49 protein-coding genes and 2 tRNA genes (2 of these 51 only partly in view) are annotated in these 57671 nt (G+C 55.1%); 17 read left to right on the forward strand and 34 right to left on the reverse strand.

All coding sequences use genetic code 11. The features are described from left to right. Both mutY and LZP73_RS03335 read left to right on the forward strand, forming a co-directional pair. Positions 1 to 642: the 3' portion of an A/G-specific adenine glycosylase gene (mutY, locus tag LZP73_RS03330; protein ID WP_234233046.1), read on the forward strand. 450 nt of this gene lie to the left of the window's left edge; 642 of the gene's 1092 nt are visible here — the last part of the coding sequence; its start codon lies off the left edge, out of view; its stop codon occupies positions 640 to 642. Positions 643 to 666: 24 nt separating this feature from the next. Continuing rightward, positions 667 to 945, forward strand: coding sequence for an oxidative damage protection protein (locus LZP73_RS03335; RefSeq protein ID WP_169563402.1), 279 nt, complete (start codon positions 667 to 669; stop codon positions 943 to 945). Between the two features lie 160 nt (positions 946 to 1105). Here the strand turns inward: LZP73_RS03335 and LZP73_RS03340 are convergent, their stop codons facing one another. The 3 genes from LZP73_RS03340 to LZP73_RS03350 form a co-directional block, all read right to left on the reverse strand. Further along, positions 1106 to 1687 (reverse strand): hypothetical protein, encoded by a 582-nt coding sequence (locus LZP73_RS03340; RefSeq protein ID WP_234233047.1) that lies wholly within the window; start codon positions 1685 to 1687, stop codon positions 1106 to 1108. 1 nt (position 1688) lies between these two features. Further along, positions 1689 to 2612 carry a hypothetical protein gene (locus tag LZP73_RS03345; protein ID WP_234233048.1) on the reverse strand — a complete coding sequence of 308 codons (924 nt, stop codon included), beginning with the start codon at positions 2610 to 2612 and terminating at the stop codon, positions 1689 to 1691. A gap of 227 nt (positions 2613 to 2839) precedes the next feature. After that, a complete protein-coding gene (locus LZP73_RS03350) occupies positions 2840 to 3787 on the reverse strand; it encodes a choice-of-anchor H family protein (RefSeq protein WP_234233049.1) in 948 nt (315 codons plus the stop codon). A gap of 232 nt (positions 3788 to 4019) precedes the next feature. On the opposite strand from LZP73_RS03350, the gene LZP73_RS03355 reads away from it, so the two are divergent. From LZP73_RS03355 to LZP73_RS03370, 4 genes are all read left to right on the forward strand, one after another. Beyond that, a complete protein-coding gene (locus tag LZP73_RS03355) occupies positions 4020 to 4337 on the forward strand; it encodes a PepSY domain-containing protein (protein ID WP_234233050.1) in 318 nt (105 codons plus the stop codon). 3 nt (positions 4338 to 4340) lie between these two features. Then, entirely contained in the window at positions 4341 to 5090 is a 750-nt protein-coding gene (locus tag LZP73_RS03360; RefSeq protein ID WP_234233051.1) for a response regulator transcription factor, read from the forward strand. Continuing rightward, a complete protein-coding gene (locus LZP73_RS03365) occupies positions 5083 to 6579 on the forward strand; it encodes an ATP-binding protein (RefSeq protein ID WP_234233052.1) in 1497 nt (498 codons plus the stop codon). The genes LZP73_RS03360 and LZP73_RS03365 overlap by 8 nt, the downstream gene beginning before the upstream one ends. 179 nt (positions 6580 to 6758) lie before the next feature. Continuing rightward, the gene (locus LZP73_RS03370; RefSeq protein WP_234233053.1) at positions 6759 to 8198 is read left to right on the forward strand and encodes a DUF3300 domain-containing protein; all 1440 of its coding nucleotides are present in this window, start codon (positions 6759 to 6761) and stop codon (positions 8196 to 8198) included. Positions 8199 to 8327: 129 nt separating this feature from the next. Here LZP73_RS03370 and LZP73_RS03375 read toward each other — a convergent pair whose 3' ends face one another. Both LZP73_RS03375 and LZP73_RS03380 read right to left on the reverse strand, forming a co-directional pair. Beyond that, the gene (locus LZP73_RS03375) at positions 8328 to 8915 is read right to left on the reverse strand and encodes a YceI family protein (RefSeq protein ID WP_234233054.1); all 588 of its coding nucleotides are present in this window, start codon (positions 8913 to 8915) and stop codon (positions 8328 to 8330) included. 4 nt (positions 8916 to 8919) lie between these two features. Continuing rightward, positions 8920 to 9471, reverse strand: coding sequence for a cytochrome b (locus tag LZP73_RS03380; protein ID WP_234233055.1), 552 nt, complete (start codon positions 9469 to 9471; stop codon positions 8920 to 8922). A 387-nt stretch (positions 9472 to 9858) separates the two neighbouring features. Between LZP73_RS03380 and LZP73_RS03385 the strand changes: the two genes are divergently transcribed. Together LZP73_RS03385 and LZP73_RS03390 are read left to right on the forward strand one after the other, a co-directional pair. Then, positions 9859 to 9934, forward strand: a tRNA-Phe gene (locus LZP73_RS03385). A gap of 7 nt (positions 9935 to 9941) precedes the next feature. Continuing rightward, a tRNA-Thr gene (locus tag LZP73_RS03390) sits at positions 9942 to 10017 on the forward strand. Between the two features lie 425 nt (positions 10018 to 10442). On the opposite strand, the gene LZP73_RS03395 is transcribed toward LZP73_RS03390, so the two are convergent. The 12 genes from LZP73_RS03395 to LZP73_RS03450 all read right to left on the reverse strand — a co-directional run bounded on the left by LZP73_RS03395 (position 10443) and on the right by LZP73_RS03450 (position 28770). Further along, positions 10443 to 11759: a sugar MFS transporter gene (locus LZP73_RS03395; RefSeq protein WP_234233056.1), complete on the reverse strand. Its 1317-nt coding sequence runs from the start codon at positions 11757 to 11759 to the stop codon at positions 10443 to 10445. Positions 11760 to 12017: 258 nt separating this feature from the next. Continuing rightward, positions 12018 to 13154, reverse strand: coding sequence for a transmembrane glucosamine N-acetyltransferase NagX (gene nagX, locus LZP73_RS03400; RefSeq protein ID WP_234233057.1), 1137 nt, complete (start codon positions 13152 to 13154; stop codon positions 12018 to 12020). A 104-nt stretch (positions 13155 to 13258) separates the two neighbouring features. Continuing rightward, entirely contained in the window at positions 13259 to 14392 is a 1134-nt protein-coding gene (gene nagA, locus LZP73_RS03405; protein ID WP_234233058.1) for an N-acetylglucosamine-6-phosphate deacetylase, read from the reverse strand. 121 nt (positions 14393 to 14513) lie between these two features. Then, positions 14514 to 15512: a glucosamine-6-phosphate deaminase NagB-II gene (gene nagB-II, locus LZP73_RS03410; RefSeq protein WP_234233059.1), complete on the reverse strand. Its 999-nt coding sequence runs from the start codon at positions 15510 to 15512 to the stop codon at positions 14514 to 14516. 62 nt (positions 15513 to 15574) lie between these two features. Further along, positions 15575 to 16474 (reverse strand): N-acetylglucosamine kinase, encoded by a 900-nt coding sequence (gene nagK / locus LZP73_RS03415; protein ID WP_234233060.1) that lies wholly within the window; start codon positions 16472 to 16474, stop codon positions 15575 to 15577. Between the two features lie 218 nt (positions 16475 to 16692). Next, positions 16693 to 19434 carry a family 20 glycosylhydrolase gene (locus LZP73_RS03420; RefSeq protein WP_234233061.1) on the reverse strand — a complete coding sequence of 914 codons (2742 nt, stop codon included), beginning with the start codon at positions 19432 to 19434 and terminating at the stop codon, positions 16693 to 16695. 61 nt (positions 19435 to 19495) lie between these two features. Next, entirely contained in the window at positions 19496 to 20983 is a 1488-nt protein-coding gene (locus tag LZP73_RS03425; protein ID WP_326490331.1) for a methyl-accepting chemotaxis protein, read from the reverse strand. After that, entirely contained in the window at positions 20983 to 21810 is an 828-nt protein-coding gene (locus tag LZP73_RS03430) for a pilus assembly protein PilM (RefSeq protein WP_234233333.1), read from the reverse strand. Before LZP73_RS03430 ends, LZP73_RS03425 begins: the two co-directional genes overlap by 1 nt. Before the next feature lie 521 nt (positions 21811 to 22331). Continuing rightward, entirely contained in the window at positions 22332 to 23891 is a 1560-nt protein-coding gene (locus tag LZP73_RS03435; protein WP_234233063.1) for a tryptophan halogenase family protein, read from the reverse strand. A gap of 15 nt (positions 23892 to 23906) precedes the next feature. Beyond that, positions 23907 to 24602: a SapC family protein gene (locus LZP73_RS03440; protein ID WP_234233064.1), complete on the reverse strand. Its 696-nt coding sequence runs from the start codon at positions 24600 to 24602 to the stop codon at positions 23907 to 23909. A 23-nt stretch (positions 24603 to 24625) separates the two neighbouring features. After that, positions 24626 to 26170, reverse strand: a complete 1545-nt coding sequence (locus LZP73_RS03445) for a tryptophan halogenase family protein (protein ID WP_234233065.1) — start codon at positions 26168 to 26170, stop codon at positions 24626 to 24628. 110 nt (positions 26171 to 26280) lie between these two features. Beyond that, complete coding sequence (locus LZP73_RS03450; protein ID WP_234233066.1) at positions 26281 to 28770, reverse strand: TonB-dependent receptor; 2490 nt, start codon at positions 28768 to 28770, stop codon at positions 26281 to 26283. Positions 28771 to 29287: 517 nt separating this feature from the next. Between LZP73_RS03450 and LZP73_RS03455 the strand changes: the two genes are divergently transcribed. After that, positions 29288 to 30304, forward strand: a complete 1017-nt coding sequence (locus LZP73_RS03455) for a LacI family DNA-binding transcriptional regulator (RefSeq protein ID WP_234233067.1) — start codon at positions 29288 to 29290, stop codon at positions 30302 to 30304. A 74-nt stretch (positions 30305 to 30378) separates the two neighbouring features. On the opposite strand, the gene LZP73_RS03460 is transcribed toward LZP73_RS03455, so the two are convergent. Together LZP73_RS03460 and glnB are read right to left on the reverse strand one after the other, a co-directional pair. Continuing rightward, positions 30379 to 31668, reverse strand: coding sequence for an NAD(P)/FAD-dependent oxidoreductase (locus LZP73_RS03460; protein WP_234233068.1), 1290 nt, complete (start codon positions 31666 to 31668; stop codon positions 30379 to 30381). Positions 31669 to 31921: 253 nt separating this feature from the next. Then, positions 31922 to 32260, reverse strand: coding sequence for a nitrogen regulatory protein P-II (glnB, locus tag LZP73_RS03465; RefSeq protein WP_169563426.1), 339 nt, complete (start codon positions 32258 to 32260; stop codon positions 31922 to 31924). A gap of 203 nt (positions 32261 to 32463) precedes the next feature. Between glnB and LZP73_RS03470 the strand changes: the two genes are divergently transcribed. Both LZP73_RS03470 and LZP73_RS03475 read left to right on the forward strand, forming a co-directional pair. Further along, a complete protein-coding gene (locus tag LZP73_RS03470) occupies positions 32464 to 32976 on the forward strand; it encodes a GspH/FimT family pseudopilin (RefSeq protein WP_234233069.1) in 513 nt (170 codons plus the stop codon). A 214-nt stretch (positions 32977 to 33190) separates the two neighbouring features. Continuing rightward, on the forward strand, positions 33191 to 33688 hold the full coding sequence (locus LZP73_RS03475) for a GspH/FimT family pseudopilin (RefSeq protein WP_234233070.1): 498 nt from the start codon (positions 33191 to 33193) through the stop codon (positions 33686 to 33688). 9 nt (positions 33689 to 33697) lie between these two features. Here the strand turns inward: LZP73_RS03475 and LZP73_RS03480 are convergent, their stop codons facing one another. From LZP73_RS03480 to murJ, 12 genes are all read right to left on the reverse strand, one after another. Further along, entirely contained in the window at positions 33698 to 33997 is a 300-nt protein-coding gene (locus LZP73_RS03480) for a TapY2 family type IVa secretion system protein (RefSeq protein ID WP_234233071.1), read from the reverse strand. Further along, positions 33994 to 34401 (reverse strand): type IV pilin protein, encoded by a 408-nt coding sequence (locus LZP73_RS03485; RefSeq protein ID WP_326490328.1) that lies wholly within the window; start codon positions 34399 to 34401, stop codon positions 33994 to 33996. The genes LZP73_RS03480 and LZP73_RS03485 overlap by 4 nt, the downstream gene beginning before the upstream one ends. A gap of 79 nt (positions 34402 to 34480) precedes the next feature. Beyond that, positions 34481 to 38002, reverse strand: coding sequence for a pilus assembly protein (locus tag LZP73_RS03490; RefSeq protein ID WP_234233072.1), 3522 nt, complete (start codon positions 38000 to 38002; stop codon positions 34481 to 34483). 2 nt (positions 38003 to 38004) lie between these two features. After that, positions 38005 to 38439 (reverse strand): pilus assembly PilX family protein, encoded by a 435-nt coding sequence (locus LZP73_RS03495; RefSeq protein ID WP_234233073.1) that lies wholly within the window; start codon positions 38437 to 38439, stop codon positions 38005 to 38007. Between the two features lie 11 nt (positions 38440 to 38450). Continuing rightward, positions 38451 to 39395: a PilW family protein gene (locus LZP73_RS03500; RefSeq protein WP_234233074.1), complete on the reverse strand. Its 945-nt coding sequence runs from the start codon at positions 39393 to 39395 to the stop codon at positions 38451 to 38453. 39 nt (positions 39396 to 39434) lie between these two features. Continuing rightward, positions 39435 to 40034 carry a type IV pilus modification protein PilV gene (gene pilV / locus LZP73_RS03505; protein WP_234233075.1) on the reverse strand — a complete coding sequence of 200 codons (600 nt, stop codon included), beginning with the start codon at positions 40032 to 40034 and terminating at the stop codon, positions 39435 to 39437. Between the two features lie 198 nt (positions 40035 to 40232). Continuing rightward, the gene (ispH, locus tag LZP73_RS03510) at positions 40233 to 41162 is read right to left on the reverse strand and encodes a 4-hydroxy-3-methylbut-2-enyl diphosphate reductase (protein ID WP_234233335.1); all 930 of its coding nucleotides are present in this window, start codon (positions 41160 to 41162) and stop codon (positions 40233 to 40235) included. A 41-nt stretch (positions 41163 to 41203) separates the two neighbouring features. Then, positions 41204 to 41626, reverse strand: coding sequence for an FKBP-type peptidyl-prolyl cis-trans isomerase (gene fkpB, locus LZP73_RS03515; RefSeq protein ID WP_234233076.1), 423 nt, complete (start codon positions 41624 to 41626; stop codon positions 41204 to 41206). Beyond that, complete coding sequence (lspA, locus tag LZP73_RS03520) at positions 41627 to 42148, reverse strand: signal peptidase II (RefSeq protein WP_169563436.1); 522 nt, start codon at positions 42146 to 42148, stop codon at positions 41627 to 41629. A gap of 9 nt (positions 42149 to 42157) precedes the next feature. Beyond that, positions 42158 to 44980, reverse strand: a complete 2823-nt coding sequence (gene ileS / locus LZP73_RS03525; RefSeq protein ID WP_234233077.1) for an isoleucine--tRNA ligase — start codon at positions 44978 to 44980, stop codon at positions 42158 to 42160. A gap of 31 nt (positions 44981 to 45011) precedes the next feature. After that, on the reverse strand, positions 45012 to 45947 hold the full coding sequence (gene ribF, locus LZP73_RS03530) for a bifunctional riboflavin kinase/FAD synthetase (protein ID WP_234233078.1): 936 nt from the start codon (positions 45945 to 45947) through the stop codon (positions 45012 to 45014). Between the two features lie 65 nt (positions 45948 to 46012). Next, positions 46013 to 47572, reverse strand: coding sequence for a murein biosynthesis integral membrane protein MurJ (gene murJ / locus LZP73_RS03535; protein WP_234233079.1), 1560 nt, complete (start codon positions 47570 to 47572; stop codon positions 46013 to 46015). A 251-nt stretch (positions 47573 to 47823) separates the two neighbouring features. Here murJ and rpsT point away from each other — a divergent pair, with 251 nt between their 5' ends. Beyond that, a complete protein-coding gene (rpsT, locus tag LZP73_RS03540; RefSeq protein WP_169563638.1) occupies positions 47824 to 48090 on the forward strand; it encodes a 30S ribosomal protein S20 in 267 nt (88 codons plus the stop codon). 237 nt (positions 48091 to 48327) lie between these two features. Beyond that, positions 48328 to 49755 carry a M20/M25/M40 family metallo-hydrolase gene (locus LZP73_RS03545; RefSeq protein WP_234233080.1) on the forward strand — a complete coding sequence of 476 codons (1428 nt, stop codon included), beginning with the start codon at positions 48328 to 48330 and terminating at the stop codon, positions 49753 to 49755. Positions 49756 to 49838: 83 nt separating this feature from the next. On the opposite strand, the gene yaaA is transcribed toward LZP73_RS03545, so the two are convergent. Beyond that, a complete protein-coding gene (gene yaaA, locus LZP73_RS03550) occupies positions 49839 to 50612 on the reverse strand; it encodes a peroxide stress protein YaaA (protein WP_234233081.1) in 774 nt (257 codons plus the stop codon). Between the two features lie 126 nt (positions 50613 to 50738). After that, positions 50739 to 52202: an alanine/glycine:cation symporter family protein gene (locus LZP73_RS03555; RefSeq protein ID WP_234233082.1), complete on the reverse strand. Its 1464-nt coding sequence runs from the start codon at positions 52200 to 52202 to the stop codon at positions 50739 to 50741. A gap of 717 nt (positions 52203 to 52919) precedes the next feature. Between LZP73_RS03555 and LZP73_RS03560 the strand changes: the two genes are divergently transcribed. The 4 genes from LZP73_RS03560 (at position 52920) to LZP73_RS03575 (ending at position 57284) form a co-directional block, all read left to right on the forward strand. Further along, positions 52920 to 54047, forward strand: a complete 1128-nt coding sequence (locus LZP73_RS03560; RefSeq protein ID WP_442800708.1) for an OmpA family protein — start codon at positions 52920 to 52922, stop codon at positions 54045 to 54047. Between the two features lie 253 nt (positions 54048 to 54300). Then, positions 54301 to 55257 (forward strand): transaldolase, encoded by a 957-nt coding sequence (gene tal / locus LZP73_RS03565; RefSeq protein ID WP_234233083.1) that lies wholly within the window; start codon positions 54301 to 54303, stop codon positions 55255 to 55257. A gap of 18 nt (positions 55258 to 55275) precedes the next feature. Beyond that, positions 55276 to 56913 carry a glucose-6-phosphate isomerase gene (gene pgi, locus LZP73_RS03570; RefSeq protein WP_234233084.1) on the forward strand — a complete coding sequence of 546 codons (1638 nt, stop codon included), beginning with the start codon at positions 55276 to 55278 and terminating at the stop codon, positions 56911 to 56913. Between the two features lie 185 nt (positions 56914 to 57098). Then, positions 57099 to 57284, forward strand: coding sequence for a DUF3545 family protein (locus LZP73_RS03575; RefSeq protein ID WP_169563446.1), 186 nt, complete (start codon positions 57099 to 57101; stop codon positions 57282 to 57284). A gap of 60 nt (positions 57285 to 57344) precedes the next feature. Here the strand turns inward: LZP73_RS03575 and LZP73_RS03580 are convergent, their stop codons facing one another. Further along, positions 57345 to 57671, reverse strand: the 3' portion of a protein-coding gene (locus LZP73_RS03580; RefSeq protein WP_234233085.1) for a hemerythrin domain-containing protein. 213 nt of this gene lie beyond the right edge of the window; the window shows 327 of its 540 coding nt (coding positions 214-540); its start codon lies beyond the right edge, outside the window; it ends in the stop codon at positions 57345 to 57347.

Consider the following 57671-nt stretch of genomic DNA (forward strand, 5'->3'; position numbering starts at 1 on the left):
GCCATCGCCGGCTGGCCGGGGCAAAAGGCCGTAGAAGAGCAACTGTGGCGACTCACCCAGGAACTGACTCCGGCACATGACATCCAAAAGTACAATCAGGCCATGATGGACATGGGCGCCGGCATCTGCAGCCGCTCCAAACCAGATTGTGCCGCCTGCCCTGTGGCCATCGACTGTCGTGCCCAGTTGAGTGGCAGACAGAGCGACTATCCGGGCAAGAAGCCGAAGAAGAGCATTCCGGCAAAATCGGCCTGGATGCTGGCCTTGGTACGCGACGGCGAGGTACTGCTGCATAAACGTCCCCCGGCCGGGATCTGGGGTGGCCTCTGGTGTTTTCCCGAATTCGGCACCCGGGCCAGTCTGGATGAGCATCTACAAGGCTTGGGCCTTGGCGGCAAGCAAGGCCTGTGGCTGACGGGTTTTCGCCATACCTTCAGCCACTTCCATTTGGATATCCAGGCGCTGATGCTGGATGTCTCGGGTGGTACGGAAACCCGGCTTGAGGCCCAAAGCGCTAACCGCATAATGGAACCCGAGTCGGCGCTCTGGTATAACATACACAATCCCGCCAGAATTGGGCTCGCCGCCGCCACCGAACGGCTGCTTGCCGATCTGGCCGCCACTGGTTCAAATAAGCAGTAAACAAGCAGTAAATAAGGAGTAGTCATGGCTCGCACCATAAATTGTGTGTACTTAAACAAAGAGGCCGAAGGCCTGGATTTCCAGCTTTATCCCGGCGACTTGGGCAAGCGCATCTACGATAATATCAGCAAGGAAGCCTGGAGCCTGTGGCAGAAGAAACAAACCATGTTGATCAACGAGAAGAAGCTCAACATGATGAATGTCGATGATCGCAAGTTTCTGGAAACCCAGATGATAAACTTCCTGTTCGAAGGCAAGGACGTAGAGATCGAAGGCTATGTGCCGCAGAAGGATCAGGACTGATACCAAAGCCCCGATATAAGATAAGTCGAGCAAAAAAGTCACCTGCCGTGCGGGTGGCTTTGCGTATATGGCTGCAGTCACTGTTCAGAGTGACACAGCGACTGCACTGTCACGAAAAAGGACTGACATCATCCCTTTTCAGCTTTCCTGCGAGTGTAAGCTAAAGCAGATCGAAGCGCTTTTTATAGTCAGCCAAAAGTTGCTGCTGTTTTTGCGTGAAGGCTTCAAGGCTCGGGTTGATTCCACTGTTATGCTGGGTTTCAAACCAGTCAATCAGCTCAATACGTATCTGGTACCCCTGTTTTACACAATAACCTGGGTCACTAAGCATAATTTTTGGCGCACCTAAGATGGCACCCGAATACCAGGTACACTCGGTGTAACCATTGTCGTCAAACCAGTTTCCCAGCTGCCAGCTGTAAACGGCCCAGACCAGTAAAAAAACGGGAAAACTGACAATGATAAAATAAAGCCCTTTTTTCTGGGCCTGCTCAGATTCCAGACGCAGTAACCGGCAGGCTATGCCTCGTATAAGTACTGCCAGGGCAGGCATCATGATCAGAAGCGGAGGAATCGAGGTGCGTACCTTTATTAAAATTCCTTGCTCGTGGACACGTGCCAGCATAGACAACTCTGAAAAAAGCGAATACACATAACCCGCTATAACAAGTAAAAGCAGTACTATAAAAAAAATACCCTGTGCTGGTCTCAATTGAACGTCTTGTGACGACGAAGTGTTCATATTAGTAACCACGTCCGTAGTATGGAATGCCAAACAAACGATGTACAAAACCTATGGGATCTTCATCGTACATACGTCCGGCCCGGTTAATTTCTTGCTTTATTTGCTTCAGATTACTTTGGATATTTTTCTCTAAAGTACGCAAGCTTTCTGAAATTCGGCTGGCCAGGGCATCTGAATCGACAAAAGCGGAGGTAAGCACGGTTAATGCGGCTCCCACAACAACAACCGCAAGCATAGGGCCAACCGCAACCATGGCAGCCGCTCCGCCGGCATAAGTTGCAACAGCCCCCCATGCGATACCAGATGAAACGGCGGCAATCCCTACATCGACCGTAAGCCCACCGACAAAGTCATGCCATGTAGTCTGATCATTAAGCATTTGCTCAAAGGCATGGAAGGTTGCCGAAATAATCACGGTTGCAATGAAGCCGCCTTTAATGGCTTTCGCAACACCGAGTTTACCAATACCAAATGACACAACTTTGGGGTTATTGGCCAAATACCTGGTCCCGGTTAAATGCTTTCTTAAGCCTGAGTAACCCTTAAAAATAACGCTTGGCTTACCTTGATAAGTTTTAATTTGATACTTGGAAAACGTATTGCCGCCTCTTTTCATCTCAAGCGCAATAGCGCCAAGCGCCATAACATCCATCCCCCACGGGATCACCCCCGAGCCGGTTTTCAAAGCCGCTTTATACTGTTGCCAACTGTCTGAAATTACGTTTTCTTTTGCCAGAATTGAATCTACCCATTCTACAATCTGAGTTTGGCTTTTTCCTTTAAGGCGCTGTACATTGAACGCAAAGTCCAGAAACTCATCCGGATTCATTTGAACTAGAGTGTGCTGATTATGTTGCAGCGCTTGTTGAATTTGTTTTTGACGTTGATACTGAGCGGCGGCTCGACGAGCATAGGCAGACATTCCCTGTTTCCTTACAGTTAGCTATATAGTCCCTTAGACGCCAATGCTAATTAAAAACAGCTATGAATTCAACGTTTTCAGCAAACCAATTCAAACGGACTATGAGGACATATATGGACGCTCCCGATAGTGCAAGCTAGAAGAAACAGCGCCCTCAGGCGCTGTTTGTTTTATCCATGCAGGCAAATGCCTGGCTGCAATTCCTGGCTACAATTCCTGACTACAAATCAGACTGCAAGCCGGCGGCGCAGCCAGGCACCTCCCGCCAGCAATGACAGGCCGATAAAGGACAGCGCGCCGCCGGCATGGCCCTCGCTATGGCTCTCTTCGGGCGGCAGATCCCAGTCGCTGCTCTCCAGCGGCAAGGCATACAACTCATTGGTGTCGTAGGAGCTGATGCTGGCGACCACGTCACCGAAGCCCACTTCGTAGAGATCGATCAACACATCATAATGAGCCGGGCTGTAGCCGCTGTAGAGGTTGGTCAACACTTCGAAATCGTCCAGATCTGAGTCGCCCCTGATGGTGAAGATCTCGGTCGTGAAGTAATGGATCCAGGGGCCGCCATCCTTGCTCAAGTAGAGTTCGGCGAACACATCCGCATAGGCATCCGCTTCCAGGCCAAAAACATCGGCATCGAAGGTCACACTGAAGCTCTGGTAGAAGCCGTCATAGTCATAATCTTCAAACAGACGGCTGCTGACATCATAGATGCTGAACTCATGATAGGCAGGGTTGCTATATTGCTCGGTTGCGCTGCTCGCCTGGCGCTCGGCGGCGCTCGCCTTGGCCTCATGCTCGGCCATCACCTGTTCCCTGGTTTTATCCTGCGCCACGGCTTGCGGCGAGTATGCCTGCTGTGTCTTCCTCAACTGCTGCAGCTGTTGCAACTTTTGCGACTCGTCTGACTGTGTCTCCGTTCGAGCGCCGCCATCGAGACGAGTGCCTGCATCCTCGGCGCCGACCTTGACGGCCTGGGACGCCAGCCTCTTTTGCACCGGCTTTGGCCCCATTGCCTCCTCCTCCTCTGCATGGACACTCCCATGAACACCGAGCGTCAGCAAAGCACTCAGCAAGAGTCCCGACTTAAAGCTGCGCTTGGCGGTAACGAAATTGAGACCTGTGCCTGTCTGGCCGACACTCTTTGGCTGGGTTGCGGTAGATGAATCTTTCATTGTTCTAGCTCCATGAAATGCACTTATGGCCGCCATTAGAAGCGAGCCAAGGTGAACCCAAGCTGAACGTTGCCGGGCAGAATCGTCACCGGGAATGGCATTCAGCCTGGGTTCAGCCAGGCTGGTTAAATTTGGTACGAACAAGAGGCATTAACCCCTATCTTTAGTCCCATGTTTCTTAATTTTATGGGATCTTTTACACTGAGGTTACGACGCTGAACTGGTGGAACCCATGAAAATTGCTGCATCTTTGTCCCTGACGCTCTGCTTATTGCTGCCTTGTCATATTGCGGCGGCGCAGCTACGGCCTGCGACTCCAGGCCCGGGCGAACGCGCGAACCAGCCGCTGGCGGCCGAAGCCAGGCTCCAGGTCATGAGTGCACAACAGGCGGTCCAGCTGGTTAAACGTCAATACCAGGGCAAGGTATTGAAAGTCAAAGCGGCCAGGGTCAATGGTCATCCGGGTTATAAGGTCAAGCTGCTGAGCGATGATGGCATGGTGTTCTATGTCGCCGTCGATGCGCAAACCGGCAGAGTCATGAGGAACTAACCTATGAGATTACTACTGGTAGAAGATGACATTGACTTACAGACCAACCTCAAGCACCACCTGCTCGAGGCGAATTACACGGTAGATCTGGCGTCCGATGGCGAAGAGGGTCTGTTTCAGGCCAGTGAGTACGCCTATGATGCGGCCATCATAGATGTCGGCCTGCCGAAGCTGGACGGTATCTCACTTATCACCGAGCTGCGGGCCCAGCAGATAAGCTTTCCTATCCTGGTGCTGACGGCGCGAGACAGCTGGCAGGACAAGGTCGCAGGCCTGGATGCCGGTGCCGACGATTACCTGACCAAGCCGTTTCATCCCCAGGAGTTAGTCGCCAGGCTCAAGGCGTTGATCCGCCGCTCGGCCGGCAAGGCGAGCCCGCTGGTCCACAATGGTCCTTTCAGCATCAATACCAGCAGTTATGAAGTCTGCAAGGATGAACGGCCCATCAACCTGAGTGGTTCCGAATACAAGCTGTTCGAGTTCCTCATGCTGCACCAGGGGGAGGTCAAGTCCAAGACTGTGCTGACGGAGCACATATATGATCAGGACTTCGATCTGGACTCCAACGTCATAGAAGTCTTCATCGGCCGGCTGAGAAAAAAACTCGACCCCGACAATCACTATAACCTGATAGAAACCTTGAGGGGCCAGGGATACAGATTGAGATCTCTGGCCGGCGAGACAGCCAACGACCCGGAAAACCCGGCCAACAGCGCCATGGCGGGCAGAAATGCAGACAAGCGGCATGAGTGAGACGAGCTCTTATCCAACTCCCGAACCCGAGCCTAAGCCTAAGCCTAAACCCGAGTCTCAAGCTGAGATTAAGGCGGGAGCAGCAAGAACGCCGCCCCGGGCGTCTTGGCTCAAGACAGGCGTGCTCAACTCCCTCAAGGCCAGACTAATTGTCAGCGCCCTGCTGCTTATCCTGCTATTGCTGCCCGCCATCGGCATCACCCTGAATGATGCCTTCAAGCAACAAGTCACCAATGCCGCCAGGAATGAGCTGAGCGCCTATGTCTATTCGGTGCTGGCGGTAGCCGAAGTCGATGGTGACAAGCTGTTGATGCCTGAGCAACTACTTGAAAATCAGTTCAATCTGTTACAGTCGGGTCTGTATGCCATCATCAGCAAACCCGAGCCAGGCGCGGTGCATGAATCCAAGACGGACATGCTGTGGCATTCAAACTCCTTTCTCGGCCTCGAGCCGCCAACATCACTGCCCGCTCCGGCTATAGGCCAGGGGCAGTTCGGCCGGTTAGCGCTCGCGGATAAGCCCTATCTCATCTACAGCTTCAGTGCCAGCTTTGCCGGCGATGCCCAGGGGGACGATGCACTCCCAAGCCAGGCCAGGAACTTTCCCATCACAGTGCATATCATCAAGGACATGGCCGATTTTGAGCGGCAGAACCTGCTGTTTACCCACAAATTATGGACCAGCCTGTTGGTTATCATGTTATTTCTCATCATAGTGCAACTGGTCTGGCTGTTATGGACACTGAAGCCGCTGGCGAAGTTTAAACGGGAATTGGCCGAAGTCGAGCAGGGAAAGGCCATGCAGCTGAGTACCAGCTACCCCAGGGAATTGCAGGCGGTGGCGCGGCAGCTCAATACCTTACTCGACACTGAGCAGCACCAGCGCAAGCGTTATCGCAATGCCCTGGCCGACCTTGCCCATAGCCTGAAGACGCCGCTGGCGGTGATCCAAAGCCAAACGGATCTGAGCAAGAGTTCCTGCGAACAAGTCGCGGCCATAAATCGCATCATAGGCCACCAGCTGAAACGGGCGCAATCGGCGGCCGGTGCCTCCTGGCACTTGGGGGTCACAGTCGCCGCCCTGGCAGATAAGTTGCTGCGCACCCTGGGGAAAATCTATCCCCAGGTTGGGCTCCAGAGCCACATAGACCCCCAAGCCCAGTTCAGAGGCGACGAGGCGGATCTGGCCGAACTCCTGGGTAATCTATTGGACAACGCCTGCAAGGCGGCCAGCAAGCGGGTGAGCCTAGACGTCGCCTATGAAGGCGACAGACTGGTGTTCACCATAGAAGACGATGGCCCGGGAGTCCCCCAGGCACAGGAGTCACAGATATTCGAACGCGGCATCCGCGCCGACTCCTATCACCAAGGCCATGGCATAGGACTGGCGATCGTCAGGGATCTGGTCGACAGCTATCAGGGACAGCTGTCTCTGGCGCGCTCGGCAAGACTAGGTGGTGCCAAGTTCAGCTTATCCTTCAAACGCTGATCCTTTCAGAAAGCTAAAACAACTCAATCATTATCAATAACTTAGATGTTAAATATCGCGCTGACTCGGCAAGTATCCTGGGCTGTTTCCAGCCCTGGCCAAGGTATTTTCAGCCTTCAGCTTATGTTCATCTTGACCCGGATATCATCGGCTCATAGTCAAAAGAGACTGGAGGCGACATGAACAGAATCATCAAGTGGAGTTGTCTGTCTATCATGATAGCGCTCAGCCCTGCACTGGTCGGCGTTCTGGCCCATGCAGAGGAAACCGCTGCGGCGAGTGAACAGGGCCAATTCAGCGAAGCCGAGTTGGCACAGATGTTGGCTCCCATAGCCCTGTATCCCGACAGCCTGCTCACCCACATACTGATAGCTGCTACCTATCCACTGGAAATCGTCGAGGCGCAGCGCTGGCTCAATAATCATCCGGGACTGAGCACCAAGCAGCTGATGGCCAAGGCCGAAGATCAGGATTGGGATCCTAGTGTCGTGGCCCTGTTGGCGTTTCCCAACGTCCTGAAACAGATGAATGATGACCTGGATTGGACGCAGAAACTCGGCGATGCCTTCCTGCAGGATGAAGCCGGCGTGCTGGCCAGTATCCAGTCCCTGAGGCGAGATGCAGATGCCGCCAACAGCCTGGCCGACATGGACAATATGAAGATAAAACGCGTCGAGCAGCAGATCATCATAGAGCCGGTGCAACCGCAAATAGTGTATGTGCCTTACTACGACCCATGGATTGTCTATGGTCACTGGCGCTGGATCGGTTATCCGCCCGTCTATTGGGATCTCTATCCCTACTACACACGCCATGGACACTTCTATTGGCATACTGGGATATATATCAGCTTCAACTATTTCTTCAGCGCCTTCAACTGGCCTCATCACCACATAATAGTGACTCAGCCGCGGGGGTCGTACCATTACCGCAGCAGACAAGTCATAGCCCACAGCCATGGGGTGCAACGCTGGCACCATCAACCCCACCATCGTAGGGGGGTGGCCTACAGGAATGACAACCTGAGGCATAAGTACCATAGCAACAGACCCAGTATGCTCAGGAGCGACAGCTTGGGCCATAGGCCACAACAGAGTATCAATCGTTCGAAACAGGTACAAACGCTCAAGGGGATGGAGAATTTCCCGGCATACCAACGCAGTGACAGGCTGCATCAGCCCAGGGATAAGGTATTCATCGACAAGCTGAGGGGCAACGATTACCGCGCCAAGGTCAGGGGGGATGTGCATAAGGACAAGCACCAAGCGGCTCATGGGCAGCGGGGGTTATCCGGTCCCATGTCCAAAACAACCCCCACTTGGAAGCGGGAGCAAGGAGCCAAGTTCAAGGGGCAGCATGATGTGACGGCATCGAAACCGACTTGGGTTAAACCTCAAAACCGGGGCAACAGGGACTGGGGGCACAAGGTCAATAGGAGCTCGGTCAACAAGAGTTCGGCCGTGAGTCACAACAGGGTAAACCAGGCGAGCAACAATAGCCGCAGTCATTATCAGCAGAATAATCACGGCCACAGCCAAGCCAGGCCCGAGACAGGGCGGGCGCACGCAGGGGGAAAACACCATTCGAGCGACGACAGAAGAATGGAGCAGCGAAAATAGCCATGAAGCAGGATAGAGCCCCATGCCCACAGAGATTGGCGGCGCAACAAGATGGGCTGCAACAAGCAAATGGCCACTTAGAGAGTGGCCATTTTTATCACACCCGCTCAGGCGGCCAAATCCAAAGACCTACTGACGCACCCCTTCGACCACCAGGTTCAGGGCGACTTGGGTCGATGCCGGGCCCAGATCGAAGTTGATCCCGTAATCTTTCAGGGCAAACTCACTGGTGCCGACAAAACCGGCACGGTAGCCACCCCAGGGGTCCTGACCTTCGCCGACCGCATGGGCCTTGATTGTCAGCGGCTTAGTCACGCCGTTAAGGGTCAGAGCGCCGTTGATCAGCATGTCGCCTTTGCCTTTGTCTTCAACAGAAGTTGATTTGAAAGTGGCAGTGGCAAACTTGGCAGTGTTGAGGAAATCCGGGCTGCGCAGATGCTTATCACGCTCGGCATGGTTCGAATCCAGGCTCAGGGTATTGATGGTGACATTCACCTTGCTCTGGGCCGGCTTGGCCGCATCGAAGTTGAAATTGCCGCTGAAGTCGTTGAAGCGCCCGACAACGAAGCTGTAGCCCAGGTGGCTCACCCTGAATTCAATAGAAGCATGGGCGCCCTGAGTGTCTATCACATAGTCGGCGGCAGAGGCCGCCAGCGGCGCCGCGGCAGCAGCCAGGAAAGATGTCGCCATCAATGTCTTGAGTAAATTGTTCTTCATTATCCTATCCCCTGTTGAAGGTGAGCATTTTGGTTAAGGTGTTATCTTTATCGAACAGGTGATGCTTGAGAGCGCCAGCTGCATGTATCAGTACCAGGGCCATCAGACCGTAGGCCGCAAACTTGTGAATATCGCCGGCGATATCTGCCTGGCCCTCAAACAACAATCCCGCCGAAGGGATTTCGAACCAGTCGAAGACCCAGAGTCCGCGTCCATCGGCGGTCGAAATCAAGATCCCGCAGCCCATGATGAGCAACAAGAGACCATAGAGTAACAGGTGGGCCAGCTTGGCCAGTCTTTTCTCCCAGGGCCTATGCCCTGCTTCGGCTGCCGGGCGGGTGTCGAAACGCCGCCAACCCAACCTGAATAGTGTCAACAGCAACAACAGGATGCCAACACTCTTGTGGATATGGGGCGCCGTCTTGTACCAACTGCTGTAATAGCTCAGTTGCACCATATAGACCCCCAGGGCAAACAAGCCGAATACCACCAGGGCCGTCAACCAATGTACCAATATGGCTAGGCGGCCATAGGAGCGCTCATTACCGCGAAACATAAGGATCCCTGCTGCTGAATGTTAATGGCTATGATAGCGCCATTCTAAAATACTAATATCGCTAAAAATCGGCCATATCGTCCTAATTTATAGAAAGCTGGTTAAAGTGCCGGTTTTATCCATTAATCCGCAGTAAAACAGCCGGGTTGGCCGAGTGGAAATCACAATTTGTGCCGGTCATATCGCCCTTATGAGCATTAAAGCCCCCCTTAAACAGGTAAAAAACACCCATATTGAGCATTAACTAGCCGAACAATTGAGTCATTCGGAAAAAGCACTTGCAGGATGAAAACCCTAGCTATATTATGTGCGCACTCCAAACGACGCAGGCATTAACGACTCAGTTAATACGCGGTTTGCAGTAGTCAACTAACGCTCAGTTTAGTTGCCCGAATAGCTCAGTCGGTAGAGCAGCGGATTGAAAATCCGCGTGTCCCTGGTTCGATTCCGGGTTCGGGCACCACAATTTAGCCGGCATAGCTCAGTTGGTAGAGCAACTGACTTGTAATCAGTAGGTCCCGAGTTCGACTCTTGGTGCCGGCACCATACAAATAAAAAAACCACCTTCAGGGTGGTTTTTTTATGTCTGAAATTTGGCTTAACCTTTATGAGGCAAGTTAGCTTGTGAAGCGCCACTGACGACTCTCGCTAATCGCACAGGTCCCGAGTTCGACTCTTGGTGCCGGCACCATACAAATAAAGAAACCACCTCATAGGTGGTTTTTTTATGTCTGAAATTTACGCTTAGCACTGACGGTTCTCGTTAATCGCACAGGTCCCGAGTTCGACTCTTGATGCCGGCAGCATATAAATAAAGAAACCCTTTCCAGGAGGGTGCTTTATGCCTGAAACCTGGCTTAACGTTCGTGAGGCAAGTTAGCTTGTGAAGCGCCACTGACGACTCTCGCTAATCGCACAGCCCCATGAAACAAAAAAGGAGCCAGAGGCTCCTTCTCACAGCTCCCCGGCCCCTACCAGCTGCGCAGCTTATGGCCCTTCAGCGCGTAGAAGAGGATGAACAGATAACATGGCAGGCCGACCCAATAGCCGAGTTGGGTATCGCCGGCAAAATGGGCCAGCTTGCCGAAAAACAAGGGCAAGATAGCGCCGCCGGAAATCCCCATGATCAGCAAGGCCGAGCCTTGAGCCGTATATTTTCCCAGGCCATCCAACGCCAGCGGCCAGATAGAAGGCCATACCAAGGCATGCGCCAGGCCCATCAGGGCGACACAGGCAACCGAGTTGGGGATGACGGGGATCCCCATCCAGCCCCAAAGCAGGGAGGCAATGCCTGTGCTCTCGGTCGAGCCAAATACCACTCCGAGGATACAGAGAGTGCCCGCCAGGGCCGAGACGAGCAAGGCTTGCTTCTGTGACATGAATCTTGGGATGCAAGTCACTCCTATCAGGTAACCCAACACCATAAACACCATGGTGTAGGACGTCAGAGACGAGAAGTTACTCAGCCCCAGACTGGCGCCATACAGGCCTATGGTGTCACCGGCGATCACTTCGACGCCGACATAGGCAAACAGCGCCATGGCGCCCAAGATCACCTGGGGGAAATGCATTATGCCGGCCTTGTCAGCATGCTCGGCCGGCTGCTCGGCGACCTCCAACTCGGGCAGTGAAGAGAACTTGACCAGGGCGATGAGGAACACCAGAGCCCCGGCCATGTAGACATAGGGCATCACCAAGCGGGAGGATAAGGCGTCGATCTGCGCCGCCCTGTCCACCGGATTCAGGGCCGCCAAATGTTCGGTGGTGAAGTTCTCGAAGCCGGATAGCACCAGGGCGGTGAAGATCAACGGCACTATGACGCCGGCGCCCTTGTTGATCAGTCCCATTATGCTGATCCTCATGGCGGCACTCTCACGCGGTCCTATATGCACCACATAGGGGTTCGAAGCCGTTTGCAGGATAGTCAGTCCGGTACCCAGCACGAACAGGGCGGCGAGAAACAAGAGGTAGTTGGCGGCCTGGGCGGCAGGGATAAACAACAGCGCCCCAACGGCCATGATCCCCAGGCCTATCGCCATGCCATTCTTGTAACCCGTCAGTTTCAGAATCGATGACATGGGCAATGCCATCACTGTGTAGGCGATATAGAAGGCGAATGTCACGAACAATGCCTGAAACTCATTCAACTCACAGATGATCTTCAAGAATGGGATCAGCGAGCCGTTTAACCAGGTCACAAATCCAAAGATGAAGAAGAGCACGCCTACGATAGTCATAGGCAGGACACTGCTTCTTTGGCTCACCCGAGCCTGGGTTGTTGCTGTCATGTTCATAAACCTGCTTCTTATAGTTGTTAATCCCTGATGCCGAAAGACATCCCAGCCATCCTATAACATTATTGGTTGTAACTTTGTAAATATTGCTGCGATCCCAGGTGGCTTTTCGGGCCAATGTTTCATCGATGTTAGAACATAAAAGCCAAAAAGACAACGCTGTCATTCATCTGGCATAACAAACCTGTACCCGAGCCGCCGACCCGGGCTGTGGCGCCAGAGTCAAAGTCAAAGTCAAAGTCAGAGTCAGAGTCAGATGCGGATGAAGATGCCACGCAGATACAACCAACGGAGCAACAACCATTGCACCAACAGCAGGGCGATGACACCCAGTAGCTGCTGCGCCGCCAGCGGCGCGGCGGCTATCACACCACCGAACAGACTCTTGGCCAGAAACGCCCAATCGAACAGACTGGATGCCAAATAGATGATGATGGCATTCGTGCCTATCACCACGAAGGGAAAGAAGGCTTTCTGCCACTTGAGCACATCGACCAGGGCGTAGAAGAGCGCCAACAGTATTAAGCTCCAGCCGCTGGTGACCAACACGAAGCTGCTGGTCCAGAGATCTTTATTCACCGCCAGCACGGCATCCAGCCACCACCCCAGCCCCAGGCAGAGCCCTCCCGCCAGCACCAGCATGGCGACCTTGAACCACTCGCCTTTGACATGGGGCCTGATGATGAAGTGGCCGGTGAATACCCCGGCGAGCGCATTGACTATGGCAGGAAGGGTCGACAAGAGTCCCTCGGGATCGTATTCACGCTGGCGGTAAGTGATGCCGGGCAACCAATGGCTGTCTACATAGGCATTGATAGACCCGGTCTGGGTCAAGACGCCGGCGCTGCCGCCGGGGAACGGCAGCCACAGCTGCAGCGCGGCATATCCGCATAGGATCCCCAGGGCGCAGATGATTTGTGTCCTGAGCCCCGTATGCCACACCAGCAGCGCGGCGAAGAACCAGGCGAAGCCTATGCGGGCCAATACGCTGGCATATCGCACCTTGTCGGGATCGGCTGGCAGCCCAGCCCCCCAGCCATGGTTGTAGACTATCCCCAGCACTATCAGCAGTGCCAAGCGTTTGACCCCATGAAGATAATGCGGTCTGCGCTCGGAAAATGGCAGCCTGTCCAGGCGTTTGGGCGACAGCCCCAAAGCGACACCCGAGAGGAAGATAAACAGCGGAAAAATCAAATCATAGAAGGTGAAGCCATGCCATTGACTGTGGTGCATCTGGGCATCGCCCCAGGTCCACCCCTGCCAACCGGTTAACGCCAACAGGGCGGCAAACAGGCCTTCGCCACCGAGTATCCAGAACATGTCGAATCCCCGCAGCGCATCCAGCGACATGAGCCTGGGCTTGCCCGGCTTGGCTTGGTTCGAGTGCATCTATGCTTACCTCTTATTATTATTTTTCAAGTAAAATTAAGCCCTTGTAATAGATGAATATCACAAGGGCTAGCTTAGTATGCCGCCAGGGCTCCCCTATCGGCTCAGCCGGGGAACACGGCTCGCCCGGCTATATAGGTCGCGCTTACCCTTCCCTGGCCGTCCAATATGGCCAGATCGGCCCTGTATCCAGGGCCGATGCGCCCCCGTCTATCCGCTATGCCCAGAAACTGGGCCGGATAAAGGGAGGCCATGCGCAGCGCCTCTTCCCTTGGCAGCCCCAGCATCCCGATCGTGTTGTTGACGGCGCCGGCCATGTCGAGCACACACCCGGCCAACTCGCCGGTCACGGCATTTAACCTGTCGCCGACACGGACTACCCGAGTACCGAAGAGCTCGAAACCTGCATCCTCATCCTGGCCCACGGGCGGCATGGCATCCGTGACCAGCATCACCTTGCCCCTGGGTTTGGCCCGCAGCGCAATTTTAGCCGCCGCCGGATGCACATGGTGACCATCGACAATCAGGCCACACCAGGCATCCTGGCTCTCTATGGCGGCGCCCACCATGCCGGGGCTGCGGGAGCCCAATCCGGACATGGCGTTGTACAAGTGGGTGAAGCCAGTCGCCCCGGCTTCGAGCGCAGCAACAACTGTGTCATAGTCGGCGTTGGAGTGTCCGAGACAGACCTTCACCCCGGCTTCGACCAAGGCCTGGATCACTTCGGGGGCGACATTCTCCGGGGCCAGAGTCACCAGCTTGAGGCCGAGATCCTGACGGCTGAACAACGCCAGCTCAGCATCCGAGATGCGCCTTATGTACGCCTGGGGATGGACGCCTTTCTTGGGCAGCGACAGGTGCGGGCCCTCGAAGTGTATTCCCAGAACACCGGCGCTGCCCCGGGAGACGGCCAAGGCCACGGCATCGGCCGCCTTGGCCATCACGGCCACATCGTCGGTGATCAGGGTAGGCAGAAAAGCCGTGGTGCCGAAGCGGGCATGGGCACTGCCTATGGTTTCTATGCAGTCCAGAGTCGGGCTGGCATTGAACAGGGCGCCACCGCCGCCGTTGACCTGAACATCGACAAAACCTGGCACCAGGGTGCCGGAATGCCGCGTCTCTTTAACGCCGCCGACTGTATCCAGTGCCAGTATGTGGCCGTCTTCCAGGGTAACAGGGATGTCATGATGGACTCGCTCGCCATCGAATAGGTGTTCGGCTATGAGGGTCTGTTTCATCTTGTCTCTCTATTGCTCATACTCGGGCCTGTGGTAGTCAAAGGTCTCAAATCCCGGCGTCAGAATCAAAGTGCCCGGGTAAAATTGTTTCAAGCAAAGTGACTCAAGCAAAATGCCAGAATCAAAGTGTCTGGGTCACTTTCTTCAGCCCGGCAGGTTGATCCGGATCTATGCCTCTGGCGAGCGCCACCGCCGCCACATCTATGTAGAAGCGCTGCAACAAGGCCAAGGGCGCGACCCTTGGATGTATGTGGCTTGAGGTCTGGTTCAAATGCACCAAGTCCGCCCCGCGCCGACCTACGTCTTCTATCTTCTCTATGTGACTGGCATAGGACTCATCGCCGACACACACATCCACTATGGTGAGTTTCTTCTCCACCAGAGTCACAGGCCCATGGAGGAACTCGGCGCTGCTGAACGCCTCGGCATGGATGGAGCAGACCTCTTTCAGCTTGAGGGCAATTTCCTTGGATATCGCATAGCCCAGGCCACGTCCCAGCACCACCAGGTTTTTCACCTCAGCCAACGCCGGCGCCGTCAACTGCGGCTCGGCATCGATGGCCGACTGCAGCGCCGCCGGCAGGCCGGCAACGGCTTGTGCCAGTGAATCACTCTGGGTCCAGGCAGCTGCCAGCTGCAACAAGGCCGCCAGGGTCGCCAGATAACTCTTGGTCGCGGCAACGGCCTTCTCTTCGCCGGCACGCAGCGGCAGCACCACATCGACTATGTCTTTGATGGGGGCCGTCTCATCGTTTACCAGGGCGACGCAAAAAGCGCCGGCATTCTTGGCCATGCGGGCCTGGGCCAGGATATCGGGACTGCGACCCGACTGGGAGATGACGATCACCAGGCCAGTGTCCAGCTTGAGCGACTTGCCATAGACGCTGGCGACCGAAGGTGCGGCGGCGAATGTCGGCACCCCGGTTTCGATTTCGAACAGGTATTTGGCAAATACCCCTGCATGATCCGAAGAACCGCGACCTACTATCATCACGAAACGCGGATTGAACTCACGCAGTTGCTTACCCAGTTCGGCGCTGATGCCGGCATTGGCGCTCAGCTGTGCGGCTATTTTTTGCGGTGCTTGACGCGCTTCTTGCTCCATTATGGTATTTGTCATCTCTGTACCCTTAAGTTCTGTTACTGCGATAAAGGATCGGCCCGGCAACCGCCGGGCCGCGACTAAGCCAGCTTGTTAAATTCTTGGGTGGCGAAATACACAGCGCCTATTTCCGGTGGTGCCAGGGTCGGTGCCAGGCGAGCCACCACCTCCTCGGCCAGCCAAGGCAACAGGGGCTCGGCCAGGCCCCCTATCATGGAAAATCGCGGCGGATCTATTTCGAAGAGTCTGAGTGCCATCTCGCTGATGTAAGCTGCACCCTCCTCGACTATGGCCCTGGCGACGGCATCCCCCTCCTGCGCGCATTGCAGCACCAGACGCGCCAGCCTGGCGTAGTGGCTCGATGAGCGGCCGGCGAGATGCTCGACTATGCCCATGGCATCCGTCGCGGCGAAGTGCGCCAACAGCCGCTCGCTCAGCAGTGTCTGTGCGGCGAAACCATCCAGCGCCAGCAATGCCTGCTCTGCGGCCCTGAGGCCCAGCCAGGCGCCACTGCCCTTGTCGCCCAGGGCGAAGCCGTGACCGCCGAGACTGAGACTCTGCTCGCCCACATGGGCATAACCGCAGGAGCCTGTGCCGGTAATGATCACAGCACCGTCGCCGCCGTTATGGGCGCCTATGCAGGCGGTGTGCAGATCTGTGGTGACAAACATCTGCTTGAACGGATGGCTCCAGGTCGCTATCTCTTGGTATAGGTGCGGCACATTGACGCCGGCCAAACCTACGCCGGCAACGAGCTTATGAGTGTCACAGCTCGACATGCCAGCATCCTTCAGAGCCAATTCGGTCGACGCCAGGATGGATTCGAAGGTGTGTGCCAGACCATGGAGCGGATTGGCCCGCCCGGCGATACCCGTGCCCAGTATCCCCTCTTCATGGCTATACAGGCTCGCCCGGCATTTGCTGCCACCGCCATCTATACCTATGAACACTTGTTGTATTTTTGTCTGGTTCAACCCCATACACCCTCTGTAGCCATGCATTCAGAACCGCGGCCCAACAGGCTTGGCCGCCGGCTCCTGATTAAGTTAACTCGATGTTACAGCAGAAATGACAACGCTGTCATTTACTTTTTTTAAAAATATCCATGATGAAAAATATCTGTGAGCCGCCACGGGCCGAGCTCCGCCAGGGAACATCCGCTTACCGAGGCTCAGCGCCTTATCTAGCCCTCTATGCCTTATTTGCGCCTCTCGATTAGCGTCAGGCTGCGTCCCCTGCGCCGGCCATCGGCGGCCAGCACCCTGACATCCAGCGGCGGCTTGACCGCGACCGGTCCTGCATAGGGCTGCCATTGGCCTCCGGCTTCGCGGTACTCTATGCCCAGGCCGGGGAAAATCACATTGGCCACCAAGTTGCCGTCGACGATGCGGGCCCCTGGGGTCGGCACCCGGTAGCGAATCCCCGCCAGATCGAGTTTACGCAATTCCTTGCTGCCGAGGGTATTGGCCATACGGCTCCACTGGGCCGCCTGCTTGGCACGCATTTCCTGGCTGAAGAAGCCCGAAGTCCGGTTATAGAGCGCCCCCTGATACTGATAAGGCACCTCCCAGTCGGCCTTATGCCAGGCGCGCTCGGCCAGCATCAACAGCCGCGGAAAGACCATGTATTCGACCGCGGCATCGCTGCGCAGGGTCTCGCTCCAGAGCTGCCCCTGGATCCCCTGAAACCTTTTCCCAGGAAGCAGAGGACCACCGAGCTTCTGACCTGCGGCATTGAGCTTGAGCCTGTCATCGGCTTCGAAGGGCAAGCCTTGGATGTCGGTCCATTGCTCGGCATTGGCCGCCAGGTTATCCGGCATGAAGCTGAACACATGGCGGCTGTTGTTACGGCGGGTGCCCCAATAGTAGCCCGGCTCCTTGGGATCTGCCTCATAGGGGAAGTCGAAGTACAGCACCTCGGGGTTGGACAGCACTGTATCCCAGCCGAGATTCGCCTGCTGATGGGCGCGTACATGCCCCCCGTAGGCTATTATGTCCCAGACGTTGGACTGCACCTTGGCGGGCATCTTCTCCGCTCTGGTATGGCTCATGCCGTCACTCCAGCCGGCGGCTTCTATGCCTTTGGCCTGCAGCAGTTTGGCGATACGCTCGATGAAGTAGGCGCCCAGCTGCGCCGTCGACCCGAGTTCCTCGTCTGCATCTCTGCCTTGGCTGTCGGCATTGGCGCTTATGAGATGCCGGCAGACCGGCGAGTCCACCCAGGCACCCGCGGTCTCGTCGGCCCCTATGTGATAATGGCGCAGCGGCTGTCCCGCCTGCCGGTGCAGCTCGGCGATTTCATCTATGACCTTTTCGACGAAGTGATAGCTGGACTCGAGGCATACGTTGAGCGTGTTGTCATCGTAATACTGCACCGAGGCATAGCTTGTCTGGTCCAGCGGGTCCACCAAGTTATACTCGGCGGCGGCGACAGGCTCACCGGCGGCGCTCAAGCTGCGGCTCCTGGCGGCCATCGACTTGATGGCCGCCCGTGAATGCCCCGGCATATCCATGGAGGGGATCACTTCTATCTGCCTCGCCGCGGCATATTGCAGTATCTCGATATAATCCGCCTTGGAATAGTAACCGCTCACTTCCGTATCTGCATCCGGACCGCTGCCCAGCTGAGGCAGCAGGCAGGTATCTTCGGTGAGGTCGTGGCAACGCTTGCTGCCCACCCCGGTTAGCTCGGGTAAGCCCTCGATCTCCAGGCGCCAGCCCTCATCGTCGGCCATGTGCAGATGCAGCTTGTTGAGCTTATAGGCCGCCATCTGATCCAGCAGCTTCAGGATAAAGGCCTTGCTGTGGAAGTTGCGCGCCACATCCACATGCATGCCGCGAAAGGGGTATCTGGGGCTGTCTTCTATGCTCAAGGCATTTACTTTCAGGCTGTTAACATCGACCAGGCCGGCGAGCGACGCCAGTCCATAGGAGAATCCCGCCGCATCGGCGGCGCGTATGTCTATGGCACCTGGGCGGATCTCCAGCCGGTAAGCTCCTTCGCGGGTTTTAGCCCCGGCCTCATTGCCCGTGTCTGTTTCCCTCCCGGCTCCTGCCGGGGGTAAAAAATTAACTGTCACCCCGGTATCTGACTCGGCGACACCTAGGCGAGCCAGGCGCGCCAAGGCCGCGGCAACCTCGGCGCGGGGAACCCGATTCAATACCACCTCTATGCCATTGGCCAGCGACACAGGGCCGACATCCGGGATGGGGATGACAGTTTTTGGGGTAGGTATTATGCTGTTCAGCGCCAGTGCCGGCGCAATTGGGGTGGCGGCATTGGCCTCAAACAGGACCCCGGCGCCGGCCCAGTCGATGGCATCTGTTTCGCTGCGCTTATACTGGCGCTCGGCGTCGACGAAGTCCTCGACATAGGGCCGGGTTTCCAAGCCTGTGTCGGGATCGCGGCTCAGCCTGGTGCTGGCAATGACCACAGGCTTGAGTCCGGCGGCAACCAGATAATAGTTGGGCATGGCATCGATTTCCGACAGCTGCCAGTAGTCCCCGAGGAAACTCAGGCTGTGGGTCTCCCCCGGCCTGAAGCCGTTAAAGGCCGGCGTCGGTGTCAGCTTATGCAAGTCGCCCTTCACCTGGCTGAGGTTGAACTCCTGCGACCGGAACACTTGTACCGGTCGCATCTGGCTGAAATAGATCGCCCACCCCTTGGCCCGCATCTCGACAGAGGAAGTGAAATCAATCGCCGCGCTGAAACAGCGGCCATCGGCCCTGGCGGCATCACAGCCCCGGGTTCCCACATTGGACAACACCCGATACCTGACCTTGAGTCCATCGGCAAAGCGCTGCAACTCGGCTTGGCTGATGCTCCCCCCTTGGGCGGCGGTTTTTGTGCCAGGCTCGGTCCTCCCTTGGGTATCGGCAGGCCCGCAGGCCGACAATCCCATGGCCAGGGTGAGGGTAGCGGCGGCAAATGTGAGTTTCATATTCATCCTTATTCGATTAACTGCTGTCCAGGCTTTCCGGCGGACACCATCTGGATTGGGGTTATAACCTGAAAGAATCGACCAGTGTCCGCAGTCGCTCACCCTGTTGGAATAAACGCTCACCGGACTGGGCCAACTGCTCGCTGTCTACCGACGCCGAGCCTGAGACATGGGCCAGATCGTTCAAACTGCGGGAAATAGCCTCTGTGACGCAGGTCTGTTCCTGCGCCGCGTGGAACACCTCTAGGTTCATGGTGCTGATGTTCGACACTAAAGCCGTCACCCGGGTCAGCACCAGCTTGATGTCTTCCGAACGGCTCAATGCCTGTTCCGACAGCTCCTGGCTCGAGTGCATCCCGGCGACAGTCGCATCGACCCGCCCCTGCACCTGCTGGATCATCTGCTGAATTTCCCCCGTCGCCTGCTGGGTGCGACTCGCCAGGGTTCTGACCTCATCTGCGACCACGGCGAAACCGCGTCCCTGCTCACCTGCCCTGGCGGCCTCGATAGCCGCATTGAGTGCCAACAGGTTGGTCTGTTCGGCGATGGCCTGGATCACCACCACCACCTCGTCGATCTTCTGGGTCTCCTGTTGCAGCCTGGATACCGAATCGGCCGAACTGGATAACTCCTGTGCCAGGCGGCGGGTGACAGCGAGGCCGGCATCGAACTGAGATTGCCCCTTGTCGACCTCCTGGTCCGCCTGGCCGGCTTCCTCTGCGGTGCGCCTGGCATTGGCCGCCACCTCATCGGCGCTGGCACTGAGTTCGGTCACGGCCGCCACCGCCGCCTCGGTTTCCTTGCGCTGGGTCTGTACCCTGGCATTGTTGGCCCTGGACAAGTCCCCCAGGGTCTTGGCCTCTTCGAGCAATTGCGCGGCCGTCTCGTGCACCCTGGCAATAGTGCCATGAATTTGCTCGACAAAACCATTGAATGCCTTGGCTAATTGGCCTATTTCATCCCGGCTCTCTACCGGCAGTCTATGGCTGAGATCGCCATCGCCGCCGGCGATCTCCTCCATGGCCCCGACCACATGGGCCAGAGGCGAGATCACCAGGCGCTTAAGGATCAGGAAGATAGCCATTAAACTGGTGCCGAGAATGAGCAATGCCTGCAACAGATATCCCAGGAGGAGCGCCGTCAGTTGTTGTTGCATGGGTTCGGCAGAAAACACCAACGTCAGGCTGCCGGTGGGCTTGCCATTGTCCTCGAAGTGGATCTGCCGCGACGCCAACATGGCCTCGCCCGCCCCGCCCGCTTGCGTATTTTCGGCCAGGAGTTTGCCACGATGATCTCTTACACTAATCGCATGTATTTGCGACGATTTTAGCATCACAGAGAGCACGGCATTCATCTGTTCATAGTCGTAGGTAAACACAGGCTGGGCCATGGTCACCTGCAGATTGGCCAAGGTATTGGCTTCAAACTCGGCAAAGTCCGTCGCCAGCTTGCTGCGCTCACGCCAATAGGCAGATGTAAACAACAGACTCACTATCAGGAACAGTGCCAACGCCAAGCCCAGCTGTACTTTAGTCGCCAGGGAATTCATCATTTGACTCCTTGCATGCTGAAGAGATCCAACCACAAGGCAGGGCGCGCCGTCGGGGTCAGGGGACTCGAGTCCTGGGTATCCAGTCGCACTATCAGGCGCCGCTCGAATTGAGCCAGCTCATAGAGGGCATCGAGCTTAAGCTCGCGCTTGAACATAGCGTCGAAGCTGCCATCGGCTATCATGCTCTCCAGGCCGGCTTCAAGGTCTTGAGCGAGCCGCAGGCGTTTGGGGGAGACGAAAAAATAGGCCGGCGCTCTGTATTGCAGCAGGATATGGCTGTCGACCTCCAGGGCGGGATCCGGATGCTTGGCGAGCTCCTCCCATATTTCCTGGGCACCGAGCGCCAGATAGTCGAAACGTCCGCCCTCGAGCATGGGATAGAGATTCTTGTACTGATAACTGGTCACCAGAGGCAAGCCGTTGGCGGCCAGTATGTCGGCATCCGGCCAGTAGCGGTTTTGTCCGGCGCGCAGGGTGGCGAATTCTTCCTTAGAGCCAACGGCGGCAAACTTGGCCCTGTCTTCGGCGCGGATGATCAGCAGTCTATTCCCCAGCAACCCCTTGAAAATGGGGATCCGCACGGGTATGACGCTCTCCTCCAGCGCTTTGGATGTCATGCTCCAGAACACATCGACATTGCCCGCCAATGCCTCCTCGACTTTGCGCTTCTGATTCATGTCTGTGGTCAGGGATTGGATCTGATACTGCTCCCGGGAGCGGCTCAGCGCCGTCTGTAATAATGTCAGCTGCCAACTCGGCGGTATGCTGGTAACCACCTTCCCGGCAAGAGGCCCCCTCTGAGTGTCGGCAAGCGCCGGGAATATGCCGCAACAGGCACACAGCAAGACTACGGGAGCCACACATTTAGATATTGGTAGCCATTTAGATATTGGCACCCATTTGGATATTGGCATAGCTGCAGCACCTCTCTCATACCCGGCGAGAAGCCGAGGGCCTTATTCTTATTTTGCCGCTACTCTCAGGCGCCGCTGCTCGATAAAAGCCCGGCCCCGATACTGCTGCCGCAGCGTATTTCCCTGAAAAAAAAAAGCCGGGTACCTGTTACAGCACCCAGCCAACGCTAGTTTCTGGGGAGAGACTATTCAATACAAACACAAGTGCACAGTCGTTCGACGAGCATGCATTTGCCAAAGACATGAAGCAGGAGACCTCTTCCTCTTCATGCTGACCTACAACAGAGTCACACAAGCAATATGACAACGCTGTCATTTGTAATGTACACAAGAAAAAACAAGATTTCTACATTTTTTTGACATCTTGGTGTTTTTTACTCCCTGGGCTGGAAAGCCCGAGCGGCGCTCAGGCTCCCGGACAGGAATAGAGATTAAATCGCCTGGAACCCGAATCTATATACCTTCTCCAGCAGGTGTCTGTGGCTGGGTAATTCGGCCATCAGGCGCTCGCTCAGCCTGTCTATCTCGGCAAACTTCTGCAGCGCCTGTTCGCCGTCGCTGAAGGCGCTGCGATTGGCCGATAAATCTGTATTGAACCCCATGCCGTAGAGCACGAACAGGTAGCTGTCGAGCACGAAGGGCTCGAAGGCATAGTCGAAATCATGTTTGCTGGGGGGATGATGGCGCCATTGCGTCAATTTCTCCTGCAGGCTGTCGGGAATCGAGGCCGGGGCGACATTGTCCCGCCAGTACTGGCTGTCCCTGCGACCCGAGATGCAATAGTGCAGCTTGATGAAGTCTATGCTCTTGTCCCACCTGAGCTTGAAAGTGGCATTGAACTTGCGCCCGGCATAGTCGAGCGACGCCCTGTTGCGGGGAAAGGTATCGGCCAGCATATTGGCCGCGGCTTCGACCAGGAAGATGGCCGAGGCTTCGAGCGGCTCTATGAAGGCCGCAGACATGCCGATGGCGACGCAGTTATGCTTCCAGAACTCTTCCCTGTAGCCCAAATTCAAGGGGATCTTGCGTACCTCCAGGCCTTCGCCTTCGGCACCGACATAGTCGCGCAGCACCGCCTCGGCGCGCTCGGCACTGCTGTGACGGCTCGAATACACATAGCCCACCCCGCGGCGATTATGCAGTCCTATGTCCCAGGTCCAACCCGCTTCATGGGCCGTGGCTATGGTATGGGAGGCGATAGGCGCATCGGGGCTGGAGTAAGGCACCTGCATCGCCAGCGCCGTGTCGTTGAATATAATGTCGTCTATCTTATGCCAACCTACATTCAGCGCCTGCCCCAACAAGATGGCGCGGGATCCCGAGCAGTCGACAAAAAAGTCTGCCTCGACCCGCCCCCGGGTGTCTGTCACCAGGCTGCTGATGGCGCCGGACCCGGCTTGCTCGACCTCAGTGACATTGGCGCAGATGAACTTGACCCCGAGTTTCTCGGTGCAATGCCGCTTGAGAAAGTCGGCAAACTTGGTGGCATTCAGATGATAGGAGTAATTCTGGATGGCGCCATAGCTGGGGGTGGTGATCTTCTTCGGTGCCAGCCCCAGCCGGGAGATGCGGCTCTGGGTGGTGGTCGCCATATCGTAGGGCTGTGGACTCTGCCCCAACAACCAATAGGGTGCCAGATTAAAATCATAGGCGGAATGGAATACCGCGCTCAAGGGATGGAAATAGCTATGCTTGCTGCCCTTGAGCGGCGTCTCGCGCCAGTTGACGAACTCGGCCCCCTGTTTGAAAGTGGCGTCACATTCGCGCATGAATTCGCTCTCGTCCACTCCTATGGACTGCAGGGTGCTGCGTATGGTCGGCCAGGTGCCCTCGCCGACCCCGAGGATGGGAATATCCGGCGACTCTATCAGGGTCAGCTGCACCCCTTCAGGGTCCAGGCTATTGAGTTTCTTCGCCAAAATCGCGGCGGTCAACCAGCCGGCGGTGCCGCCACCTACTATCGCCACTCTGTCTATCGTCTGCTTCTCCATCTGTCCTCACCCCGGTTATTGAGCCAACCTGACTAATGATTGCACCTGATTGAGCGACAGCAGCGCGGCATAAATGGGCGCAAGATAGCCCCCGTGCTTAAGCCCGATGAAAGCCTGATCATCGAGCCGGTTCAGCGCGGCTTCGTCTATCATATAGCAGCCCGTCAGCTCGTAGGCCGCCCCGGAATTCGGGCGGATGCTCAGGCTCCGGGACTGGAGCAGCTTCAGCTCAATCAGCCTTTGAATGAATGACTGGGTTATGAGGTTTTTCTGCGCCCAGGCGACAGCCGCTTCGCTGCGGCGATTGAGAAATTCACTGGCATTGGCCCCGTCAAACAGGGCCTCACCTGTTTCCCGGCCGACAAGCGGGCTGGCTTCGTCGATGCAGATGGCGAAACTGTCGCCGTCCTCGCTCACTTTGAGCGCCACCAGCGGGTAATGGCGCAGCGATTCGGGCACATAAGCCCCCAACCAGCCGCCGTCTTTCCAAAATAAATTCTGCTCGGGTTTGAGCCCGGTCAGGGCACAGGCCCTGAACTGGCCTGTGTCGCTGTCCTTGACGAAGACTATCGGCAAATGGGTCGCCGCCATGGCAAATTCATGCACGGCCACAGGCACCAGGTGACGCGTTTTGGCGTGGGCAAAACTCTTGTCTGTGGTTAATTTCAGGCTTTGATGTTTCTGACTGTCCAATGCAACCAAGGTACTCATAAGTTATTCTCGTTATTAGCCGACTAAATGGTTGAAAAACCGTATTGATAGATCCTGTCGAGCAGGTCTCGCTGTTGGGGTAACTCTTTGATTAAATATTCGGTCACCTGCTGCACCTTCTCGAACTGCGCCATGGCTTCGGCATGCCGCGGGTAACGCTGCCAATTCACCTGCTCGGGTTTGAAGCCCATGCCATATAACACATATTGGTAGCTTTCCATGGGGAAAGGTTCATACACATGGGGAAAGTCATAGGCGCTGACGATTTGCTGTTGCCAACTGGCCAGGGTCTGCGCCAGCGATGCGGGTATGCTCGACGCCTCCCTGTTATCCAACCAGAAGGCTTCGCTGCGACCGGACAACAGATAATGCATCTTGATGAAATCGACGGTTTTCTGCCAACGAAAATGGAAGGAAGCATTGAACTTCTTCTCCGCATGGATCAGCCCCTGACGTAGTGACGGCAATTGATCCGCCAGCATGTTGCCGGCCGCTTCGATCAAAAATATCGCCGAGGCCTCCAGGGGTTCGACGAAGGCGGCCGACAAACCTATGGCGACACAGTTCTTATGCCAGAACTTATTACGGTAACCCAAGTCTATCTTGAGTTTCCTGGCGGTAAGCCCGGCCGCGGCGTCGCCTATATAGTCCCTCAGGGTGCGCTCCGCATCCTCATGGCTCTGGTGCCGGCTAGAATAGACATAGCCCACACCACGGCGGTTACTCAGGCCTATGTCCCAGATCCAGCCGGCCTCCTGGGCCGTGGAATGGGTGCAGGCATTGATGGGGCCGGCGGCATCCGGGTAGGGCACCTGAATGGTCACAGCATGATCCGTCAACAGGGTATCGGCAATGGAGGTGAAGCCGACCCCCAGCGCCTCGCCGAGCAGCAGACTCCTGAAGCCACTGCAGTCGACGAAGAAGTCGGCCGCGACCGTACCCCAGGTATCTGTCACCACAGCCTCTATGCAGCCCTCGGCATCCAGGCTGACATCTGTCACATTGGCAGCGATGAACTTGACCCCCAGCTTGTCGATGGCGTGGCTTTTAAGCAGCTCGGCGAACTTGCCGGCATCCAGATGGTAGGCGTAATTCTGTATCCCTTCGTAGGCTTTGGAGGTGATCTTCTTCGGCGCCAGACCCAGCTCGGCAATCCTGGCCTGGGCGCTGACGGCCTGGGCATAGGGCAAGTCGCCGGCGTCGCCCTGCAGCCAGTAGGGCGCCAGGTTGAACTGGGTGGGATCGAAGATAGAGGTAAACAGATGATGGTACTGATTGGGCCGACTGTCACTCTGCCAGTTGATGAACTTGGTGCCTTGCTTGAAGGTGCCATGACAGGTGCGCAAAAACTCGGCCTCGTCTATGCCGAGTGACGCCAGGGTGGCACGCATGGTCGGCCAGGTGCCCTCCCCCACACCTATGGTGGGTATGTCCGGCGATTCAATCAGGCACACCTGAATGCTGTTGCCATCCAGGCTGTTGAAGGACTTGGCCAGTTTAGCGGCCGTTAACCAGCCGGCGGTGCCGCCGCCGACCACAAGCACAGAATTAATAGTGTCTGAATGCATTGAGGATACCTGCACAAAATCGATTCCCATAACATATAGCAATGCCGGGGATGGGGATATGTCCACGCAAAAAAGGAAGGCAATTGCCTTCCTTCTCATGCCGTCGGCTCTTAGAAACGATAAGAGGCCTTGAGGGTATAACGACTGCCGTTATCCGTGATAACACGCACTGTTTCGGCGCCTTCACTGTGACGCTGATAGGTTATTTCACCCAGCAGGTTGACCCCTTCCAAAGACACATCGAAATTCTCTGTAATGTGTGCCGTCACAGAGGCATCGAGGAAGTCCTGGGCATCGAATACATCGTTGCCGTTGCCCAGGGCAGTGCCTTCGGCGAAGAAGTCACTGCGGTTGGTATAGGCGATACGGGCGGTGAACAGATCATGCTCGTAGAAGCCTGTGATGTTGTACTGATTGCGCGAAGATCCGGGCAAACGAATAGGTTCACCGTTATCGGTTTCACCCGTGGCATCGACATAGGTGTAGTTCACCAAGGCACCGAATCCATTGTCGAAACTGGTCTGCCATTGCAGTTCGAAGCCTTCTATCTTACCGCCACGGCCCTGATCCGGCACAGAAACCTCATACAGATGTGGCACGGGAACCTCGGTCAAGTCTTCAAATATCTTGGTGGTGGTGATGAACGAAGCTATGTCTTTGTTAAACACTGCAAAAGATAACAGCGAGGACTCGTCGTAGTACCACTCCAGCCCTATATCCATCTGGGTGGCGCGGAAGGGATCCAGCGCCGGGTTGCCGCGGGAGGTCTGGTAACGACCGCTCTCGGGCACCGTATCGGGTAAGCCACGGTAACCGGGAGTCAACTGACTGTAGCCGGCGCGGGTCATCACCTTGGCGGCCGACATGCGCAGTATGACATCATCGGCCAAATCTATCGCCAGGTTGAAGCTCGGCAAATAATCGTCGTACTCGCCCTTGAAGGTATCTATCCCGGTCAGGTTACCGTTGTAAGCGCTGCCTTCGGTCTTGGTTTTGACATAACGCAGGCCCACGTTGCCCCGGTAGCTGTCGCCGTCGAAATTACCCTGAACATAGGCGGCGAACACATCTTCTTCTATCTTGCCATAGTTGCTCAGGCTCTCATCCCAGCTGGTCACTGCATCGTTCAGGGCATGCCAATAGGCCAGGCCGTCAATTTTCACATATTCGGTTGGCGTGCCAGGGGCGACGACTTCATCGAAGTCGCTCAACAGGCCATCGTCGAATTGGGAGATGTTGGTGATCTGACTGGTATCACCGAGCGTCGCACCGAACTGCCTGTTGGTAAATTCATGCGAGCGCAGTTTCAAGCCTGTTTCTATGCTGTTGATGGCGCCGAAATCGACATCCAACTTGAGATCCACCTGCCCATAGACCTCTTCATCCTCAAGCTTGGACTCGGCCAATGAACTGCCTTGGAATGCTTGCCAGCTGGCATCGGACAAAGACACGCCATTGGGCGACAGCAACATGGCATCGGCGAGATCCATGTCCACATCGACAGTGATACCCGTCGCGGCGTTGATTGGTTGACCCCACAGGCCGTTGGCGTTACCGCCGTTGCCGCCGTCGGAGTAGGTCTTGCCCAGGACGCCGCTAAGCAGGTAACCGTCACCCTGGTATTCGGTGCGCAAGTCGATGACAGTACTGGTCATCTTGGCGCGGCGGGTGTTGGTATCCTGCGCCAACCAAGCGGCATCGTTCACAGTGCCGCTCAATGGCAGGCCATTGGGCGCAACACGGGCATTGGCAGTGTTGGTCATGGTTGCACCGTTGGCACCTATCACCAGGAAGTTCTGGTTGGTGTTGGTGGCATCGAGTTCGGTGCGGAAGGCATGCAAGGTGAACCCGAGTGCATCCGATGGCTGGAACTGGGCGGTCAGATCGAAGGCGTCGCGGGTGCGGTCCTGATCGAAACCGGCAATACCCGATGCCGACCAGCCCTCTTCCCAGTAGTTCTCGGCCTTACGACCACGGCCAATGGACTCCAGAGTCGATGCCATGCCCAGGATACCGAAGGTTTCGTCATCATTTTTCCAACTGAACAAAGCGCTGCCGCCCAAACCATACTCGCTGTCGGCCAAGGTGTTGGTATTGGCTTCGGCGGAGGCGAAGAAGGTGTTTGTGTCCAGATCCAAAGGCTTGCGGGTATGCAGAATAACGGTACCGCCGACGCCGCCCTCATCGAGCGAGGCAACGGGTGACTTGAAGACCTCCAGGCCGGAGATCATCTCGGATGGCATCAGATCCATGTTGAAGCTGCGCCTATTGGCGCCCTGGGAGAACCAGGCGGTGGAGGCCACAAACTGGCCATTCATCTGTACCTGGGTCAGGGTGGGATCGACACCGCGGATGGAAACCTCGGCACCCTCACCGGCGAACCCCCGGTTGATGGATACCCCGGCCACCCGCTGCAGGGATTCGGCGATGTTTTTATCCGGGAATTTGCCTATGTCCTCGGCCGTGATGGCATCGACCACAGCATTGGAAAAGCGCTTCTCGTTCATGGCCGCTTTTTGTGAAGCCCGCATGCCGCGCACTTCAATTTTTTCAATGTTTTCATTACCCGCCGCCACCGCATCGGCAGCTTCTGCCGCCATGGCTCCGACTGATACCGCGCCTCCGAGCAGGATGGCAATATGTGTTGCTAGAACAGTTTTTCTAAATGTAGATGGTCGCATCTCGTTTCCCTTCCATAACTTTATTATGATTTTTTTATTCATAACCATTCCCGAAAGAATGACAACGCTGTCATGTCTGGGTCAAACATTACACAATTATTAACAGCCTTGCCACAAGAAAATAACGCCGCAAAGAAAAAAATGCGCTAAACCAAGAGGCTCAAGTCGTCTCCTTTGCCACACTTCCCTATTGTAGACAATATGTTAAAATCTATTGCCGGGTTAATTTTTGTATTAAAAATAACCTGCTTAAGTGCGGCATCTGTCTTGAGTCAGACTGAATTCGGCATTGCCTATTAGGCAAAAAGCTCGCACTATAAGGCGATGAAATGTAAGACGAGCCGCGACGCTTAGGGCACTCAACAGACAAAAATGCCTGATGTTCATAGCAACGGTGAGTGTAATCCCCCTTCGGACACAAAGAGTTTTAACCTAGATGAAAGTCACCATAAATGACGTTGCCAAACATGCCGGCGTGTCGATAAAAACCGTCTCGAGGGTTACCAATTGTGAGCCTTCGGTGAAACAAGCCACGATAGACAAGGTCAATGAGGCCATTAAATTCCTCAATTACCAGCCGAACCTGGCGGCAAGAAATCTGGCCGGCACCAAGTCCTATGTCATAGGCTTCATCTATGACAACCCCAATGCTTATTACATCATTGACATGCAAAATGGCATCTTGTCTGCGTGCAAGGATCAGGGCTATGAACTGCTGATCCACCCCTGCAACGCCAAATCGGCCAACATATGTGAAGAGCTGACCACTATGGTGAAACACGCGCGTCTGGCCGGGCTGGTATTGACCCCTCCCTTGTCCGAAGACCCAGACATACTGAAGGCCTTGGATGCCATAGAGGCCAATTACGTGCGTATTATTGCCGGCGAGCAGGCCGGCGCCGAGCCGGGTCTCACTGTCTTGGTCAACGACAGGCATGGGGCGGTAGCCATCACCCAGCATCTCATCGACTTGGGCCATAAAGACATAGCCTTTCTCAGTGGCGACCATCATCACGAATCGACCAAGGAGCGCCTCGCCGGCTACCGGCAGGCCTTAACAGAAAATCGCTTGCCTATTAATGAGAAGAATATTATTGAAGGCCAATACTCGTTCGAAGCTGGTGTGGAAGGCGCCAATAAACTGATTGAGTTGGAACATCGCCCAACGGCGATCGTGGCCTGTAACGATGAAATTGCCGCAGGGGCGCTGTTTGCCGCCAGGCTCGCCGGATTGGACATTCCGGCAGACCTGTCTATCGTCGGCTTCGAGGACAGTCCCTTCTCCAGGCAAACATGGCCAAAACTCACCACAGTGCATCAACCCAACGAAAGAATTGCCCAAATAGCGACCGAGCTGCTGATCGCCAAGCGCAGAGAACAGCACCCTGTGATGTCCAGAGTCTTTACCCCTGAGCCGGTCATTCGCGACTCTTCCGCCATACCCAAAGGCTAAACCCCTATAGCCAAAGACTAAATCCCTAAGCCAGGGCTTGGGCCAAGACCTGCGTTAGGACCTGCGCCGAACTGCTAATGCAGTTTAAGCTTGGGTCTTTGCCAGCGCAGCAATCTTTGGGCGATCCTATACACCAGGGCCGAAAACCAGCCATAGAGGCTGCTCAGATGTCGCTGGTACAGAGACATATACATCAGCCTGGCAAAGTGACCCTCGATGAAGAAATCACCCGATCTCAGGTTACCCATCAGATTTCCCACCGCCGAGAAGCGGCTCAGGGATACCAGTGAGCCATAGTCTTTATATACGAAGGGCTGCTCCGCCTTATCCTTGAGGCGGTTGAGCATGTTGCGGTATAAGGTTTCCGCCATCTGATCGGCCGCCTGGGCCCTCGGCGGCACGGGTTTGCCTGAGTCCAAGATCAGCTGGGCACAGTCTCCCAGGGCATAGATGTCCTCATGACCTTTGACCCGCATGCACGCATCCACTTCGACCTGATTTCTGGGGGTAATAGGCAGAGGGCTGAAATGCTGAAACACCTTGGGCCCCTTCACCCCAGCCGCCCATACCTTGATGCTGGCCGCTATCAGGTCCCCATCCTGGGTGACGAAGCCCTCTGAGGTGACTTCTTTCACCTGCACCCCAAGGTGCAACCTGATACCTATCCTGTCCAGCACGGCTTGTGCCCTGGCACTCACCTTTTCGGGCAGTTGAGGCAAAATTTTGGGTGAGGCTTCGATCAGATGCACATCCAGATGATGCTTGGAAATATTCAGATAGCCGTATTCCTTCACCGACTCGATCACATGGTGAAGCTCGGCCGCCAATTCCACTCCGGTGGCGCCGGCCCCGACTATGCCTATACTGAGCTTTTCCTGGGTCTCATTGAGCTGTAACAAGGCATCCAGCAGTTTCTGATGAAAATGGTTGGCGTTGTCCAGACTGTCGAGGAAAATGCAATGGGCTTCCGCCCCAGGGGTATTGAAACTGTTGGAGGTACCGCCGAGTGCCAGTACCAGATAATCGTACTCTAGTTGCCGAGGCTCAATCAGCGTCTCCCCCTCCTTGGTCAGCACAGGCGCCAGCTGAATGGATTTCTGCATGGGATCGCACTGCAGCAATTCGCCGCGAACATACCTGTAGCCATTTTTCAGGCCGTGGTCCCGATATAATAACCCTTCGTTGGATTGATCTATCACACCGACTGCGACTTCGTGGAGTTTGGGTTTCCAGATATGGATGGCGCTTTTATCGACCAGGGCTATGTCCAACTCACCACTCAGGCCCAGTTTGCGGCCCAACTTGGAGGCCAAGGCCAAACCACCGGCGCCACCGCCAACAATCACAAGCTTTTTCGCTGTCATAAGCTATCTGTCCAGTCACCAATACTGAGTTCAGTTATACCATGTCGGCCGGCCTAAGTGTTGGCATAAAATAATGAAAATGCAGTACAAAAAACAATGCTTAGTCAAATTGACAGCATGAATGACTGATGGCAATCGAAATGGAGAGGCCAGGAATAGCAAGTTAGGCAATAAGCTGTTGAAAATAAAGCGTTCACTCAGGAACTTGCGGCAGTTCCCGAGTGTGCCTATGAAGTGTGCCTAAGAATGGTGACTAAACAGCTTCTTCGTTCTCTTCACCCGTGCGGATCCGGATGACGCGCTCGATATCTGTGACAAAAATCTTGCCGTCACCTATCTTTCCGGTTCGAGCCGTTTCTACTATGACATCTATGGCCTGATCCAGGATATCGTCCTGGATCACCAATTCAATTTTCACTTTAGGCAGGAAATCCACCATGTATTCGGCACCGCGATAGAGCTCTGTGTGCCCCTTCTGACGGCCAAAACCTTTGACTTCGAGCACTGTCATCCCGGTAATGCCAATCTCTGCAAGTGACTCACGCACATCATCGAGTTTAAATGGCTTAATAATGGCTTCGACCTTTTTCATCAAAAACTCCTTCTACACTTGCAATGGACTTATCGGCTTGAGATGCACAACATCTTAACATGTTAACTGCCGAGTTCAGAAGCGTTTCTCCTCACTATTGCTTCGACGTATTGATTCAGCGGCTCCCGCAATAAAACGGTCATGACAAAATGCCCTATACTGAATTCAGGGGTGCGGTTGGCCCCGAATTCAAGGACGAGCATATGAAACAACTGATTGGAGTAACCCTGATAGAGTTACTGACGACCCTGGCCATCGCCTTGATAGGGGTGCTCTTGAGTGTCCCTTCGCTGAGCAGCCTGTATGAGAAAGCCCGCGCCGACAGCGCCATCAGCAGGATACAACAGACACTGCTATTGGCCAGAAATCAGGCCATCAACTTGAATCTCAACGTCAGTGTCTGTGCCCTGGAGGCAGATACCTGTACCGATAACTGGGAAAGTGGTTTGGTGGTGTTCACCGACAGCGGCGAACCCAATAAGCTCGATGGTGAAGACAAGATCCTGCAACAGACTGACGCATTCGATTCAAAAGATACGCTGAACTACAATCGCACCTCGGTGCGCTTTCAAGCCGATGGCCTGGCATCCGGCAGCAATGGGACGTTCAAATATTGCCCCGGCAGCCTGGACAACCCCAACTCCCGTGCCGTGGTAGTCAACTCAGCGGGCAGAGTACGGCGCTCCCTTGCCAGCGACATCAGCTGCAGTAACTAGCCTGGGGTATTAACGGTCGGCAGCCATATGGGGCTGCCGGCCGTGAGTTAAATTCCCGCGCTTTTCCTCGGAAGCTATACGCTCATCTGCGCCGGCGCAGGCTGAAGCAAGCCGGTTACAACAGACCAATTTTAGCAACAACTGCGGCTTTATTTTGCTGAAGTCATTGGCGTTCTCCCTTATACTCGAACCACAGCCCGCAAGGAATCTTACCATGACACATAAGCACAACGGATTTACCTTGGTCGAATTGATGGTCACTGTGGCTATCGCCGTCCTCTTGCTGTTAATCGGGGTGCCGGCACTGAGCAGCGTCTACCAACAGAGCCGCAGTGAAACCAATATCAAGACAATTCAGGAAGCGCTGACCTTCGCCCGCGCTCAGGCGGTGAGCTATGGCAGAGAGATCATAGTCTGCCCCTATGCGGCAAGCCCCTGTGGGACAGACTGGAGCAAGGGCTTGAGCGTCTACACCCTGAATGCCGGTGCCAAGAGAGTCCTGAGGGAGTACCAGGGCTTTAACAGTCAGGATGCCATCAAAGTGACGGGAGCAGACGCAGAGGCGAAGATTAGCTTCGGCGCCGATGGCATGGTCTCCTCGAACGCCGAATTTATTTATTGTCCAAACGGCGCCAGTTCCGCATCCAGGAGTGCCAAGTTGGATGCTTCGGGTCGTCTCAGCGAGGGAAGCAATGGTCTGAGCTGCGGATAACGCGGCGACTTACCTCAGCGTGGCTTTATCCAATTGCTGGGCACGCCCGAGAGTAAACTCTTCATCGAGCGGAACGCATTCTTCCACCGTTTTGATGAAGTACTTTTTTCCTTTGTTATCCATCAATTGCCTGCCAGGCAAGCCCGCCATCTTCAGCTTGAGTTCCTTCGCCTGCCAGCGGAAAAACACTATCTGATCTCCCTTGGCCGAACCTATGTAACACTTATAGTCCTGTGTATTGGTCGAGGTTCCCAGCGCATGCCCAGTGAGCGGGACCAGGCTCAAGAGCAATAGGTAAGCAGTTTTCATTTCCAGCACTCCGCATTAGGGCCTTTAACGCCGGCATCTGTCATAGTGAGCGAGGTACAGGTCGTATCTCTGCTGGCCTGCGCCCCTTGGGGGGTGGCCGTGATGGTAAAACTGGTCGTCCCCTTGGAAGCCACAGAATAATGCTGATGCTCGGTCACGAAGGGACTGGCACTCAATCCAAGCTTGGTCATGTCTTCGGTATAGACCCTGTTATCCAAGTAATATTGCTCCTGCAGATTGGCGACACGCATCACGGCCGCCTGGCCTTCGGATCTGGCACTCTTGGCCACATACTGGATATAGGAAGGGTAGGCAATGGCAGCCAAAATCCCGACCACAACGACGGCGATCATCAATTCTATCAAGGTGAAACCCGAATCATTTCCTGGCATTTTCTTTAACATATTATTTGGCATCTCTTCCGGTTTAGCTGCAACTGTTGATATCGGCATGGCTCTCGCTATGCCGCTCGAGAGTGTCATGCTACTCATCGACATGATAGTAAATTTTATTCACCCCCAGCCCTGAACCTACGTTGACTGTCCCGCTGCAGGTGTTGTCGACACACTCGCCCTTGCCGACCCCGATGATATAAATATAGGAAGGATCGCCGACATTCTCCGGCGGCGGAATGATGATCTGCGGCGTGTCCGGCACACGCTCACCCAGTTCTATGTAGAGTTGCTCATAGGTGCGGGTGCCCTTATGCAGATCGAAGACATACAAACGCCCCTCCCCCGAGGCGACACACACATTGGCGTCGGCGGCATTCACAGGAGGTACATAGGAAGTGAAATAGACTTTACCGCCGACGATCAAGCCTGCGGTAAGGCTCTTCTCCCCCACACCGGCAAAATCATAATACCAGCCGAGTTTCTGGCCGAAGGCAATATTTTCACTCTCGGACGAAGGCGCCGCCGAGGTCACATTGTAGAGCTGTGCCAGGGTGATGGGCTCAGGGATGGCATTGACTGTGCCATCGAAGCTGCGGGTCACCACGTTCCTGTCCTGCAGCACATAATACATGTCCGCCACTTCGGTGCCGGACGGATGCGCCCGGTTGCCTGTGCCCACTGTCACGGCATCGTAAGGCACATTTTGATAGCTCTTGGTGACTGTGGAGGTCCCGCCATCGCTGACAGTGACCTCGGAAATATTGCTGAAGACGGTCTGCGCCACCACGGGCTCGGCGAAGAAGCGTCTGTCGCTTGCCGCAGTGCTGCCGCCCAGATCGGCAAACTTAAACCCTGTCCAGGTGGTTTTGTCACTGCCCGGCATATCCATGCGCCACACATAGCCACCTGTATCCGTCGCGTATATCCTGTCGCTGTCGCCATCGTTGTTGCTGTCAAGCACGGCAACCGTGTTGGGGATGCTGTCATCTATGCCCGGCAATTGTGTCACCCCGCTCGCCGCAGTCGGGGCAAAGGTATGCAGCAAGCTGCCTGTCTCGGCATCGACTATATATACCCCGCGACCCGAAGGACTGGCGGAGGGGGTGGCATCATAACTCAGATCATAACCACCGCCGAAGATCAGCACCGGCTTGGTATAACCGGGAATGCGGGTGATCACAGGTTCGCTCCAGCTCTGTCCCAGTTCGGCAAAGCCGCTGGTCTCGGCAGAAATCCGCCACATAAATTTGGGGCTGTCCGGCGTTGTGATATCCAAGGCATAGTAAGAACTGCCGCCGCGACGCATGCCGACAAATAACCACACGGTTTCGACCCCTGAGGCATTGCTCTTGACATAGGCGACCGGGGACGCATCCATGCCGTAGACACTATGGCCACCCGTGGCCTTGTTCTCCCTCAGCTTGTTGATATTGGGCAGCAGCTCATAGGGCATGAAGGCCCATGATTCCGAGACACTGTTGCCTGCGTCTTGAAACATATGCAACAGGCCTTGGTTGGTGCCCAAGATCACCCTGACATCCGGCGTGGTTGGAGAGCCGAAGTTTATTGCCAGGGGTTTGGAGTGCAAGGGATCGCCCATGACATCAGTGCGGACATCCGAGTCTTTGACTTCATCGTCGACGTCATAGCCCTTGAGCCAGCTGAAGCTGTTGTCCAGATCGGTCGTGCCCATATAGGTGGCAAGCTCGGCTTCACCGCCGGCAACGGCTGCCGCATTGGTCTTATTCAGCGCCAGCAAGGCCCCGCCCGTGCCCAGGTTACTGTACAGCACCCTTTGGGCAACACTCTGTTTGAGCTTCGCCGCCGCGCCGCCCAGTTCGACACTGTTACCGTCTTTCACCGAAGTACAATCACTCCAGAAGGTACAGGCGTTATCCTTGATGTTGCCATCGCTGCCTATGGCAGGTATGCCGTTGGCATCGACCAGGGTGCCCGCCGGCGTGACCTTAAGCTTCTTCAGGTTGCCGCTCCATCTGGGCCCCTTGCCCGGCAGGAACATGGCGTAATAGGCGGCGTCGAAGGTCTGGGTTCTATCGAAGTTATTACTGGCGATACTGGGAGAAGTGAAGCTCGAGTCTATCTCGAGGATAGAGGTCAGGGCGTCACTCAATGCATCTTGCAACGCCAGGCTATTCCTGGCGGCAAAGTACTTGCCGCCGCCACGTTTGGCCGTTTCCTGCAACAAGGGCGCGGCATCGTCGGCCCCCGCACTGAAACCTATGGTAAAGGTGCGCACCGTCTGTGGCTGATCTTCGCCGTTGGCATCGTTAACATGGACCAAGTCGTTGTGGTACATGTAACTGGCGAGTGCCGGCAGGCTGCTCGGTGTCGCCAGGCCGGTGCTGAAGCTGGAGTAATCCCCTTCGCTGCTGGCGCCGGACGTCAAGGCGGCAATGGCCGTGTCGGCATGGGAATCCACAGTCGGCACCCCATCTGTCACATAGATGACATAGGCAATCCCTGGGCATACCTGGAAAGGCGACACATAACTGCCGGCGGCTTCTATGCTGGTATCGTAAGGCGGTTGATTGGCCCAATAATTATCGCCGCGCAGGAAATTATAATCCGAGTCTTTATGGCCATAGACTATGGGTTTACCGGCAAAATAATTGTAAGCCTCGAATAAGGTTTCACACAGAGGCGTGTTGGTATCGGCCGGGAGTTTATCTATGGTGGAGAGCAGATCACTCTTGGCGGTGGCAGACATCTGCTTTATGCCTGACACTATGCGGCCGCCATCCCTGTCACCTTCGTATGGGTAATTGAGGTTGAATACCGCCAGACCGAAGTCCACCGAAGGCGTGGTGATGACGATGTTTTTTATCGCCTCCTTGGCAACTTCCAAGCGACTCTGGGGCACCACGGGCAACTGACCGAGTTGTACCAGGGTATACCAGCGCAGGTAGTTGTCCGTATACAGGGTCACAGGCTCGCCCGTACCAAAATTGGTGCTCTTGGCATCGCCTATGGCATTGGCCCAGCTGCTGGCAGGATCCGAGTTGTGGTTATAAGGGTATGCCTTATTGTCTACCTTGAGGGCGTCGACCGGAAAGCCATTGGCTATGCCGGTGGCGTTCGCCGGATCGACCGCTTCTATGTCTTCCCAACAATCTATGATCTCTATGTTGGCACCATTATTTTCCGGTACCTCGATCCAGCTGCCGGTTTTGCCCTTGACGTTGTATTCCCTCAAGAAGCCGGTGAAACGCCCGTATTTATCCAGTGCGGCTTTGCTCTGGTTACAGCCATTGATGGAATCGAGAAAACGTCTGGCTTCGGATGGACTGTCGGGGGTCGGCAAACTGGTATTGTCTATGCCTGAGCCCTTGGTGAAATACAGCATTCGCCCCTGATAGGCATTGGATGAGCCCACTGCCGGATAGACGGTATTGGGATCATAACTGCCGGCGGCATCTTCTTCTATGGTGGCCATGCTGCCGGAGTTATCAAAAATAACCAGTACCTTGGCTCTGGCTCCCGTTCGGGTGGAGGACTCAAACACATAGAGTTCGGTATCATCGGCCCAGCTGAGGGCACAAGTGCCAAGCATGGAAAACAATAAGGCAAATACCAGTCGCTTAGTCATCATCTCTAGATCCTTAATACTTCTTGTTCGATACCCGCAACCACGGTGAGTTGCCCAAGATCGTCACGGCCAAAGGTCGAGCTGCTGCTGATTTCCAGCCGGCGACAGGCGATAAGGTTGGCCGCACTCGCATTGGTGCTGCGCTGACAGCTCACATCCTGCACAGTGCCGTCTTCGGGTAAGGGGGTGATGGTCTGGGTGCCATTGAGCAGGCTGCTCTGGGTCGTTGTCGACATATTGGCCAGGCCGGCGCCCTGATTGCTCGCAATAGCGGCATCCAGGGCACCATTGGCGGCGATGCCCGCCTCAATTCTTTCCGAGCCGGCGCCGGACATGCGCATGGATTGCAGCGAGTTGACGGCCAAGGCAACCCCGATGAGCGTCATGATGATCAGCACTATCAGGGAGAAAAACAGCACTACGCCTTTCTGCTTGTTCATAGTCATTTCCGTTATTTCCGAATAAACACAGGGTTTTCCAACACGACAGTCGTCGACATCACCTTACGGCGAAAGTGATCGTTGGGCGCGGCTATGCTCTTGTCACCCAAGGTGTAGCTGGTGGCGTTGGTATAACTGTTGTCGCTCTGGGTCGAGCGCACCAACAGAAATATCCGCAGCGCCACCAAACGCTGGAACAGCTCGTTATCCCACATCAGACTGCTGACGTTTTCTACCGGCATGAAACTGTCGGCCGTATCATCCCCGTCATTGTCGAAACCATAGAGGATGCGCATATTTTCTATGCCCTCGACCAATTGCTCTTCGGTATTCATGCCACTGCCTGTGGTGAGAATTCTGCGTCTGAGCACGGGAATACCGTCGGCATCGTCTTTGATGAAATACACGTGATGCTGATACTCCCAGACCCGGCTATTCGGCAGAGCCGGAGCCGTGGTGCCACTGAAGAATTCGGCCTGGGTCGAAGTCGCGGCCACATAATAACGCGCCGTACCCAGCGCCGCCGCGGGTGGGCCAATCAAGCGCTTGATCTGCAGCACATCCGTGGCGCTGTTGACATCCCCGGCAGCATTGAGGCAAGACAGGCTGTTGCCGCTCACTCCCGCCTCATAGCCCCATAGACGGCGAAAGTGGGCCGGTTGCGAGTTGGGCAGACTGGCATTGTTCAAGCCGGCGCCGACACAGTCGTTGACCACATTGGCACTGACCTTGGTATTGCTGCCGACCACAAAGTCGGTACCCGTTATGTCGCCCATGAAGCCCAACTGGCTCACGTCCCGCTCCATCAGCGCCAAGGCGATCCTGCCGTTTTCCTGTAACTGGTTGAACTGGCTGGTTGTGGTGACATTGGTCGAGGACATGCTGAACATGGTGAACAGCCCCAGGGTCAGAAACAGGCTGATCACCAAAGCGACCATCAGCTCAACCAGTGACATGCCAACCTGTTTTAGTAATACATAATGCAACTCAGTCACCTATATAATCATGGTATTGACGATGAAGATGCGCCTGCGCTTGGCCAATGCCGTCTTGCCACAATCGCTGGCCTCATAACTGGTATCGCTGCTTTCCCTTATGCCACGCCAGGCAATCACCACCTTCACCAGGGCGTTGGGATAAGTACGCCCATTAAGGGTAGTCGAACTCGTAGTCACACAGGCATAGGGACTGTCCAGGCCGCCAACCAGCTGACTGCCGACGGCCTCGGCCGAGCCGTTGAGCAGCTGCTCCCACTGATACTTGTCCCATGCGGCCGTTTCCGCCGGGGTACACAAACTGGTGGCGCCTATGGCGACATCACAGGCCTTGGCCGGACGCGCCAAGGCACCGGTATAAGTCGCCGCATAGGCAGTCAACTGTCCCCGGTTGAGCTTCATGCGATTGACTATATCCTTGGCATAATAAGACGCCTGGGTCTGCTGGAAGGATTCGAAGCTGCCCCGCTTGGCGACCAAGTGCAGGTTGAAGATGCCGATCAGGCCAATCACGAGTATGACCAGGGCGATCAAAACCTCTATGAGGGAGAAGCCATTTTGCTGCTTGCTCCCGGGTGTCAAACATTCCATTTTAGTCATAATATTGACGTACAAACCTTCTATAAGCTCATGAAAAATGGCGATAAAAGCACTATAAAGGTTAATGGTAGTTTAGTCGAATGTAACCTGCCAGTAACATGGTGTTTTATTATGTTTGCGAGGCTTAGCGAATGAATTTTCAGCAAAAAAAAAAAGAGGCCAGGGCCTCTTTTTTTTAACTGAAAACTGAGAAATGACTTATCTGAGTTCGGCCGGCACGGCGAAGACGGTATCTTCCTTGCGTCCCTCGACCTCGGTTACCACGCTCGGAGCCAGTTTGGCTATGGCCTGAACCACCTGCTGCACCAACACCTCGGGGGCAGAAGCCCCGGCGGTGACCGCGACCCTGTTGATCCCCTCGAACCAGGCGGCTTCGATATCCGCCTCGGTATCGACCAGATAGGCGGCCGTGCCCGTCTTTTGCGCCAACTCCCGCAGACGGTTCGAGTTGGAGCTATTCTTCGAGCCCACCACTATCAGGAGATCCACATCCGCCGACATGCTGCGGACCGCATCCTGGCGGTTCTGGGTGGCATAACAGATATCATCCTTGCGCGGGCCTTCGATAGCAGGAAAACGGCGTTGCAGTGCGGCTATGATGTCCAAGGTATCATCGACCGAAAGTGTGGTCTGAGTGACGAAACACAAGTTGTCAGGATCTTTCACCTCGAGCGCGTCGACATCCGCCGGCGACTCGATCAGATAGACGCCGCCGGCTGGGTTATCGTATTGCCCCATGGTGCCTTCGACTTCGGGATGCCCCTCATGGCCGATCAAGATGCACTCGATTCCCTTGCGACTGGCGCGGGTGACCTGCAGATGCACCTTGGTCACCAAGGGACAAGTGGCGTCGAATACCTTCAAACCCCGCTGCTTGGCTTCGGCCCTGACGGCCTGTGATACCCCGTGGGCGCTGAAGATCACTATGCTGTCATCCGGCACCTGCTCCAGTTCATCGACAAACACGGCGCCGCGATCTTTCAGATTCTGGACCACATAACGGTTATGCACCACTTCATGGCGCACATAGATGGGTGGCGAAAACAGCTCGAGTGCCCGTTCGACTATGCTGATGGCCCTGTCGACCCCGGCGCAGAAACCGCGGGGATTGGCCAGAAGTATATTCAGGCTAGGGCTGCTGGGAGCTTGCTTGGGATCGATAGTCATAGTTAGAGTACCTGTACCACTTCCAACTCGAAGGTCACAGTCCGCCCCGCCAGAGGATGGTTGAGATCCACTGTGACCGAACTTCCCGCGACTTCACGCACTATGCCGGGTATTTCACTGCCACCCGGGCCGGCGAAACTCACTATCACCCCGGCTTCCAGCTTCATGTCCGCCGGAAAACGGCTCTTGTCCATATGATGAATGGCATCCGGATTCGCTTCGCCGAACGCATCCTTGGCGGCCAAGGTAAAGCTATGTTTAGCCCCCTCGTCCAGGCCCGCAAGTTCGGCTTCGAACGCCGGGCTCAGGCTGCCATCGCCCAGGTTCAGGCGGGCCGGCTTACCGGACGCCTTGGTGCTGTCGGCGGTAGAGCCGTCTTCGAGCACTATGTTCATGTGGCATATCAATGCAGATGTTGCTGTCACTTAATTTACTCCTGGCCCCTTGGGCTCGCCATTGTGCGCCGGCTTGCCGGCAACCAGGGCGTCCCAGATGATCAAGGCCGCACCTATGCAGATGGCAGAATCGGCAATATTAAACGCCGGGTAATGGCTGCGGCCCCAATACACATCGATAAAGTCGACCACGAAACCATGCATCAAGCGGTCGACCAGATTTCCCAGGGCGCCGCCTATGACCAAGGTATAGGCCAGGTTCAGGCGCCACAGGCCAGCGGCTTGCTTACGCAACCAGATGCTGAGAATGGCGGTGAACCCCAGGGCAATCAGGGTAAACAGCCAGCGCTGCCAGCCGCCGGCGTCACTCAAGAAGCTGAAGGCCGCGCCATAGTTGCGCACATAGGTGAAATTGAAGCCGGGTAACAGCTGCAGCGACTCGTGCAGCTCGAAACCCTTCAAGACCCATTGCTTGGACAGCTGATCGGCAATAAACACCAATGCCACCATCCAATACCAACGCAGGCCACTGTCTTTCCAACTCGATGGCATACTCATACCTTAGGCAAACTCACGCTGTTCGCCGGCACCTTCAATGTTGGTGACACAGCGTTGACATAATGTTGGGTGTGCATCGATAGTGCTCACCTCTTCTCTGTGGTGCCAGCAGCGCTCACACTTGGCCGCTTCGCTCTTGGTCACCACCAACTTCAAGGCGCCCAGCTCCGTCTCGGCCGCATTGTCCGGCGCCGAAGCCAGAGGCAACACTGAGGCGCTTGAGGTCAAGAGCACAAATCTGAGTTCATCGCCTATCTTGGCCAGCTCGGCGGCCAGGGCTGCGTCGGCATACAAGCTGACTTCGGCCTCCAACGAACCGCCGATACGCTTATCGCGGCGCGCCTGCTCTATCACCTTGTTGACTTCGGTACGCACCGCCAGCAGTTGCTGCCAATAGTCATCACTCAAGTCTGTGGCCAGCGTGACCGACTCCAGACCCTGATACCATTCCTGGGTAAACACATAGGCCGCGCGCTCGCCCGGCAGCAGCTGCCAGATTTCATCCGCGGTGAAGCTCAGGATTGGCGCTATCCAGCGCACCATGGCCTCGGCGATGTGATACAGGGCAGACTGACAGCTACGACGGGCATGACCTTCCTGCTTAGCCGTGTATTGTCTGTCTTTGATGATATCCAGATAGAAGCTGCCCAGCTCGACCGAGCAGAACTGCATCAATTTTTGGGTCACCTGATGGAAGTTGTACTGCTCATAGGCTTCCAACAACTCCTGTTGCAGCGCGGCCGCGCGGCGCACCACCCAACGGTCCAGCGCCACCATGTCCTCGACCGCAACCATGTCTTTCACAGGGTCGAAACCGTTGAGGTTCGCCAGCAAGAAACGCGCCGTGTTACGGATACGGCGATAGGCATCGGCACTGCGGTTGAGGATCTCATCCGAGACAGTCATCTCACCGCTGTAGTCGGTGGCCGCCACCCAGAGACGCAGAATATCGGCGCCCAGCTTGTTGGTCACAGTCTGCGGCGCTATCACGTTGCCGACAGACTTGGACATCTTGCGGCCCTTACCATCGACGGTAAAACCATGGGTCAGCACTTGCTTATAAGGCGCCTTGCCATTCATGGCGGTGGAGATCATCAGGGATGACATGAACCAGCCGCGGTGTTGATCGCTGCCTTCCAGATACAAGTCTATCTCATGGCCCTGGAATTCGGGACGCGCGGCAACCACAGACGAGAAGGTCGAACCCGAGTCGTACCAGACGTCCAGGGTATCTGTCACCTTGCGATATTGCTCGGCTTCGTCGCCAAGCAACTCGGCTTCGTCCAGATCCCACCAGGCCTGGATGCCCTGCTGTTCGATGCGATGTGCCACCCGCTCCATCAGGGACACGCTGTCCGGATGCAGCTCTTCCGTCTCACGGTGTACGAACAGGGTGATAGGCACGCCCCAGGTACGCTGACGCGAGATACACCAGTCGGGGCGGTTCTCGACCATCTTCTCGATACGGCTCTGGCCCCAATCCGGGATCCACTGGGTATTGTCTATTTCCTTCAACGCCTGGGCACGCAAGCCATGGTTGTCCATGGAGATGAACCACTGAGGTGTGGCGCGGAAGATGATTGGCGTCTTGTGGCGCCAGCAATGAGGGTAGCTGTGACGATAGGCCACATGGTGCAACAGAGTGCCCTTCTCTTTCAGCAGTGCGACCACATTGTCGTTGGCCTTGAACACATGCTGACCGGCGAAGATCTCTGTGTCCGGCTTATAGACGCCGTTATCGCCAACCGGGTTGGCGACTTCCAGGCCGTATTTCTGTCCGACCACGAAGTCGTCCTGACCATGGCCAGGTGCGGTATGCACTATGCCGGTACCCGCATCCGTAGTGACGTGCTCGCCTAAAATGGCAGGCACATCGAAGGCGTAGAAAGGATGCTTGAAGCGCAGCAGCTCGAGCTCGCTGCCCTTGGCCTGGCCCAGGATGCTATGACGTTCGGCGCCATAACGCTCGAGACAGGCTTCGACCAATACCTCGGCCAAGATCAACGCCTGGGTCACACCTTCTTTTTCGAATTCGACCAGGCTGTAGTCCAGCTCAGGGCTCAGGGATAAGCCGCGGTTGGCAGGCAGAGTCCAGGGAGTGGTGGTCCAGATCACCATAGACACAGGGTGTGCGTAATCACTTACCTTGAACTTGGCCAGCACAGCAGCCTTGTCGGCGGCGCCAAAGGCGACGTCGATAGCTGGGGATGTCTTGTCCTCGTATTCCACTTCGGCTTCCGCCAGGGCCGAACCACAATCGGTACACCAATGCACAGGCTTGACGCCCTTATGCAAGTGACCGCTCGCTATTACCTTGGCGAGCGAGCGCACTATGTTGGCTTCGGTGGCAAAATCCATGGTCAGGTAGGGATTATTCCAGTCACCCAGCACCCCCAAACGAATGAAGTCGTCACGCTGACCATCGACCTGCGTGGCGGCGTATTTGCGACATTCTTCACGGAACTCGGCGGCGGATATCTTCTGCCCAGGCTTGCCGACTTTCTGTTCGACCTTGAGTTCTATGGGCAAGCCGTGACAATCCCAACCCGGCACATAAGGGGCGTCGAAACCCGACATAGTCTTGGATTTGACTATGATGTCTTTGAGAATTTTGTTAACTGAGTGACCTATATGAATACTGCCATTCGCATAAGGAGGGCCATCATGCAAAATAAAGGGCTTACGGCCAATACGACTCTCACGGATCTGTTGATACAGTCCGTCCTGGGTCCAGCGAGTTAACATTTCTGGCTCGCGATTGGCCAAATTACCGCGCATCGGAAACTCGGTTTCCGGCAAATTCAAAGTAAATTTATAGTCGCTCATTGATCCTATACCGTTAATTAAGCTGATAACCTCAGCCTGCATCATTGCCAAACAAGGCTCTGGCCTCATTTGCATCATTCAAAATTTGTTGTTTCAACGCCTCCAGGGACTCGAAGGGTTGCTCTTCGCGCAGCTTAGCCACCAACTCCACTTCTACCCTGCGACCATAGAGATCGCCGTCGAAATCAAACAAGTGCACCTCGAGCAAACACTCCTGGCCATTGACCGTCGGCCTGAAACCTATGTTGGCCATGCCTTCATACACTTCGCTGCCATCCCAAAAGAAACGCACCGCAAACACCCCACGCACAGGCACTACATTGCGTTTGAGGGCTATGTTGGCCGTGGGGAACCCCAAGGTTCGCCCCAGTTTCTGCCCATGAGCCACTCTCCCGCTCAGGGTAAAAGGGTGCCCCAGCATGCGCCTGGCTTGCTCCAGGTTGCCCTTTGCCAACTGCTCCCGCACCGCTGTCGAGCTGACCCGCTGATCGCCGAGCATGAAACTCTGGGTGTTCACCACGGTAAAACCGTACTTCCTACCCGCCTGGTGCAGCATCTCAAAATTGCCGCGACGGCCCTTACCGAAACAAAAATCGTCGCCGACAACCAGGTACTTAACCCCCAGCTTGTTGACCAGCAACTCCTGGATAAAATCCTCGGCCGGCTGATTGGCAAACTTGGCATTGAAGTTAACACACACTAACCTCTCGACCCCGAGTTCGTCGAGCAACATGACCTTGTCACGCAATCGGCTCAAACGGGCTGGTGCATTTTCGCCACAGAACAATTCCTGCGGTTGAGGCTCGAACGTCATCAGGGTGACAGGCAAATTGTAAAGCTCACCCTTGCTCACCAGATTGGCTATCACCTGCGCGTGACCACGATGGACACCATCGAAGTTACCTATGGTCAACACACAACCTTTGTGTGCCGGCAAAATATTGTGTATTCCGCGGATTAATTCCATGACTTTATACGGCTGCCAAACCCAAATCGGCCGATTATATAACAGCTAACGTTGAGAATCAGCACTCAAACTCCAGGTTTCATCTTCCAGGGACGGATACCGAGCAACAACAGACTCAGAATGTAGCTCAAGGCACCCGTAAAAATCAGGCCGGCTAAGGCCATGGCACGCTCTGCCAACTGCCATTGCAGCCATGCGGACAGAGGCGGCGTCAGATAATACAAGACTAACACCATCATCAGGGTCGCCACTACGGCTTTTATGAAAAACCTCAGCGTTTGGCCGCCGACGCGGTAGATACCGGCCAAGTGCAGGCCGCGGTACAGGAGTCCGGCATTGAGCAGCGCCGACATGGAAGTGGCAATCGCCAGGCCGACATAACCGAAGGGAATGGCAAATACCAGATTCAGTCCCATGTTGCTCACCATGGCTATGATGCCATAGCGCACCGGTGTCCTGGTATCCTGGCGCGAGTAATAACCGGGGGCGAGCACCTTGACCAACATGAAACTGAGCAAGCCACTGCCATAGGCCATCAAGCTGTAGGATGCCATGGTGACATCCGCTTCAGAAAAGGCCCCACGCATAAAGAGCACCATCAACATGGGTTTGGCCAACAGGATAAGCCCGAACATGGCGGGCAAGCCCAACAACAAAATGGTTTCAATGCCCCACTCCAGGGTGCGGCTGAAGCCGGCACCCTCGGCATTGACATGCTTGCGCGACAGTGCCGGCAGGATCACGGTCGCGATCGCTATACCGAAGAGCCCAAGGGGGAACTCCAACAAACGGTCGGAATAATAGAGCCAGCTGATAGAGCCCGTCATCAGGAAGCTGGCGATGAAAGTATCGAACAGCAAGTTGATCTGGGAAACCGACACGCCGAACAAGGCCGGCAGCATCAGGGTGCGGATCTTCACCACCCCCGGGTGCTGCCAGCCCCAGGAAGGCTTGACCAGGGCTTTCTCCCCTAAGAGAAACGGGATCTGGAACAGGAATTGAATCACGCCACCGAAAAATACCCCCCAGGCCAGGCCTATCTCGGGGCGGGCCATATTCGGCGCCATATAGAGGGCGGCGGCTATGATGGCGACGTTCAGGAAGACCGGGGTGAAGGCGGATACCGCAAAGCGACCCCGGGTGTTCAAGATAGACCCGGCCAAGGCGGTGAAGGTGATGAACCAGAGATAGGGAAAGGTGATCTTCAGCATCAGCGATGCCAATTCAAATTTGGCCCCATTGGGCTCATCATTCAGCCAGGCCAGGAACCAACCGCCACCGAATAAGGCCGACAGTATCGGCGATCCCAGCACACCGAACAGGGTCACCAGGGTCACCATCAAGCCTAAGGTACCTGCGACTTTACTGAGCAACTCCCTGGTTGCCTCCGGTGTGTGTTTCTCCTGGTATTCGGTTAATACAGGCACGAAAGCCTGAGCGAAGGCCCCTTCGGCGAACAGGCGGCGTAAAAAATTGGGGATTTTATTCGCGAAGAAAAAAACATCTGCACTGCTGCCTGCGCCCATTAAGTTGGCAATCACCACATCACGAACCAGGCCTAAAACACGTGAAATCAAGGTCATAGCACTAACTATCATGCCAGACCGCATTAATTTTTTACTCAAACGACCCCCAGAACTTCGCCGGATTTCTTCGGCGATTTATGGCAAAAATTCGACCCTGGCTCTGTCACACGGCGGGAATTGCTGCTAGAATTGCGCCACATATTACACGAGTTGGGTTGAAGATCGCCAAGCTGGTTGGATTAATTTATCTTTATGATGATTATTCAATCATAGTCGTTGACAAAGTGACTAAAAGCAGGCATAGTCCTCGGCCTTTAAAAGTATCAAATCCAGTTTTTAGGAGTTGCACCTTGGCTAATAGCAAGTCTGCAAAGAAGCGCGCGCTTCAATCTGAAAAGCGTCGTCAGCATAACGCCAGCCGTCGCTCAATGTTACGTACATACGTTAAAAAAGTAATCGCTGCAATTAAAGCAGGTGATCACAAAGTAGCAACAGAAGCTTTTGCTGCTGCACAACCTATAGTTGACCGTATGGCTGCTAAAGGTCTTATTCACAAGAATAAGGCTGCACGTCATAAGGCTCGCCTAAACGCTAAGATCAAAGCACTGGCTGCTTAATCGTTATTAGCGAATGAAAAAAACCGGCTTAGGCCGGTTTTTTTATGCCTGTTTTTCATCATCCCAAGCCGATAGCCCCACATTCACTGCTGCACGCCCAGCTGCAGACGCATTTACAGTCTTACATACTGGCTTACAGTCGGAGCCGGGACAGGGCGTCGACTTTTTGTTAGATTATCCGGCGGATAAAACCGCATCTAACTCAGTATCAGCGAATAACAAGAATCAAGGACATGCATGAAGCATTACAGAATGAGCTTATTAGCGAGCCTGCTGGCCGCGAACCTCTTTGGCTGCCAAGTACAGTCGAGTAACACCCACAATGCACCTCAAGCGGCGCCGGCGCCCGTCGCCTTGTTGCAACAGCAAGCCCTGGCCTCGGACCTTGGCTACTCCTTGGTCGAATCACTGACGGTGGAAGTCGGTCCACGTCTGGCCGGCAGCGATAAAGATCTGGTCGCCGTCGAATGGGCCGAGAGCAAACTCAGGGAACTCGGCTTCGATCGCGTCTACAAGGAAGCGGTACAAGTCCCGGTATGGAATCGCGGTGAAGCCAAGGCCAGCATAGTCGCGCCTTTCCCCCAACCTTTGGTCATTACCGCCCTCGGCGGCAGCGTAGGCACCCCTGAGGCAGGCATTCAGGCCGGCATAGTCCGCTTCGACAGTTTGGCGGCGCTACAGGCAGCCAACGAAGCCGAGGTCGCGGGTAAGATTGTCTTCATAGATCAAAAAACAGAACGCCACATCACGGGTGAAGGCTATGGCAAGAGCGTAGGCGGTCGCAGCCAGGGGGCCGTCGAAGCGGCCAAGAAAGGCGCTGTCGCCCTGGTGATACGCTCCATAGGCACAGATCATGACCGTATGCCACATACAGGCATGATGCATTACCAGGATGACATCAGCAGAATTCCGGCGGCGGCCATGTCCGCTCCGGATGCCGACTTGGTCGATGCCATGCTGGCACGCGATCCCCATGTGGTGTTGTCGCTCAAGATGTCGCCGAGCAGCCAGGGATTTGCCACCTCTTATAACGTGATTGCCGAAGTGACGGGCAGTTCGAAACCCGAGGAAATCGTCTTGCTCGGCGCACACCTTGACTCATGGGATCAGGGCACGGGTGCCATAGATGACGGTGCCGGGGTCGCCATAGTCACGGCCGCGGCCAAACTCATACAGGATCTGCCCCAAAAGCCTGCCCGCACCGTCAGGGTCGTGCTCTTTGCCGCCGAAGAAATAGGCCTCTTGGGTGGCAAGGCTTATATCCAGGCCCATAAGCAGGAGCTGGCGAAACATTACATGGCGGCGGAGTCCGACTTCGGCGCCGGAAAGATCTATCGGATGGATGTGAATGTCGCAGCAACGGCCTTGGATGAAGTAAAGGCTCTCGCGGCGCCCATGGCCAACAACGGGGTGGCATTCGGCGACAACGGCGCCTCAGGTGGTTCTGAGGTGTCCATGCTGCCGGCACAAGGGGTGCCTGTCGCCTCACCCAGGCAAGATGGTACAGACTACTTCGATTACCATCACACCCCCAACGATACCCTGGATAAGATAGATGCTGCGGCGCTGGCACAGAATATCGCCGCCTATGCCCAGTTTGCCTATTTGATGGCCGACTCCAGGCTTCAGCTCAGACCTATCCTCTCCCAAGACGCCCAGGAGTAACCCGACGGCTTGTCGGCAAGATAAAAAAGCAGCCTAAGGCTGCTTTTTTATCTCTCCAGTGCTTATCTGCTCCGCATGCCCGGCTATTGTTCCTCTCTCAAGAAGGTAGGCTGCGCCGGCGTCGACTCTTCCTGGCTGTAGTAATAACCGCCGCCAGTAAATTGCTGTAACTGCTCGAGTGAATTGACACCCTGGGTGATGAGGTATCTTGCCATCATGCCGCGAGCCCGTTTGGCAAAGAAACTGATCACCTTATACTGGCCATTCTTCCTGTCCTTGAATACCGGCGTGATCAAACGCGCCTGCAGCTGTTTGCTCTTAACCGCCTTGAAGTACTCATTGGAGGCGAGGTTAACCAGCATGTCATCGCCCTGGGCGGCCACTGCGTTATCAACCTCATGGGTGATGCTGTCACCCCAGAACTCGTACAGGTTCTTTCCCCTGGGATTGGCAAGGGCAGTCCCCATCTCCAGCCGGTAAGGCTGCATCAGATCCAATGGCTTGAGTAAGCCATACAAGCCCGACAGGATACGCAGATGCCGCTGCGCCGCAGTGAGCTCCGAGTCCGTGAGCGAATCTGCATCCAGGCCAGTGTATACATCGCCGCGAAAGGCGAAGATGGCCTGCTTGGCATTCTCGAAGGAGAATTCGGGTTGCCATTGGGCAAATCTGGCCGCGTTCAAACCGGCAATCTTATCGCTCACCTTCATCAGCGAGCCTATGTCCTGGGGGCTGAGTCGACGGCAGACAGAGATTAACTCCTGGCTCTGATCTATGAAGTCGGGCTCGGTGTGTCTCTGGGTAATTGGGGGATGTTCAAAATCCAATGTTTTCGCCGGTGAAACCAATACCAACATCTAAGACTCCGCTCGTAAGGCGTTAAACAATGCCCCTATGATATCTTCTGGGCATAAAAAAACCACGCATTAAGTTGCGTGGTTTTTCCGAATGCCCGGATAGACTCAGGCTGTTAGCACCGGATATCAGGTATTGAGCGGACGCTCGAGCTGCTCAGCAGGACTCAAATCCTCGCCATCCGTCCATATGCTGCCATCCAATTGCTCCCTCAGTTCGGGAAACTTGCGTGGGTCAAACTCGGGAATGGTCCCCGCATTCAGTTGCTCACGATAGTCATTGATGACACGAATAGCCAGTCCGGACAAGAGCAACAGCGCCACTATGTTCACCGTCGCCATCAAGCCCATGGACACATCGGCAAGATCCCAAACCAGGCTAATCTTGGCCATGGCACCAAACATCACCATTGCCAGTACACACAGGCGAAACAAGGGTAAGGCCTTCTTGCTGTTGCCCGACAAGAACATCACATTGGTCTCGGCGTAGGAGTAATTGGCGATGATAGAAGTAAAGCAGAACAGGAAAATGGCGACCGCAATGAAAGCCCCGCCCCAATCGCCGACATGGCTGGACAAGGCCCCGATTGTCATTCGGATACCGTCATCTGTCGAGCCCAGATCACCCGACAGCAGGATAATGGCCGCGGTCGCGGTACAGATCACTATAGTGTCGACAAAGACGCCGAACATCTGCACGAAGCCCTGTGAGGCAGGATGATTGGGCGTAGGTGAGGCACTGGCCGCCACATTCGCGGCGCTGCCCATACCAGCTTCGTTGGAAAACAACCCCCGTGCGATGCCGGCCTGCATGGCTTGGGCGACACTGTATGCCACGCCACCCGCGGCGGCTTCTTGCCAACCGAAGGCACTCTTGAAAACCAGGCTGAATATTGCGGGGATCTGCTCCAGATTGCTCATCACCACCATGAAAGCCACTAAGATATAGGCCAGCGCCATCACAGGAACCAAGATCTCGGACACCCTGGCCACCTTACGCATGCCGCCTGTGATGACAAAACCACTGAAGACGACCAAGGCAAGACCCACATACATGGGGTTGAAACCGAAGACTTTATCCATGGCACCTGTAATGGTGTTGGCTTGGACGGCATTGAAGACCAGGCCGAAGGCGAGGATCAGGAACAGGGAAAACAAGATCCCCATCCAGCGCTGCCCCAGGCCCTTCTCCATGTAATAGGCCGGCCCGCCACGGAATTGGCCGTCGCTGTCCTTCACCTTATAAATTTGAGCCAATGTCGACTCTATCATGGCCGTCGCCATCCCCAGTACGGCAATAAGCCACATCCAGAAGACGGCGCCGGGTCCGGCAGCCCCTATGGCAACCGCAACCCCGGCCATGTTACCAGCGCCGACGCGGGCCGCCATGCTGGTACAGAAAACCTGAAACGATGACAGGCCACTCTCACAGCCGTCACGGCTCATGGCGAGCACTTTAATCGAATGACCGAAATGGGTTAGCTGAATGAATGCCAACCTGAGGGTGAAATACAAACCGGCTCCCACCAGCCCATATACCAACAACTTGCCCCAAAGCAGCGCATTAAGAAAATTAACTATGGTTTCTAACATATTATTCTACTTCTTCCCGTAACAAATCCCGCCCTGGCGCGTGCCTGAACGACATTGGTGGTGAATGAATTCTTCTCATCTAACCTGGTGAATAGCGGCTGATTTATCTTTTAAGTTCTACATCCGCGATCGGCAACGCCGAAATTCAAGCCATGGCGCCGCTAACCGGTCAGCAAAATAGCACAGTATTCGAAGCAGCCCATGTGATCAAGATCACACAAGAGCATTTGGGCAACATTCAAACAGAGCAAAATACACAAGTCTAAGTCGTTGTTAAAATTGTATTAACAATAACGCTACCCGGTTAATCTCCTCAGTTCCGGACCCAAACATCCAATCAAGCGATATCCGACATTAAGGAGCTTAGCGACAGGTCAGTCCCGACGGCCTCCAGTCCAAGAGGCATTAAACCAAACCAAGCCTACACTAGGCCCAGGTTGACGGCAAACCCGGCGCGCACCCCGACCCAAGATAAGGGTCCCCTTGCATAAGTTGTCACTCCGTCCTGTTCGACTTGAATTGGTTTTATGTAAACATTTGGTTTTCAAAGCGTAACAATATGCTGTTTTAATGAAATATTTCAGCCGTCGAGTGGCAAAATGCATCAACTCAATAGATAATTATGCCGGCTGGCGACTAAATCTAAGGATCCCCACACTAAGGGCCAGCGGTGTTTTGCAGCAAGTTGCAGAGCAGAAATGGCGGAGCAATATGATAATGGACTTGGAGATTATGATGAAGAATACCTTAAGAGCAGTACTGCTTTCCTCACTCTTGCCCCTCGCGGCACACGCATCTCAAGAACTCAGCCCTTGGTATCTGGGCGCAGGTGTTGGCGTCAACAATTACGAGCCTAACTGCGATCAAAAAACCATGAAAGTATGCGGTGAAGATGACCCTTATGCCTGGGACATATTTGCCGGTTATTTATTCAACGACTACCTGGGTGTTGAATTAGGCTACAGAGATCTGGGCAGAGCTGAATGGACCGACTACAGCGATAAATTCAACGATGTGGGTGTCAAAGGCCCGACCCTGGGTTTGGTTGGCTTCTGGCCATTGGCCAATCGCTGGAGCCTATCGGCCGAAGCGGGTGCCATCAACTACCTCATATACAATGACAAGGCTCATGGCAGTGAGTATTACAGTGACACAGATATTGCCCCCTACTATGGCGCCGGCGTAGGCTACAACTTTACCGACAACCTGAAGTTGCAGGCCAAGTACCGCCGCTATGAAGGCCTGGATGAAAACAAGTGGGACACCCTGGAGATGGACAGCAACTACTGGGGCCTGGAACTGAGTTACCGTTTCGGCCACAAGGCCATGGCCGCCCCCGTTGCTCCGGCGCCAGCCCCTGTCGTCATGGCACCAATAGACACAGATAAAGACGGCGTGACAGATGATATGGATCTCTGCCCTGACACGCCCATGGGTCATAAGGTTGACGGCAAGGGTTGCTCCCTCTATTCGGAGATGACCCACAATCTGGCTATCGATGCCAAGTTCGGCAATGACTCTGCTGTGGTGAAAAGCGATTCCTATGCCGAAGTTGAGAAACTGGCCAACTTCATGAAGCGTTTCCCCCATACCCAGGTCAAGATCGAGGGTCATGCTTCCAATGTGGGCGCAGCCGACTACAACATGATGCTGTCGCAGAAACGTGCCGATGCCGTCGCCAAGATCCTGACCGACAAGTACGGCATAGAGCCGAGCCGGGTCACGACGCAAGGCTATGGGGTCACCCGACCTCTGATACAGGGGCGTTCCGCGGCCGCGAACGCGGCTAACCGCCGGATTGAAGCGCAGATCACAGTGAAAGAGACTGCCCCTCTGACCAAATAATGAGGTTCAACCCAGGCCTTGAAGTCGCTGCCCTGCAGCGGCTTTTTTCATTTTTGGGCCGGCTGCGGCAGATTAGAAATTATGCCCTACAGGGCGTACACTCAGGTTAGAAGCTATCCAAGCCACAAATTGACCTCATTCAATCATTTTTGTAATTTTTTTACATTCAAGGTTGGAAAAGTCGATAAAATCGCTTCTAATACCCACAAGCAAATTATCGAGCTTAGGCTGTTACTTGAGAAGGATGTTTTCCATGGCTACTACATTAGAGCAACTCAAATCCCTGACGACCATCGTTGCGGATACCGGCGATATCGAAGCCATCAAACGCTATCAACCAGAAGATGCCACGACCAATCCGTCACTCATTTTAAAAGCGGCCCAAATACCTGAATACTCGGCACTCATTGATGATGCTATCGCCTGGGCTCAATCCCAGAGTCAAGAGCTGGCACAACAACTCGAAGATGCCGGCGACAAACTTGCCGTCAACATAGGCGTGGAAATTCTCAAGTTGGTGCCGGGACGTATCTCGACCGAAGTCGATGCTCGCCTTTCTTTCGATAAAACCGCTTCGATAGCGAAAGCCCACAAATTGATCAAGTTATATCAAGATGCCGGGATAGATAAGTCACGCATTCTGATCAAGTTAGCCTCTACCTGGGAAGGCATATGTGCCGCCAAAGAGCTGGAGAAAGATGGCATTAACTGCAACCTTACCCTGTTATTCAGCTTTGCCCAGGCCCGTGCCTGCGCCGAAGCCGGGGTTTATCTTATCTCGCCGTTCGTCGGCCGCATCCTGGATTGGTACAAGAAAGACACTGGCCTGGACTATAGCTCAGCCGAAGATCCTGGTGTGGTTTCCGTGACTGAGATTTATAACTTCTACAAACGTCACGGCTATCACACAGTCGTCATGGGCGCCAGCTTCCGTAACATAGGCGAGATCATCGAACTGGCCGGCTGTGACCGTCTGACGATAGGCCCTGCACTGCTCGAAGAACTGGCCAATAGCGATATTAACATAACGCAAAAACTCACCCCGGCCACTGAGACCGTCGCCCCGGGTGCCCAGCTGACCGAAGCCGAATTCCGCTGGGAATTCAACCAAGATCCTATGGCGGTAGACAAGCTGGCCGAAGGCATTCGCAATTTTGCCTTGGATCAGGGCAAGCTCGAGGTTATGTTAACCGCCAAGTTAACCCAATAACACAGCTAGGACGGCAGAATGACGCAATTGACTGAAAGTTCCATCTGGCAGGCTTTGGCCAAACACAGCCTGCAATTACCTCATATGAGGGAAATGTTTGCCAAGGACTCTCAAAGATTCGAGGCCATGTCCTTGTCGGCCTGTGGCCTGTTTCTGGATTACTCCAAGAATAGGGCGACGACCGAGACCTTGGAGTTATTATTCAAGCTGGCCGAAGAGACTGAACTCAAAGATAAAATTTGCGCCATGTTTGCCGGCGAGCTCATCAACACCACAGAACGGCGTGCCGTGCTGCATACGGCACTCAGGGCCGATGCCGACCAGGAGATCCAGGCCGAAGGCCGGGACATAGTGCCTGAGGTGCAGCAAACGCTGGCCAAGATGGAGGCTTTCGTCGACTCGGTAGTCTCGGGACAATGGCGCGGCTATACGGGCAAAGCCATTACCGATATCGTCAGTATCGGCATAGGCGGCTCCTTCCTCGGCCCCAAGATCATCTCCCAGGGACTGCGGCCATACTGGAATACCGGCTTGGCGTGCCATTTCGTCGCCAACGTCGATGGCACTGCCATCAGCGAGAAGCTGAAGCTGCTCAATCCGGAAACCACGCTCTTTGTGATGTCATCCAAGTCCTTCGGCACTCAGGAAACCCTGACAAATACCTTGTCCGCCAGGGCTTGGTTCCTGGAACAGGGCGGTTCGCAGTCGGAAGTGGCCAAGCACTTCGTCGCCGTGACCTCCAATGTCACCAAGGCGACAGAGTTTGGTATTGCCGCAGATAACATCTTCCCCATGTGGGACTGGGTCGGCGGACGCTATTCTCTCTGGTCGGCCATAGGCTTGCCTATCGCGCTCCTGGTTGGCATGGATAACTTCCGGGCCTTGCTGCGCGGCGCCCATGAGATGGATGAACATTTCGCCAAGGCACCGCTGAAAGAAAACATGCCAGTCATCATGGGGTTACTCTCCTTATGGTACGGTAACTTTTTCAATGCCCAATCACATGTGGTCTTGACTTACGATCACTACCTGAGGGGATTGCCCGCCTACTTCCAGCAGCTGGATATGGAGAGCAACGGCAAGTCGGTCACGCTCGATGGCACCCGGGTCGACTACAGCACTGGCCCCGTGATCTGGGGCGGCGAAGGTACCAACGGCCAACATGCCTATCACCAGTTGCTGCATCAAGGCACTGCCTTGATCCCGGCCGACTTCATCATGCCGTTGAATAGCCATAATCCTCTGGGCGAACATCATGCCCAGTTGGCGTCCAATTGCTTCGGCCAGACCCAGGCACTGATGCAGGGGCGCACCTTGGATGAAGCCATGGCGGAACTGGCGGGGGCGCAACTGAGCGATGAAGAAAAGCTGCTGATAGCCAAGCATAAGGTCATGCCGGGCAACAAACCCAGCAACACCCTGCTGATGGACAAGCTCACTCCGCAAACCCTGGGGGCGCTGATAGCACTGTATGAGCATAGAACCTTAGTTCAAGGTGCCATCTGGCAGATCAACTCCTTCGATCAATGGGGTGTGGAACTGGGTAAAAATCTCGGTAACGACGTACTGGCGCGCATAGGTGCACCTCAGGCGGCGACAGAACTGGACGCCTCCAGCAATGGGCTGATCAACTTGTACCGTCAGCGGCAGATTTAGCCAAATAGATAAAGACCGGCCCTGGCCGGTCTTTTCATTTCCCCCTGCTTTCCATGGCCTCCAGACTCCCCCGACATCATCTAAATGTCACTCCAATTTAACACAATTGAAACATAATTCTTGCACCCTGTTTTGTAAATATGTTATTTAACTGATGACAAAAAATACAAAGACAGGAGGTTGCCATGGATCGCTTAGATTATGGTTGTGCGCTAGATGAAGTCATTGAAAGGCCCGGACGTTCACGAAGCTCCAACAAGAAACGCAAATGGCGTGAGATAGAAGCGTTAAAGGATAAACGCCGTCTACTCAAAGAGCTTCAGGACATAGATAATAATTTTGACTGTGATCTCGATGCTATCCTCTTATAGAGGTATCAGGCAACGGCCTGATTATCGATGAAAGGAGCGCCAAGGGCGCTCTTTTTATTCTTACTCTGCATTCAGCAGATAATCCCTGAGCTCCTCGAACACCTGCTTGTCGTTGTCGCTGAAGAGAGGATCATCCACCAGCCTCTGCATAGATGACGCCGAGATATCCGCCCAGTCCTGCGCATTCAAGTGTTCAGAAAATAACGGGAAAATCTCTGTTTCTTCAAACGCCATATGGCGCCTTTGCAGTGCGACATAATTTTGTAAGTCGGCGATCAACTTATCTCTGGCCACCACCACATCACTCAAGATCAAATTCAGACTCGCCATCAGTACGCTGGAGGCCTCAAACAAGCGTTTATGCTCGGCAGCCAACTGCTCGGTTTC

The sequence above is a fragment of the Shewanella sp. AS16 genome (assembly GCF_021412365.1).
GTDB classification, from domain to species: domain Bacteria; phylum Pseudomonadota; class Gammaproteobacteria; order Enterobacterales; family Shewanellaceae; genus Shewanella; species Shewanella salipaludis.

Coding starts and splice junctions, on each gene's coding strand:
- tal (WP_234233083.1), top strand. CDS start 54,301: ATGGCTACTACATTAGAGCAACTCAAATCCCTGACGACCATCGTTGCG.
- LZP73_RS03495 (WP_234233073.1), bottom strand. CDS start 38,439: ATGAACAAGCAGAAAGGCGTAGTGCTGTTTTTCTCCCTGATAGTGCTG.
- LZP73_RS03360 (WP_234233051.1), top strand. CDS start 4,341: ATGAGATTACTACTGGTAGAAGATGACATTGACTTACAGACCAACCTC.
- LZP73_RS03435 (WP_234233063.1), bottom strand. CDS start 23,891: ATGGAGAAGCAGACGATAGACAGAGTGGCGATAGTAGGTGGCGGCACC.
- LZP73_RS03365 (WP_234233052.1), top strand. CDS start 5,083: ATGAGTGAGACGAGCTCTTATCCAACTCCCGAACCCGAGCCTAAGCCT.
- LZP73_RS03555 (WP_234233082.1), bottom strand. CDS start 52,202: ATGTTAGAAACCATAGTTAATTTTCTTAATGCGCTGCTTTGGGGCAAG.
- ribF (WP_234233078.1), bottom strand. CDS start 45,947: ATGGAATTAATCCGCGGAATACACAATATTTTGCCGGCACACAAAGGT.
- LZP73_RS03470 (WP_234233069.1), top strand. CDS start 32,464: ATGAAACAACTGATTGGAGTAACCCTGATAGAGTTACTGACGACCCTG.
- pilV (WP_234233075.1), bottom strand. CDS start 40,034: ATGACTAAAATGGAATGTTTGACACCCGGGAGCAAGCAGCAAAATGGC.
- yaaA (WP_234233081.1), bottom strand. CDS start 50,612: ATGTTGGTATTGGTTTCACCGGCGAAAACATTGGATTTTGAACATCCC.
- nagK (WP_234233060.1), bottom strand. CDS start 16,474: ATGGGGTTGAACCAGACAAAAATACAACAAGTGTTCATAGGTATAGAT.
- LZP73_RS03350 (WP_234233049.1), bottom strand. CDS start 3,787: ATGAAAGATTCATCTACCGCAACCCAGCCAAAGAGTGTCGGCCAGACA.
- LZP73_RS03345 (WP_234233048.1), bottom strand. CDS start 2,612: ATGTCTGCCTATGCTCGTCGAGCCGCCGCTCAGTATCAACGTCAAAAA.
- nagB-II (WP_234233059.1), bottom strand. CDS start 15,512: ATGACAAATACCATAATGGAGCAAGAAGCGCGTCAAGCACCGCAAAAA.
- LZP73_RS03475 (WP_234233070.1), top strand. CDS start 33,191: ATGACACATAAGCACAACGGATTTACCTTGGTCGAATTGATGGTCACT.
- LZP73_RS03480 (WP_234233071.1), bottom strand. CDS start 33,997: ATGAAAACTGCTTACCTATTGCTCTTGAGCCTGGTCCCGCTCACTGGG.
- LZP73_RS03440 (WP_234233064.1), bottom strand. CDS start 24,602: ATGAGTACCTTGGTTGCATTGGACAGTCAGAAACATCAAAGCCTGAAA.
- LZP73_RS03460 (WP_234233068.1), bottom strand. CDS start 31,668: ATGACAGCGAAAAAGCTTGTGATTGTTGGCGGTGGCGCCGGTGGTTTG.
- LZP73_RS03575 (WP_169563446.1), top strand. CDS start 57,099: ATGGATCGCTTAGATTATGGTTGTGCGCTAGATGAAGTCATTGAAAGG.
- LZP73_RS03355 (WP_234233050.1), top strand. CDS start 4,020: ATGAAAATTGCTGCATCTTTGTCCCTGACGCTCTGCTTATTGCTGCCT.
- LZP73_RS03340 (WP_234233047.1), bottom strand. CDS start 1,687: ATGAACACTTCGTCGTCACAAGACGTTCAATTGAGACCAGCACAGGGT.
- glnB (WP_169563426.1), bottom strand. CDS start 32,260: ATGAAAAAGGTCGAAGCCATTATTAAGCCATTTAAACTCGATGATGTG.
- LZP73_RS03455 (WP_234233067.1), top strand. CDS start 29,288: ATGAAAGTCACCATAAATGACGTTGCCAAACATGCCGGCGTGTCGATA.
- nagA (WP_234233058.1), bottom strand. CDS start 14,392: ATGAAACAGACCCTCATAGCCGAACACCTATTCGATGGCGAGCGAGTC.
- LZP73_RS03485 (WP_326490328.1), bottom strand. CDS start 34,401: ATGTTAAAGAAAATGCCAGGAAATGATTCGGGTTTCACCTTGATAGAA.
- LZP73_RS03375 (WP_234233054.1), bottom strand. CDS start 8,915: ATGAAGAACAATTTACTCAAGACATTGATGGCGACATCTTTCCTGGCT.
- lspA (WP_169563436.1), bottom strand. CDS start 42,148: ATGCCATCGAGTTGGAAAGACAGTGGCCTGCGTTGGTATTGGATGGTG.
- LZP73_RS03425 (WP_326490331.1), bottom strand. CDS start 20,983: ATGAATTCCCTGGCGACTAAAGTACAGCTGGGCTTGGCGTTGGCACTG.
- LZP73_RS03490 (WP_234233072.1), bottom strand. CDS start 38,002: ATGATGACTAAGCGACTGGTATTTGCCTTATTGTTTTCCATGCTTGGC.
- LZP73_RS03445 (WP_234233065.1), bottom strand. CDS start 26,170: ATGCATTCAGACACTATTAATTCTGTGCTTGTGGTCGGCGGCGGCACC.
- nagX (WP_234233057.1), bottom strand. CDS start 13,154: ATGCACTCGAACCAAGCCAAGCCGGGCAAGCCCAGGCTCATGTCGCTG.
- LZP73_RS03335 (WP_169563402.1), top strand. CDS start 667: ATGGCTCGCACCATAAATTGTGTGTACTTAAACAAAGAGGCCGAAGGC.
- ileS (WP_234233077.1), bottom strand. CDS start 44,980: ATGAGCGACTATAAATTTACTTTGAATTTGCCGGAAACCGAGTTTCCG.
- LZP73_RS03450 (WP_234233066.1), bottom strand. CDS start 28,770: ATGGCGGCAGAAGCTGCCGATGCGGTGGCGGCGGGTAATGAAAACATT.
- LZP73_RS03420 (WP_234233061.1), bottom strand. CDS start 19,434: ATGAAACTCACATTTGCCGCCGCTACCCTCACCCTGGCCATGGGATTG.
- LZP73_RS03500 (WP_234233074.1), bottom strand. CDS start 39,395: ATGTCACTGGTTGAGCTGATGGTCGCTTTGGTGATCAGCCTGTTTCTG.
- LZP73_RS03370 (WP_234233053.1), top strand. CDS start 6,759: ATGAACAGAATCATCAAGTGGAGTTGTCTGTCTATCATGATAGCGCTC.
- pgi (WP_234233084.1), top strand. CDS start 55,276: ATGACGCAATTGACTGAAAGTTCCATCTGGCAGGCTTTGGCCAAACAC.
- LZP73_RS03560 (WP_442800708.1), top strand. CDS start 52,920: ATGGACTTGGAGATTATGATGAAGAATACCTTAAGAGCAGTACTGCTT.
- LZP73_RS03395 (WP_234233056.1), bottom strand. CDS start 11,759: ATGACAGCAACAACCCAGGCTCGGGTGAGCCAAAGAAGCAGTGTCCTG.
- LZP73_RS03380 (WP_234233055.1), bottom strand. CDS start 9,471: ATGTTTCGCGGTAATGAGCGCTCCTATGGCCGCCTAGCCATATTGGTA.
- LZP73_RS03545 (WP_234233080.1), top strand. CDS start 48,328: ATGAAGCATTACAGAATGAGCTTATTAGCGAGCCTGCTGGCCGCGAAC.